We start from the raw sequence: 43,530 nt of genomic DNA on the forward strand, positions 1-43,530 counted from the left end.
ACGGGTGGCTTCCTTCTTGAGCGTCAGATGCATGCGTTCGTGCCTGCCGTTCTGTTGCGGATGGCCCGGTTTTATGCGCTCGATGGCGATGCCGAGCCTGAGCCACCAGACGGAAAGCTTCGACAGATTGTAGAGGCCGTTCGGGCTGGCGAAGGGGACGCCGTTGTCGCTGCGGATCGCGCCCGGCAGGCCACGCTCGGCAAACAGCCGGCGGAAAGCCTCGAAGACGGGAAGCTCCTTGTTCGACGAGAAGGCCTCGCAGGCCAGAAGATAGCGTGACGCCTGGTCGGTCACCGTCAACGGGTAACAGTATCGGCCATCCCCCAGTTTGAACTCGCCCTTGAAGTCGACGCACCACAGATCGTTGGGGACGAGCGCATGGGACAGGTCCGTGCCCTGGGCCTTGTTGCGATGGCGCTTGCGGGCATGGGCGACCAGCCCGTGGCGATCGAGAACCGCATGCACCGTGCTTGTCGAGGGGATGCGCACGTCGCCTGCAAGCTTGCGCACCAGGAGCTCCCTGATTTTACGCGCTCCCCAGTGCGGCTTGTCCTTCTTCGATGCGGTGATCATCGCCTCGATCTGATCAGGCAGTTGATTGGCATAGCGCACCGGACGGCGTGACCGGTCCGTCGGCGCCTCCAGGCCGTCCTGCCTGTAGCGATTGAAGATCTTGTAGCCGGTCTTGCGCGATATGCCGAAGTCCCGGCACACCTCGCTCATTCCTTCGCCCTCCAGAAGCCGGGCGACAAAACGAAGACGTTCCTCCATGACCGAAGTCTCTCTCCATGGCATCAACACCTCCCGCAAAAAGCGAAAAGTGTTACCCATGTCTCCGGTACAATTCGTCACCTATCTCTCAGCCCGGACATCCCTGAGCGGGCACTGCGTTTACGCCACCTCCCGATACCAGCGTCTGAAGCAGCCGGGACTTCGATCCCGTGATGCGGACCTCGCCTTCTGCGACCTCGACGCGCTGTGCCAGCGCGCGCAGGTGATCGCGGCGATAGCGCCGCAAGTTGTCGGCCTTTCGCGATTGAGGGGGCTAGAAGGTTCGGGATAACTACGGGAAAAGTACCGGCACAACCCTTGTCCACACCAACAATACCGGTTAGATACCCACCTATGGTCGATGCATTGCCGTTTTCGCCTTCAAGTCTCGATTGGAATTCGGACGAGTCAGCGCTGATTAAAGTGCTGGAAGGGTCTGATCGAAACGCCGCATGGCAGACAGCCGAGCGCCTCTGCGCTCAGAAATCAGACGGCACCAAGCCTCAGCTGTCGACTACAGTCGCGCGTGCCGTAGCCGGGTTATTTCTGGCCAAAGTAAGCTCCCTGTCCACCTCCAACCCGGCCGCCTGCGTCGCTGCTTTTGATGGGCCGGTGGGGCAATTTTTCCCGCCGGGCGACGGACTTAGCCGTCACCTTGTCCTTGCCCTTGTGAAACTTGGGGGTCTGGAGAACCTGCGTCGCGCGGAATCCGTTGTAGCCGGAACCATTCGCGGGCCGGACATGCGTACAACGCTTAATGCCGCGATCTGGAAAGGTTATTGGAACTCTGCTGGGCGGGAGGGCGCGGCATTTCTGGAGCGTGTGTCGGCTCATCCCAAGACCGATTGGGAACTCCAGTATCGCCGTATCCGCCAACTCACCCATGACAATGATCATGAGACGCTAGACTTGTACGTCGCGCAGCTCATCGACGAAGCCCGGACAGACTGGGTCAACCCACGGCCACTCACCGCTGCGGCACTTTACTTCGCCCGCGAAGGTCGGCGTGATCAGTTTGAGCGGTGTCTGGAAACGGCCTCGGCCCTGCTGGGTGCCTGCGACAGAACTCGCTGGTTGAGCCTGCCACGTAGCCAGCTTGTCGGCGTTGTCTCATCTGCTTTGAACCTCGGCGCATTTGCTTTAGTTGAAGAGATGCTAACGCGCTTCGAGGATGAGGGTTGGACGGTTCCCGCCGATGTCACTCACCTTCTTGATCTTCATCGCGGCCTATTCGAAGTGTTCGGTGACAAGCTTCGCGACATCGTTCCGCCGGGCGCGACTTTAGAGCAGATGCGAGATACCTGGATCGATGTCGCTGGGGCACCGCTTTCTATAGAGACCGATCGTGTCGTGGTCGCTGTTCCAGTGAACGCATTCAGGCCTGACGCCGACCCATTCGTTATGACCGTTGCAGAAGCACTTCGACAAGCCCCCGCTGGTGCTATTGAGCGGCGCTGGTGTTTCATCGGCGGGCCGCTGCTTGAGGATGTGCTGGCAACGGCTGGCCCTGTCATCAGCTATCACACGCGCGCCGACGAGAGGCCGGGGCGACCATGGCTGCATATCAAGAGCTCTGTGCTAGAACCCTACGGAATCCTCGACCGCGAGGGGTATTTCGGCTGGTCGAGCTACTCCGCGCCAAAACACCGGTACCCGATACCGCAAGTAGACTCGAACGCGATATTGTTCACGCACAACTGCGTACTCGCTACCTTTCGAGCGAACATGGACGCGGTCAGCCCGCCCTACGCGGTAGTTTGCCGGACGAACCCTACCTGTTCCTACCGCTGCAGTTCTACGGAGCCGAACAACTAATCGGCTCGGCATCGATCGATATGATCCGAGCGACCGAGATCGCCGTCGACTGGGCAGCCGGTACGAAACGTCCGATCGTCATTAAGCGTCATCCCCAATGCGATAGTTCCGCTGTCGCCGCGCTGATGCGCCGCCTTGAGCAAAGGCATGGCGTGACAGTATCGAATGCAAGAATGCCCGACCTACTTGCCGGAGCCTGGGCGGTCTTACCCGGCAACTCCGGTGTCGGCATGCAGGCCGCGATCCTGCTGAAAGGATCGATCGTTACCGGAACAGTTGATTATCTGCCTGTTTCGGTGCGGGTCCATGCCGAGGACGAACTGGCTAGCGTGTTAGCCTCCTACACCCCGCCATCGGCGGACACAATAAAGGCCTTTCTTGTCGACTATTTCGGCCGGTACTGCGTGGACTGGACGAGCCCAGTCACCCTCGGCAATACGGTTGCCCGTTTCCTTGCGGATTGCAGATTGCACGGTTCGAAAGACGTATTCAACTGAAGTCAGACGGGCGGGGCAAGGACAGGTGAGCCGGAATGATCCCGCCTTTCATGTGTCTGGGGCGCCTCGCTAATTTCGGTTGGAGTCCGCACGTTCTGACCTAGTTCGCGCATTCGCTTGGCTCGAAGATGTCGACGAGTTTGCCGATGAGGCTCCTGAGGCCGGGCACAGTACTCTAGCTGTGAAATCTCAGGAGGTTGTTCACCCGGAAGGGGTTTAGGCTGCAATCGCCAAACTCCAGCCGAGGACCCCGAAGGATGAACAACCCGCACCATGGGCCCCGTCTTACAGTTTACAGTCGAGAGCAGATCGTCAGGCGCATCGCATCGGGGCAGTCTGCGGCCGAGGTGGCCAAGGCCTTTGCCGTTTCGGTCCGCACGGTGCGCAAATGGCTCGCCCGGTTCAAAGCGGGCGGGAGCGCTGCGCTCTCAAACCACGCCAGTGCGCCCGCCCGCGTCAGCGCGCGCCTGCCTGAGCCGGTGGTGACGTTGATCCTGCACTTGCGCCGGTCCCTTCGGATGACCGGGGCGACGATTGCGCAAAAGCTCGGGCTGGCGCGGTCCACCGTGTCGCGATGGCTCAAGCGCGAGGGATTGGGACGGCTCTCGCGCCTCGATCCGCCCGAACCCGTGCGCCGCTGTCAACGCGAGCGACCGGGTGAGCTGATCCACCTGGACATCAAGAAACTGGGGCGGTTCGACCGTCCCGGGCACCGTATCACCGGAACACGGGCCGGATGCCGCAACAAGGGAGCCGGTTGGGACTTCGTGCATGTCGCGATCGATGATGCGACGCGGCTGGCCTATGTCGAGGTCCTGGGCGACGAACGCAAGGCGACCACGACCGGTTTCCTTCTGCGGGCGCTCCGCTGGTTCCGCAACCAAGGCATCCGGGTCGAACGGGTAATGACCGACAACGGATCGGCCTATCGCTCCCGCCGCTTCGCCAAAGCCCTGCGGCGTCTCGCCATCCGGCACATCTTCACCAGACCCTACACGCCGAAGACCAACGGAAAGGCCGAGAGGTTCATTCAAACCCTCCTGCGCGAATGGGCCTACGGCATGTCGCATCCATCTTCCCAAGCCCGAAACGCAGACCTGCCGAGATGGCTTGACTGGTTCAACCGATCAAGACCACACTCCGCACTCAACGGTCGAACACCCCTCGCCGAAGTGAACAACCTCCTGAGAACTCACATCTAGCGCTTGCTCCCTGCGGCGAGTTCGCGGGAGCCCAGGGCAGACGTCAGCGGCATGATCTGCCAGGCGGCGGACAGTCCCACCAGCACGTAGACGGTTCTGGCAAGCAGCGAGTCCGCGCCTGATGATCGCGGCGATCGTCCTTGTGGGTCTCGCCCGACGGACCGCAGCCGCCACCTGACGGCGCGCCGCCCGGCCGCCACCCTCACAACAGTGCCATGCGCCCCTTCAGCGTATAGGCGATGGCTTCGAGGATGACGCCGTTGGTGTTGACGTCGCTGTAGTTCGTCGTCTGCCGGCCGGTCGCGGCATAGATGCCGGAGGCAAATCCGAGTCCGGGGACGCGGCCCCTCTCGCGCACATGTTCGACGAGGCGGGTGGAATAGGCGTGCGGACGCACCGCATTCCAGAGATAGGCGCCCTTGCAGTTCACCACGTCGAGCGCCCGGCGCATCTCCGGCGTTCCGTAGCGCGCCCGGTCGACCATGGTCTCCAGCGCCCACGGGTCTTCTTCCGCGTCGACCTCGAGCCCCTGGTAGACGAACCAGGGCGCGCGGTCGATCGAGCTTTCCGAGACGCAGACGAACTGGCCCGTCCTGCGATATTCTTCGACCTGGGCGGCAAAGAGGACGTCGGAGATCACCTGCGCGGCCTCGGAGGCGCCGAACTCCATCGCCTCCAGCGTGTGCGGCTCTGTCCCGACCGCGCCGATGTCGGCGACCCTGCCGAGGATGCGCATGCGCCGGTCGGTCGCGACATCCTCCGGCTCCGGCGCGTAAGGTGTGTCGACCTCCATGCCCCAGAGCGCGAAGCCGCGGGCGGCGTAGTGGGCGTAATTGGAGCGGAAATAGGTCTTCCACCTGCCGTCGTCGATGTCGTGCATCCGGCGCTGCGAGATCGTGGCCGCAAGGTCCCAGCGCGCCAGCACGGCGGCGACGTCCTTGTCCAATCCGCGGCCTGCGAGCAGCTTCAGGGCCACCAGCAGCCGGCCGGTGTCGGAGGCGTTGTAGCTGTTCTCCACCGCGCCGCCACGCCTGGTCGACACGTTTGCCTGCGGCAGCCGGAGCTTGCCGATGCGCGTTGCCGGCAGGCTTTTCAGGATCTTTCCCGCCGCCTCGGCGAATTCATCGTCCGTCGCGAGCTCAAGCGCGTGGGCGGCGACCAGTCCGAATATCTGGCTGGCAATGTCCCACATGGTGACGAAGGGATAGGGAACGACGCTCGAGCCGGAGGCTTCGGCGCTCGCTGGCGCAAGGCCGGTCCACTTGTCCGAAAGGCGCGCGAAGTACCGCCACGCGAGTTCGGCATCCGCCTCGAGCCGCGCCTTCTCGGCAGCGTCGATCACCACCTCGCCGGCGTCGGTCTCGGCAAAGCGCATCTGCTGCGACTGCTGAAGCCGCCCGAAGATCGGGTCGCGGCCGGTCACCGCCGCACCAAAGGCCCCGAGCCCCGTCACGCGGTTACCCTTGCGGGCTGCAAGGCCGCCCAGGACGCCGGCGATCACCTCACCCGCCCCGCTCTCGGCGAGCGCCGCACCGCCGACCATCACCAGCGCATCGCGCTCGTGGCCGAGCCGGGTATTCAGCGTTTCCGCCAGTTCGCGGCCGTTACCGATCCGCAACCCACCGTCGATCCGGAAAGCGACCGGCACGTTGAGGAGCCCGTTCTCGTCCAGTCCTCCGCTCCCCTCTCCTCCGTCGAGCACGGCGGTCACCGTGATCCCGGCCGACGACAGCAGCGCCGCATCCGCCCCCCCCTTCGCCGTCACCGCACAGGTCGGAGGTGCGGCCTCGCTCTCCGAGCGGTCGAGGTCGAAGGCGGTGCCCGCCGCGGCTCGCACCACCTGCCAGTCCGGCGCCTGCGGGTCCGTGCCGAGCATCGGGCAACCCGCCCCGTCGGTCGCATCCGTTCCGCCCGAGCGGGTAAACGCGATCCCCGCCGCCGTCAGCGCCGTGACGAAGGCCGTCTCGGCATCCGCCGCGGCCATGCCGGAACCGAGGTCGAGGTGAACTGCAATCTCCCGCGAAAAGGCATCCGAGCGCAGATAGAATTCCGAGGGCAGGATCGTCGCGATCTTTCCCTCGTCCTCCGCCTCCGCGATGAAATCGGCGAGTGCGGCCGCCAGCGCGGCGAGGCGATCGTCGACGAATCGGGTGATGTCGGCCAGCGAGACGTAGAGCACGGCCGGTTCGTCACTTGCCATGCGCTGGGTGATCTTTCCCCGCCGCTCATCGAGTTCGGCGAGTGAGCCGAGGCGCAGGCCGCCGGCGACATGCATGATGCCGTTCTCAGTCTCGGAATAGCTGGTCGGTGCATCCTCCTTCGGCGTCACCAGAACGGTACGGAAACCGCCGGCCCTGACGCCGGAAAGCGTCGGCACCTCCGTCTCGCCCTGCCGGCAGAGCATTGTGACGCAGGCAGCATGCTGCACCGCGCCGTCCTCCGACCTTGTCGCGAGCGCCGCCAGCCGCGCCTGCGCGATGCCGGCGCGGCGCATCTGGAAGTAGACCCGCTCCGTCTCCATGCCGGGCAGGAAGACGACAGGCTCGAACATCCCCCCATAGGCCGCCCGTAGCGCGAGCGCCGCGCTGAACGCCTCGTCTCCGGCGTCCGCCGGCAGCGCAAGACCGAGCGGCACGTTGCGACGGATAATCGCCTCGGAAAGGAGGCGCATCTTGTCCGGCGCCGGCGCACCGTCAGTTCCGTCGAGGACCAGCATGAAAGGCGTATAGGCCTGCGCGCGGGCCATCCCGCCGGCAAGAAAAGGCGCCCCGACGACACCTATGCACAACGATTGCAGGACTTCACGGCGGGTCAGACGCATGGATTGCCTCTTTCGGGTTCACATTGGAGACGGCCGACATGGCCAGTTTTGGTCACAAATTACGGATGTCTTTGACGTAGATCAGTTTCACAACATTCGAATATCAGGTAAGAATAATGGAAAGGTTTACGGCAAGAACGGGTGCTGACCTTGTCATTGAAACCAAGCCCGCCAGAACCCGGCTCGAAGAACGGACGCCGGAAGAAGAAGCAAAGTCCGATATTTTACGATCCTACAGCCAGAAGGGGCATCGCCCTCGAGGTCGTCGGCTCTCTTTTGGTGCTCGGCGCCATCGCGTGGTTCGTCAGCTTCGGTCTCGGGATCTATCTGCTTGGTAAGCTGCCCGCGCCCGAAATCGCGGGCGGCGGGATGGCGTTTGCCGACCAGAGAACGCCGCCGGCTCCAAGATCCCGTCCCGCCGCCGTTGGCGTGCCGCAGCCCTCCCCGGACGCAGGCCCCGCTGCCCCGAGGAAGGCGCCCGTCCCGGAGGAGGTTTACGGCTATCTGCCCTACTGGTCGGAATGGGGCGACCAGGCTCTCGAAGAGCACCTCGCCACCCTCGATGGCCTGATGCCCGAATGGTATCAGATCGCCTTGCCTGCGGGTGAACTCATGCCGCTCGGGTTTTCCGCCACCCACCAGGTGCGTATTGCCGATGTCGTCGCACCCCGCCGCTGGGCACTCACCTTGCTGCCGGTCGTCGATCTTTTCGATCCCGCCGAAGTCGCGCGCGCGCTCGCCTCGCCGGAGAAGGTGGAGCAGATCCGCTCGGCGCTTGTACGCGAGGTCGCGGCGAGGGCCTATGACGGGATATGCCTCAACATCGCAAGCGTGCCCGATACCTCCTACGAGGATCTCGGACGGCTGCTCGCAGGGCTCCGGCAGTCCTTTGCCGCGATCGATCGCCAGACCTGCATCGTCGTTGCAAGCTATCAGACGCCATGGACGGACGCGACCATTGCAGCGTCTGTTGACCGCTACGTCGTGCTCGCCTTCGACGAGCCCGCCAACAGCGCCCGTCCGGTGCCGCTGGCGCCCCAGGCCTGGTTCACCGACCTGTTCGCCTCGGTCGCCGCGCAGGTTCCGCCGGAAAAGCTCGTCATCGCCCTCGGCAACCTGAGCTACGACTGGGTGAGCGGCGACAATGTTCCGCGAGAGATGAGCTTCCCCGAGGCTTCCCGGCTTGCCGGCCTTTACAGGAGCGGCATCCGGGTGGATCCGGTTTCGCTCAATTCCACGACCCGCTTCATCGACCGCGACGGCAACCGGCACCGCATCTGGCTGCTCGACGCCATCTCGTTCCACAACCAGTTGGTCGCACTCTCGGCCTCCGGGCAGATGCCCGCCGTCGCCATCTGGCCGTTGACCGATGCCGACCCGGGCGTCTGGCGCCTGCTCGACGGCCCGTCGGCTCGAAAGCCGGTTCAGTCGCTTCTGAAGAACGTGCCGCTCGCCGGCTATATCGGCTACGACGGCAAGGGCGCTTTCCACAAACTGGTCCGGGCGCCGGAAACCGGCCTCCGTGACGTTGTGCTCAATCCGGCCACAGGCCTCATCACCGAAGAGAACTACGAACGCGCGGCAGAACCCTTCAGCGTGCTGCGTTACGGCGCCGGCAAGCCGGGAATGGTGGCACTCACCTTCGACGACGGACCGGACTCGCGCTTTACCGATGCGATCCTGGACGAACTGGCCGCCCTCGATGCGCCGGGCGCATTCTTCGTCATCGGCCGGCAGGCGCTGGAAAACACGGGCATCGTCCGCCGGATCGTCGACGCGGGCCATGAGATCGGCGTCCACACCTACTCTCATCCGATGCTCGAGCAATCGTCCGAATGGCGCTCACGCTTCGAGCTCAACATCACCGAGCGGTTGATCGCGAGCCTCACCGGGCGCCAGACGCTGCTCTTCCGCTCGCCCTACGGCAGCAGCGAAGGCCCTCTGACGGGCGCCGAGGCGGAACCGATGCGTCTTCTCGACCAGCAGGGCTACATCGTCGCCGGTGCCGACATCGTGCCGCCCGACTGGCGGCGGATCTCCCCGGACGAGATCGTCGCTTCGGTTCTGCGGCAACTGAAGACCGGACGCGGCAACGTTATCGTCTTGCACGACGGCGGCGGCGACAGGGAAGCGACCGTAAAGGCGATCCCGATCCTTGTCAGCACACTCCGCCGCGCAGGTTACCGCTTCGTCTCGCTCGCCGACATGCTCGGCCTGCCCGAGGAGGTGATCATGCCGCAGGACCGACGTGCAGATGCCACGTTCGACGCAATCTCCTTCGACATCATCCGTTACCAGGCCAGAGCGTTCTATTGGCTCTTCTGGATATCCATCGTCGCCGGCATCACACGTGCGGTATTCGTCATCGTCGCCTCCCAGCTTCGCATCCCGCATCCGCTGCGCGTCGCGGACTACGCCCCGCCGGTCACCGTGCTCATACCCGCCTATTGCGAGGAGGAAACCGTCCTCGACACCATCGCCGCCGTTCTCGCATCGGACTATCCCGACCTGAAGGTCGTCGTCATCGACGACGGGTCGACCGATGACACCTGCGTCCGGCTTCTGGAAACCTACAGCCGCAATTCGCGCGTCCTGATCACGCGGCAAGCCAATCATGGCAAGTACGCCGCCCTCAACCATGCCTACACGCATGTCGACACCGATATCGTCGTGGCGATCGATGCCGACACCCAGATCGCGCCGGATGCGATACGCAAGATCGTCCGCCACTTCCGCGACCCCTCTATCGGGGCGGTGGCCGGTAACGTCAAGGTTCGCAACCGCGACCATTTGCTGACACGCATGCAGGCGCTCGAATACCTGACGAGCCAGAACGTCGACCGGCGAGCTTCCGAGGTCATCAACGGGATGCTGGTCGTTCCCGGCGCCCTCGGCGCCTGGCGTCGCAAGGCCGTAGAAGATGCCGGCTACTATTCCTCGGAAACCTTCGCAGAGGATGCCGATCTGACGGTTTCCGTCATCCGGGCCGGCTACAGGGTTGTCTACGAGGAGGACGCGATCGCCCGCACCGCGGCGCCGACCAGCCTCGACCGCTTCCTGCACCAGCGCCTGCGCTGGCTGTTCGGCATGATGCAGACCGGCTGGAAGCATCGTGGTGCCGTCTTCGAGATGAAGGGCATCGGGCTGATCTCGATTACCGATCTCCTGCTGTTCGGCGTGCTGACGACCACCATGGCACCGCTCATCGATGCCGGACTCGTCTGGGTCATCGCCGACCGCGTCGTGAGCCTCTATTTCGACCCTTCGGCACCCTGGTCGGAAACGTCTCTCTCCGTCATCGCGGCGTACACCATCTTCGCGATGTCCGACCTCATGGTCGGCCTCATGCCCTTTTACTACGAACCGAAGGAAGACAAGCGCCTCATCCTGCTGCTTCCCCTGCAGCGCGTGTTCTACCGGCAACTGCTCTATTTCTCGACATACCGGGCGATCGCGCTGGCGCTGACGGGCCGCCTCATGCGCTGGCGCAAGGCGACCGACACGGCCACCGCTGGCTCCGCGGCCAGGCGCAGACGCCTCGCGCCGGGCGTCGTCGCGGCCACGAAAGCCGGCGATCGACCGCCATCCGGCCGCCGCCGCACGCCGGACAATCGTGGTTGAAGGTCCGGCGCCGTCTGCCTGATCCGCGTGACGGCGCTCTCCACCCGCATGCCTGACGAGAAAGCCTTGTCACCTCCGCCGCCTCTTCGCCGGCGCCCCCCGGCGCGCGGGACGAGACGTTCGCCTCCCCTTCCATAGATACTAACCCATTGAGGTTATTTGCGATATCGCCCGTTTTTCACCCGAAAAGGCGAGGCGACGAAATGTACGGATGGGCGTAAGAAACTACAGAGGAAGACCGCGTCCACAGGGAGCGGCGGCGATAAATACCCTAAATTAGTCAGGAATAATGCACTCCTTTGACATTCGTCAACTTCACTATCTTCGCATATACACTAAATACCAGTAGATATTAATGGGTAATTGAGAGTACCTACCGTGCAGCCAGGATCCATGCTGCCGGCGGTCCGTCACGCGCGCGGACGCCGGGCCAGAAAAGATGCGCCCATTTTCTACGATCCCGGATCGAGACGCGGGACGATCGTCAAGATCGGTGCCGCAATTGTGCTTGTCTTCTTCGCCCTCTGGTTCGGAGCCTTCGGCGCCAGCCTCTATCTCCTCGGAAAACTGCCGTCACCCGGCATCGTCCACGATGGTGCCGGTGCACAACAGCCCATCGATGCTCCCTCTCCTCGCCCGCCCGCTCCGGACAAGGCCACAGACCCGGCCGCCCCGTCGCCGACGAGCTTTTCGATGCCGTCGCAGGTTTTCGGCTATCTCCCCTATTGGCCGGAATGGAGCGACCTTTCGCTGCAGAAGGACCTGCCGGCATTGGACGGCCTGATGCCGGAATGGTACCAGATCGCCCTGCCGGAGGGCGACCTCGTCTCCCTGGACTTCTCCGCCCCCCACCAGCAGCGCATCGCCGAGGTCATCGCACGCCGGCGCTCGGCGCTCACCCTGCTGCCGGTCGTGGACCTCTCCGCCGACAACGACCCCGCAAAAGCGGCTGCGGCCCTCGCCTCCCCTACGATCTCGACCCGGATCGCCGGGAGTCTGGCGCGGGAAGTTCAGGCAAAGGGCTATGACGGCATCTGCCTCGATGTCGCATCCGTGCCGGAAACGGCCTATCGCGACCTGGCGCGCCTGCTTGCGTCGCTGAAGCAATCCTTCGCCGCCGCCGGCAAGCAGACCTGCATCGTCAGCCCGATCACGGAGGCTCCCTGGAGCGAACCGACGGTTGCCGCCGTGGTCGACCGCTACGTCGTACTCGCCTTTCAGGATCCGGGCGAGAGCCCGCGGCCGACGCCGCTGGCGCCTCAGGACTGGCTGACGACCGCCCTGACCTCCGTCCTGGCCACGGTACCGGCCGACAAGCTGATCGTCGCGCTCGGCACCGGCGGCTACGATTGGGTCAGCAATGCCGGTGAGCCGCGGCCCATAGCCTTCCCGGAAGCCGCACGCCTTTCGGCGCTCCACGGTGGGAGTATCCGGCTTGACCCCGTATCGCTCAATCCGACGACACGGTTCGTCGACAGCGACGGCAACCGCCACCGCATCTGGATGCTCGATGCGGTCTCCTTCCACAACCAGCTGATCGCCCTCTCGCACAACGGAACGATGCCCGCCGTCGCAGTATGGCCGTCAACGGATGCCGACCCCGGCATCTGGCGCCTGCTCGACCGCAACGCGGCGCCCCGGTCCGTGCAGTCCCTGCTCGAGGAAGTCCCGATCGGCGATTACGTCGGCTACGACGGCAAGGGCGCCTTCCACAAGCTGGTCCGCGCACCGGAAACCGGCATCCGCAACGTCACCCTCGACCCCTCGTCCGGGCTCCTCATCGCCGAGGACTATGCGCGTCCGGCCGAACCGTTCACGGTGCTGCGTTATGGCGCCGGCGAGCCGGGAACGGTGGCGCTCACCTTCGACGACGGGCCGGACCGCGTCTACACCACCGCGATCCTGGACGAACTCGCCGCCCGCGGCGCGCCCGCAACCTTCTTCGTCATCGGCAAGGAGGCCCTCGATAATCCCGACATCATCCGCCGGATCGTCGACGATGGCCACGAGATCGGCGTCCACACCTTCACCCACCCGACGCTCGAAAATGCCTCAGGCTGGCGTGCGCGCATGGAGCTCAATACCACCGAGCGGCTGATCGGGAGCCTCACCGGCCGCCAGACCCTGCTGTTTCGCTCGCCCTACGGACGTAGCGAGGGTCCGTTGACCGGCGCAGAGGCCGGACCGATGGGTCTGCTCGACCAGCAGGGCTACATCGTCGCCGGTGCCGACATTGTGCCGCCGGACTGGCGGCGCATCTCCGCGGATGAAATCGTTGCTTCGGTCCTGCGCGACCTGAAGGCCGGCAGAGGCAACGTCATCGTGCTGCATGACGGCGGCGGCAATCGCGAGGCAACCGTCGAAGCGACGGCCCATCTCGTCGACACGCTGCGCACCGAGGGCTATCGCTTCGTGACGCTTGCCGACATGCTCGGCCTGCCCGCCGAAAAGGTCATGCCGCCGGCCGAAGGCCCCGGCACCACCTTCGATGCCGTTTCCTTCACCGCCCTGAGCCATTTTTCCGTGACGATCAACGCGCTCTTCTGGGTTTCGGTGGTCGCCGGCGTGGCCCGCGTGCTCTTCGTCACGGTCGTCTCCCATCTCCGTCGCCGCCATCCCCTGCGGGACCCGGACTATGCCCCGCCGGTCACCGTGCTCATCCCCGCCTATTGCGAGGAGGACACCATCGTCGGCACCGTCGCCTCCGTGCTGGTGTCGGACTATCACGATCTCAGGGTGATCGTCATGGACGACGGGTCGACCGACAAGACCTGCAGCCGGCTCGTGCGGGAATACGGCGACGATCCCCGCGTCCGGATCATCCGGCAGAGCAACCACGGCAAATATGCCGCCCTCAATCATGCCTACACGCATGTCGACACCGACATCGTCGTGGCGATCGACGCCGACACCACGATCGCGTCCGACGCGATCGGCAGGCTCGTCCGCCATTTCCGCGACCCGGCCGTCGGTGCGGTCGCCGGCAACGTCAAGGTCAGCAACCGCGACCGTCTGCTGACCCGCATGCAGGCGCTCGAATACATCACGGCGCAGAACATGGACCGGCGTGCCGCCGAGAGAATAAACGGCATGCTCGTGGTCCCCGGAGCCATCGGCGCCTGGCGCCGCAAGGCTGTCGAGGATGCCGGCTACTATTCCGGCCAGACCTTCGCCGAGGATGCCGATCTCACCGTCTCGGTGATCCGCGCCGGCTACAGGGTCGTTTACGAGGAAGATGCGATCGCATTGACCAAGGCGCCGGCGGGCCTCGACCGTTTCCTGCACCAGCGCCTGCGCTGGCTGTTCGGGATGATGCAGACTGGCTGGAAGCACCGCGGGGCCGTGACCGAGATGAAGGGCCTCGGCCTCGTCTCGATCATTGACCTCCTGCTCGTCGGCGTGGTGATGACGGCGCTGGCGCCCCTCGTCGACATCATCTTCCTCTGGACGCTCGTCGACCACGCCATCGCGCTCTATTTCGACCCCTCGACGCCCTGGTCGCAGAGTTCGCCCTATATCGCGGCTGCCTACGGTGCCTTCATCCTGTCGGACCTCGCCTTCGGGCTGATGGCGTTCCGTTTCGAGAAGGGAGAAGATAAGCGCCTGCTTCTCCTGCTGCCGCTGCAACGGCTCTTCTATCGCCAGTTGCTCTGCATCTCGACCTACCGCGCGATCGCGCTTGCGCTCACCGGCCAGCTCATGCGTTGGCGCAAGACAGGCCGGGCCGGGCTGTCGACGACCGGGGAAGCGGTCCGCGTCGAGACCCACATCCCCCGGTCGACGTCAGGCCCGGTCAGAAGACCCGGCAACCGCTTTCCGTCAACGCACCGGCGACCACCGGCAGGTCCTTCCTTGGATGGATGATGACGGTCTGCAGGGCCGTGATCCTGTTCGCGCATGACTGCGCCTTGCTCGCGGTGCTGCTGCCGCCGCCGACATAGATGTCGAACCACGGATGGCCGCGGTGGCCGGTGTGGCAGGGCCCGTTCTGCGGGCGTGGACCGTCGCCGCAGACGTCCTCGACAATCGCATACTTCTTCAGCCGCTTGAGGTAGATCCGTGTCCCGGCAGGGATGTCGAGCGTCTGGCGGCCGTTGGCGATCGAGTGGCCGACGGCCAGCGTGATCGGATCGCTGTAGCTGCCCTTGCCGCCGGCGAGGCGATGGACGACTGGACGGGCGATTTCCGCCGAGCCCGGAGGTGTGTTGTCCCAGTAGCTGTAGCCGGTGATGTAGGCTGTCAGCTGGACCGTTTTGCTTTGGGCTACGGACAGTTTGACATTTGTCAATTGCGCCGCCTCCTGAGCAAAGACCGGAGTTGCAGATATACTTGCGCCTCCAAGAAACGCCGCGAGAGCGATTCCTGAAAACAACTTAAACGAGAAAGAAGGAGATTTTTGCCGCATGTTAGTTCCACCGTGAGAATTAGCAGTAGACCTGCCGGGACAGGATGGATACTTCGGATTACGTCTTCATTGTGTTTGTAGATCAAATTTTAGGCATATAAAATTTTGGGTATTGCCGCAGCGTGCGAGCGTTCCTATCGGCGAGCATCCCGCTGGAATTGCAGGCGCATCAGGGTTCCGCAGCCGCCTTCTCGAACGCTCGATCCCCGTCCACACCTGGAATGAAGCGAGCGAATGCGGAAAGGGTCAGCGCGGCCCCCGGTAGAGACGGATGATTGCCATCGGTGAAAAGCGGAACGCCGCCCTGCATCACCAGGCACCGGACGGAATCGCAGAAGACCGGAGCCGGATCGACGAAATAGGCTCTGCCGGGAGCGCTCTCACCCGCACCGACCGCCTCGCGGAGCATGGAGCGCCCCTCCTCTGCTTGCTCCCCGAAGATGCCGACGGGATAGCCGACGTCTGCGGGCAGGTTCTCTCCCCGCCATGCGCGATCCGCGATGTAGAACGGGATGTCAATGTCGGGCCGCGGCAGAGATCCCACCACGACGACGGTCTTGCCGGCGGAGGTCAGGCTGCGGATCGCCTTCGCCAGCGCATCGACGATCGCCGCCTTCCGTTGCCGATCGCCTTGGGTGGGTTCGCCGTCCACCGGATAGGAATAGAATTCGTCCGGGGCGAGCCAGTCCAGCATGTTGCGGGTCGGTCTGCGCTGGAAGTAGTTGTCCCAGGTCGCAAACAGGACCACCGTCTCGATGCCCGGCTTCCCCGACAGATAGGCCAGGACCTTTTCGTTGAATTCCGGACAGCGGACCGCCTTTTGCTGTCCCCGATTGAGAAGACCGGGAATCGGCTGACAGCTGGAAAGCGTCAATTGTTTGAGGGCGAGCCCGGACTTGCCAAGCAAGACACCGAGCGGCTCGGCAATCCGCCCAGCATGGCTGTCACCCCATATCGCGACCGTCGGCTCCACCCTCGCGCCGTGTACACAGGCGCGCTCCAGATCGATACCCTCGACATCGTCACGGCCGTAGAGGCACTTGCGGAAGCTCTGGCTGTAGGAACCGGAATAGGCAAGGATGTCGAGCACCTCCGCCGGCATGCGGGAGGGATAGCCTTTGGTGAAGTGGCCTCCGATCGCCGTTGCGGCGATTACGGCTGTCGCGGCACCGAACGCACGCAACTGTAGCGGCATGGGCACAGCTCGGTTCCTGAACGGCAGTTCGACGTACTTCCAGGAGAGGTGCGAAACGGCGAAGACCAGGGCTGTCAGGGCAAGAGCAGCGGTCAGGCTCTGTGGCTGATGGTTCGTCATCTTGGCGAAGCTGAAGATCGGCTGATGCCACAGGTAGGCAGAATACGAAATCAATCCGAGCCAGGTGACTATCGGCAACGTCAGCACGCGCCGCGCAACCGAAGGCGCTTCACCGAACAGAAGCACCATTACGGTCCCGAGGACCGGCAGAAGCGTCCAGAAGCCCGGCCAGGCCGTGTAGCTCGGAGTCAGGGCGACGCCGGCCAGCAACAGCATCAGCCCGACATTGCCGATAAGAGCGCCGAAGGAATCCTTCCTTGCGACCCGGGCGTAGTAGAGAGCCGCCAAGACGCCGGCCAGAAGCTCCCATGCCCGCGTATGGATCAGGTAGAACGCCGCCATCGGGTGAGTTTCGTTGGTCGACACCGCTATGGCGAAACTGGTGATGGCGACAACGGCCAGTACGATGGTCAGCCGTCTCCGCCCGAGCGGCCACAGGAGCGAAAAGAGCAGCGGGACGAAGAGGTAGAATTGTTCCTCGACCGCAAGGCTCCACGTATGGACCAGCGGATCATGTGCGGCCTCCGGATTGAAATAGTCAATCCGCTTCCAGAACCACAGATTGGAGACGAAGAACACCGCGCTCACCGCGGCACCACCGAAGTAGCGCAGCGTGTGCGGCATCATCGTGAACCAGCCGACCACCAGCGAACAGAGAATGACGAAGAACAGCGCCGGCAGGATGCGACGCGCCCTTCGTTCATAGAAGTCCCGGTAGCTGAAGCTTCCCTCGGCCTTGGCGGATGCGATCTGGCCACCGATCAGGAAACCGGAGATGACGAAGAAGACGTCGACACCGGCATAGCCGCCGCTGATCTGCGTTATGCCTGCATGATACAGTATGACACTCGACACCGCGATGGCGCGAAGGCCGTCGATCTCTTCCCGGTAATTCATCTCTGTCCCGCCGCGCCCACACTCCCCCGCGCGGGCAACGCCAAAGTAACTATGGCAGCGACTGCGGCCTGTCAACGCGTGCTGCCGACAACGAGAGCAAACCGTATCCGGCAAGGAAGCGCCATCGCGGGGACTTCGCACCGCGCCCGTCGACGGACATGAAGTTGAACTGCTGTCCCCCGCGGCCACAAGAACTTGTCGGGGCGCTGGCCGCTCCTTATCCGAGCAGGCGGTCCAGCCAGTCCCGCGAAAGCACGCGCTCGAGCTCGGAGGCGACCTCATCGAGCGCCGTCTCGACGCCCGCCCGGTAGTTCTCGCCGCCGCCCTCGATCCCGAAGCTGGCGAGCAGCCGCTTGCGATAGGCGTCGCTGCCGAACAGCCCATGCAGGTAGGTGCCGATGACACGCCCGTCCGGCGAGCTTGCGCCGTCGGCGCGTCCGTCGATCGTGACCGGCGGGCGGGCGCAATCCGGCCCCTCGGTGCGGCCCATGTGAATTTCGTAGCCGGAGAGCGGGACGTCGTAGTCCACAGAACGCGCGGTGCTGTTGCGGACGGTCTTTTCCGGCGCCATCACCGTCTCGACGTCGAGAAGCCCGAGCCCGTCGATCCGCTCCTTTGCTCCCTCGATCCCCAGGGGATCGGCGACACTCGTCCCGAGCATCTGGTAGCCGCCGCAAATGCCGATCACGCGGCCGCCGCGGCGCACATGCGCGGCGATGTCGTCGTCCCAGCCCTGCCGCCGCAGGTCCTCGAGATCGCCGATCGTCGACTTCGATCCCGGCAGCACGACGAGACCGGCATCGGTGGGAATGCGTTCGCCGGGACGCACGAAGACCAGCTCCACTTGCGGCTCGGCGGCAAGCGGGTCGAGGTCGTCGAAATTGGCGATACGCGAGAGCATCGGCACCGCGACCTTGAGCGCCGCCCGGCCGCCGCCGGCAAGCCGCTCCAGAACGACCGAATCCTCGGCCGGCAACCGCGAGGCCGCCTTGAGGAAAGGCACGACGCCGAAGCAGGGCCAGCCGGTAAAGCCTGCGACGGCTGTGATCCCGTCGGCAAACAGCGAAACGTCGCCGCGGAACTTGTTGATGATGTAGCCGGTGATCATCGCCCGGTCCTCGGGCGGCAGGATGGTGTGGGTGCCGACCAGCGAGGCGATGACGCCGCCGCGGTCGATGTCGCCGACGAGCACGACCGGGACGTTGGCCCGGGTCGCAAAGCCCATGTTGGCGATATCTCCAGCGCGCAGGTTGATCTCCGCCGGCGAGCCCGCGCCCTCGACGATCACCAGGTCCGCACCGTCGCGCACCTTTTCATAGCTCTCGAGCACGGCCGAGAGCAGTTGCGGCTTCAGCCGCTGGTAGTCCCTGCCCTTCGCCTGCCCGAACACCCGCCCCTGCAGGATGATCTGGCTGCCGGTGTCGGATTGCGGCTTCAGCAGCACCGGGTTCATGTGCACCGAGGACGGCGTGCGGGCGGCAAGCGCCTGCAGCCATTGCGCCCGGCCGATCTCGCCGCCGTCGTCGGCGACCGCCGCATTGTTCGACATGTTCTGGGGCTTGAAGGGCCGCACCTTGAGGCCGCGATTGGCGGCAAGCCGGCAGAGCCCCGCGACCAGCACGGTCTTGCCGACGTCGGAGCCGGTTCCCTGCAACATCACCGCTTTCGCCATTGCCCGTTCTCCCGACTTCGCACCCGCGCTGCAGCCCGCGGGCCGATCGCCGCTTCTCTCCTGCCGAAATCTCGCCTGCGCCGCAAGGCCTCTCGACCCGGACGGACGTTCGTCTTCGCTTTCGTTCGAAAAGAAATGCCGCCCTGACGGCGGCGAGATTGGTGCATCCCGTCGGATCACCCGGAAGTCCGGCCATGGAGGCCGGGGCTTTCGGCGTCTCCGGTACGCAAAACACCTGAGCCGGAGACGCTGACGGCGAAAGACCGCGCCGACAGCCATAGCCGGACATTATTACCGGATGGTTTACCAGTATCGGCTTGTCCACCTTTTTCGCGCCGGTGGTCCCTGCGGCGTAAACGCGAATTAAAACATAGTAAAAAGCGTTTACTTTCAGTCGCGTGAAATCATCTGTTAACGCAACCTGAAAGTTCGAAGGTTGATTTCTCCAGTGGACAGGATACCTTTTTCATCGAGGCCTCGGAGGGATAGGTCCCGCATCTGTGCCGATGCCGGGCGTCTCCTCGCATCGCGCGTCCTGTCGTCGGGCGCGCCCTCACCATGGCGCGGCAAATCTGTCGTATGGGCGAACGCGACTGAACGCATTGCAGGCGGCGGAAGCCGTCGAAAGAAGAAGACAAGGGAACCATAAGACCAGGAGGTCCGAAGACATGATGAAATTTCTCGCTGCCGCGCTCCTTGCCGGCGGGCTTTTATCCGTCGCAGGGACCGCCGGCGCCGCCGAATGCGGCGATGTCTCGATTGCCGAAATGAATTGGGCCTCGGCCGGCGTCGCCGCTCATGTCGACGGGATCATCCTCGAGAAAGGCTACGGCTGCAACGTCACGCTCGTCACCGGCGACACCGTTCCGACCTTCGCCTCGATGAACGAAAAGGGCGAGCCGGACATGGCGCCGGAACTCTGGGTCAACTCCGTGCGCGCCGCGCTCGACACCGCCGTCAAGGAGGGCCGGCTGATTCAGGCCGCTCCGATCCTCAGCGACGGCGGCGTCGAAGGCTGGTGGATCCCGAAATTCCTCGCCGACGCCAATCCCGACATCAAGACAGTCGACCAGGCGCTGGCCCGTCCCGACCTCTTCCCCGCGCCGGAGGATCCGTCGAAGGGCGCGGTCTACAACTGCCCCTCGGGCTGGAGCTGCCAGATTTCCACCGCCAACCTCTTCAAGGCGGTCGGCGCCAAGGACAAGGGTTTCGAGCTCATCGACACCGGCTCGGCCGCTGGCCTCGACGGCTCAATCGCCAACGCCTTCGAGAAGAAGATAGGCTGGCTCGGCTACTACTGGGCGCCGACGGCGATCCTCGGCAAGTACGAGATGGTGAAGCTGAGCTTCGGCGTCGAACACGACAAGGCCGAGTGGGACCGCTGCACCGGCGTCGCCGACTGCCCGGACCCGAAGGTCAACTCCTATCCCGTCGCCGGCGTCTTCACGGTGGTCACCAAGGCCTTCGCCGAAAAGGCGGGTGTGGCCATGGACTACGTGAAGGCCCGCAAGTGGGACAACCAGACGGTCGGCGCCGTGCTCGCCTGGATGGACGAGAACCAGGCGGACAACGAAGAGGCGGCCGAGCACTTCCTCAAGGAATATCCCGACCTCTGGACCACCTGGGTTCCCGCCGACGTCGCGGCAAAGGTCGAGGAAGCGCTCTGAAGCCCCGCGGTTCCGCGCCCTTGAGGGGCGCGGCCGCCCTCTGCCGGCCTCCGTTCGTCTCCGGCGCAGAGCTTTCTCGCCGGCATCCAGAAGGAAACCCGACCCATGGCTTCCGGCATCTGCGCCTTCCTCCCCGAACTCGCCTGCCGTTTCCCCGCCCTCGACGAGGGCCTGTTGCGGGATGTCCGCAAGGCGGTCGACGCCGCCTTCAAGACCTTCGTGCGCACCTATGGCGACGCGATCGACCGGGCGACTGATCCCCTGCAATGGTTCCTGAACGGCCTGGAAAAGATCTTCGTCGACGCACCGTGGCCGCTCGTGCTCCTCCTCGTCGCGGCGGTCGTGCAGGCCGTCGGCCGGGATCTGCGGATCACCCTCGGCGCCCTTGCCGCGCTCATCGCGATCGGCCTCGTCGGGCTCTGGGAGGATACCATGGTGACGCTCGCCATGGTCACCGTCTGCACGGCCGTCTCGGTCGCCGTCGGCATTCCGCTCGGTATCGCGCTTTCCCGCTCCGACCGGCTGCAGGCGGCGGTAATCCCGCTCCTCGACGTCATGCAGACGCTGCCGAGCTTCGTCTATCTCATCCCCGTGGTGATGATCTTCGGCATCGGCAAGGTGCCGGGCCTGATCGCCGTCGTCGTCTACGCGGTGCCGCCGATGATCCGCCTCACCAATCTCGGCATCCGCCTCGTCGATCGCGAGGTCATCGAGGCGGCCGACGCCTTCGGCTCCTCCGCCCGCCACAAGCTCTTCGACGTCCAGCTGCCGCTTGCGCTCCCGACCATCATGGCGGGCATCAACCAGACGATCATGATGGCGCTCGCCATGGTCGTCGTCGCCTCGATGATCGGCGTCGGCGGGCTCGGTCGCAACGTGCTGCAGGCGATCACCAACCAGTTCTTCACCATCGGTTTCCTGAACGGCTTCGCGCTGGTGGCGATCGCCGTCGTTTTCGACCGGGCGAGCCAGTCCTACGGCAAGCGCCTGCAGCGGCATCTGGAGGTCGTCCATGGCTGAGGGGCGGATCGAGATCCGCGGCCTTTACAAGATCTTCGGTCCGCATGGCGAGCGCTATGTCGACGAGGTGAAGGCCGGCCTCTCCAAGGTCGGCCTCAACGCCCGCTACGGCCATGTCCTCGGCCTCAAGGATATCGACATGACGATTCCGGCCGGAAGGGTGACCGTCGTCATGGGCCTTTCCGGCTCGGGCAAGTCGACGCTGATCCGCCACATCAACCGGCTGATCGAACCGACCGCCGGCGAGGTTCTCTGCGACGGCGTCGACGTCTGCCGCATGAGCGCCGCCGAGCTTCGCCACTTCCGCCGCCACCGCACCGCGATGGTCTTCCAGAACTTTGCGCTGCTGCCCCACCGCACCGTCCTCGAAAACACGCTCTACGGCCTGAAGGTGCAGGGCGTGCCACGCCGCGAAGGCGAGCCGCGCGCCGCCCGCTGGATCGCCCGTGTCGGCCTTTCCGGATACGAGGACCACTACCCGAACCAGCTTTCCGGCGGCATGCAGCAGCGCGTCGGCATTGCCCGCGCGCTCGCCACCGACGCCGATATCCTGCTGATGGACGAGGCCTTCTCCGCCCTCGACCCGCTGATCCGCGTCGACATGCGCTCGATGCTCCTCGACCTGCAGGCAGAGCTGAAGAAGACCATCGTCTTCATCACCCACGACCTCGACGAGGCGCTGGCGCTCGGCGACCGGATCGTCATCCTCCGTGACGGCGAGATCGTGCAGCAGGGCAGCGGTCAGCAGATCGTGCTCGCCCCCGCGGACGACTATGTCGCGGCCTTCGTGCGGCAGGTGAACCGCGGACGGGTCATCGAACTCGGCGCGGTCATGCGGCCCGGGGACGGCACCGCACGGGATCTCGCCCTGCCCGCCTCGACCCGGCTCGAAGACGCCGCGCGTGCGATGACCGGCGCGGGACGATCCACGGCAGCAGTCGTCGATGCGGATGGCGCGATCGTCGGCTGCGTCGACATCGCAACGATCCTCGCCGCCATCGTGACGCCGGCCGCCGCACCGCCCGCCGCGGATTGAGCCGACGGAGACGCAGGCGGCAAATCCCGTTGCGGCGCAGGCCGGCATTCTCTATGGGTTGACCGACAGATTTCTTAGAGGGGACGACCCATGGCCACCGCTTCCGATCCGCTTTCCAGACTGCTTGCCGAAAAGGGCGTCCTGCTCGCCGACGGCGCGACCGGCACGAACCTGTTCGCCATGGGGCTCGAAGCCGGCGAGGCGCCCGAGCTCTGGAACGAGAGCCACCCGGAGCGGATCGTCAAGCTCCACCAGGACTTCGTCGATGCCGGCGCCGACATCATCCTCACCAATTCGTTCGGCGGCACCCGTCACCGGCTGAAGCTGCACAAGGCGGACGATCGCGTCTTCGACCTCAACCGGAAGGCCGCCGAAATCGCCCGCTCCGTCGCCGACAAGGCGCCGCGCAAGGTCATCGTCGCCGGTTCCGTCGGCCCGACGGGTGAACTCCTGCAGCCGCTCGGCGCGCTGACCTACGAGGATGCCGTCGCTGCCTTCGTCGAGCAGATGGAGGGCCTGAAGGCCGGCGGCGTCGACATCGCCTGGATCGAGACCATGTCCTCGCCCGAGGAAATCCGTGCCGCGGCCGAAGCCGCCGTCAAGGTCGGCCTGCCCTACACCTATACCGGCTCCTTCGATACCGCCGGCAAGACGATGATGGGGCTTGCGCCGAAGGACATCCACGGCGTTGCGAAAGACATCGGCGACGGCCCGGTCGCCGTCGGCGCCAATTGCGGCGTCGGCGCCTCGGACATCCTGGCGAGCCTCCTCGACATGACGTCGGCCGATCCCGCCGCCACCGTCATCGTCAAGGGCAATTGCGGCATTCCCGAATATCGCGGCGCCGAGATCCACTATTCCGGCACGCCGCCGCTGATGGCCGAATATGCCAAGCTCGCCCGCGACGCCGGTGCGAAGATCATCGGCGGATGCTGCGGCACCTCCTGCGGCCACCTCGCCGCCATGCGGCAGGCGCTCGACAATTATACGCCGGGCCCCCGCCCGACGATCGAGGCCATCGTCGAGCACATCGGCCCGCTGCGCAACAAGACCGCCGAGGAATCCTCGGGCGATGCCGGCCGCGAGCGTCGCGGTCGCCGCCGCGGCTGACCACATCGGCTGTCCGGTCATTCGCCGGGCAGCCGTCTCCCGCGCTTGCGTCACCGGCCCGGCTGTCCTATCCGGATGAAAAGACAGCCGAATCGAAAAGACGAGGGAACACGTCATGTCCGCGCAACCGCTCCCCTTTCCCGACCGCGAAACCGTCGCCGACAAGCTCGCGACGCTTGCCGATGCCGACCAGGCCTTCCTGACGCTCCTCTTCGAAAACCCCGCCCAGGACGAAAACCTGCTCGAAGGCCTGCATCTCTATATCGATCGCGCCGCGGCCGCGCCCTTCCTCAACTCGCTGAAACTCGAACGCTGCGGCGAATGGCTCGGCAACACCGCACCCGCCCGGCTGCAGATCCGGCTTTCGGAAGCCGCGAAATCCGGCCAGCATCCCGCCTACCGGGCCTTCCGCACCGGCCTCGATCGCTCCGGCGGCCTCGAGCGCGCCTATCCGAAGTCGTCTGTCTGAGGGGAACCGGCTCTCAGGGCGTCCGCCCGCTGCCGGAGCTCAACTGCGGCACTGTGCCGATCACCGCGATGATGGGGCCGAGCGGAAACAGCCGGTCGCGCCGCCCGCGTTCGGGGATATAGGCGCTGGAAATCGTCCCGTCGAGATAGAGCGCGTTCGGGCAGCCGAGCGTGTCGCGGAAGAGCCGCGCGAAATCGTAAAAGCGAACCGGCGTATTCGAGATGACGAAATGGACCTTGCCGTCCCTGTCGACACCGACGCCGTTGCGGATCTTGAAGCTGTCGCTGTCGGGCAGAAATCTCGGGTGCAGCGCGCCGTCGATCACCAGCATCGGCCCCGACTGGGTCGCATAGTCGGCGGCGACGTGGCGACGGGCATAGCGCCGGCTTTCAGTGATTGCCGCCTTACCGTCCTTCAGCGAAAACACCCCGTTCGGCAGCAGGTGGAAATTGCCCCATCCGGCCTTCGTGCTGATCGGCCGGCGCTCGATCCCGTATTCGACGAAGAGCCCGACCGGCGAGAGGTCGTCGTGATACATGCCGCCATTGGTCGCGAAAACGAGATAGTGCCGCTCCTCCCAGAGCTGACGCACCAGCGCATCGAAGCCGGAGAACGGCTTTCCTTCGGGATCGCTGTGATAGACGCGGATCTCTTCCGTCTTCGGATCGAAGCTGCACACCGTGTAGCCGGCACTCTGGACGACGAGGTCGCGGCAGGCGGCCGTGGCCGGGCCGGATAGGCACGCGGTCGCTGCCGCCAGCATGATTGCGGCGACGAGGCGCCTTGCGAAAACCCGCTGAATTCTCATCGATATCCTGTCTGCGCAAGCCGCCTGACGTGAACAGTCCGGTCTCGAGACTTATGCCGCAGTTGCCTCTGCCTTGAAAGTCGCTCAGCCAGAAGGAAGCGAAAGTGCCGCCATGTGGAAGCGGATCTCCGCCGCCGGATAGGTGTAGTCCCGCCCGACCGGGCAGGCCGCGCGGGCCCGGCACCCCTCGTCGAGACAGGTCCGCCCCTCCTCCGAGGCGAGATGGCGTCTGCAGGCGGCGACGTCGAAACGCGCCGCCGTCACAGCGTCCGCGGGACAGGCCGTCAGGCACGGCTTCTCGCGGCAGCTTTCACAGACCGGCGCCCGCGGCCCCTCCTCCGCGTCGGCCTCCGTGAAAGCCTCCGCGAACGCCAGCGCGGCGCGGTAGCCGTGCCAGAGCCCGTAGCGGGGATGGGTAAGGATGCCGAGCGGCGAGGCCGCAAGCCCTTCGGCGGCAGTCGCCCAGCGCTGGAACGGCTGGTAGGGCGGATCGGAGGGATAGTAGGGAAAGGCGCCGAAGGCCGCGGCGATCGGGTCGATCACCGCCTTCGACCAGGTGTCGAGCGGGTCGGCGAGGTCGGCGGGCATTGTCGCCCGCCAGCCGCAGAAGGCCTGCCACATGGCGCCGCCCGTATGGCCGACGAGCACGGTCGTGCGGGCCGTCTTGCCGCCCGGAAGGCGAGGTCCACCCTCCCCCTCCGGAAAATGCACGCTGCCGCGTAGCATGAGCCCGTGCGGCCGGAGCGCCGCGCGCAAACTCTTAGGGCCGCTCACCGCGGCCCCTCGAACTTGTAATGCGGACGCCAGACCTCCTCCTGGATCATGTCGGCCACCGCGATTGCCCCGCCTTGCTCCCTGGCTTCGGGATGCCTTCAAGAGAAGGCGTCGGGCATCTCGTCCTTGCGCTTGGCGATATAGGCCAAGAGCGCCTCGTCGATCGCCGGATCGAGCGCCGGCGCCTCGTAGGCGTCGAGCCACGAGCGGCAGAGCGCGTTGGCGCGGTCTTCGATCCGCTTCTTGCCCTCGATCTCCCACTGCTCGAACGAGTTGTTGTCGGCGAGTGCAGAGCGATAGAAAGCCGTCTGGAAGTTCGCCTGGGTGTGGGCGCAGCCGAGATAGTGCGCGCCGGGGCCGACTTCGCGGATCGCGTCCATCGCCTGGCCGCTTTCGGAAAGATCGACGCCGGCGGCCATCTTCTGCATCATGCCGAGCTGGTCCTGGTCGATCATGAACTTCTCGTAGCAGGCGGCAAGTCCGCCTTCGAGCCAGCCGGCGGCGTGCAGCACGAAGTTCGTGCCGGCGAGCAGCGTCATATTCAGCGTGTTGGCGCTTTCATGCGCGGCCTGGGCGTCCGGCACCTTGGAAGCGCAGAGCGAGCCGCCCGTCCGGAACGGCAGTCCGAGACGGCGGGCGAGCTGGGCCGCGCCATAGGAGACGAGCGCCGGTTCCGGCGTGCCGAAGGTGGGCGCGCCCGATTGCATCGAGATCGAGGCGGCGAAGGTGCCGAAGAGCACCGGCGCGCCGGGACGCACGAGCTGGGTGAAGGATGCGCCGGCGAGAACTTCCGCGAGGATCTGCGTCAGCGTGCCGGCGACCGTGACCGGGCTCATCGCGCCCGACAGGATGAAGGGCGACAAGACGCAGGCCTGGTTGTGGCGAGCATAGACCTTGGCGGCGCCGAGCATCGTCTCGTCGAAGACCATCGGCGAGTTGGCGTTGATGAGGTTCAGCATCACGCAGTTGTTCTCGACGAACTCGTCACCGAAGACCAGCTTCGCCATGGCGACCGAATCCTCGGCCCGTTCCGGCGCGGTCACCGAGCCCATGAACGGCTTGTCGGAATATTTGATGTGGCTGTAGACCATGTCCAGGTGACGCTTGTTCACCGGAATGTCGACCGGCTCGCAGACCGTGCCGCCGGACGAATGGATCGACGGCGCCATGTAGGCGAGCTTCACGAGATTGCGGAAGTCTTCGAGCGTCGCATAGCGGCGGTTGCCGTCGAGGTCGCGCACGAAGGGCGAGCCGTAGACGGGCGCGAAGACGGTCGCCTTGCCGCCGATCTGCACGCTGCGTTCCGGGTTGCGGGCATGCCAGGTGAATTCCGAGGGCGCGGTCTTCAGGAGTTCGCGGCAGAGCCCCTTCGGGAAATGCACGCGCTCGCCCTTCACGTCGGCGCCGGCCTGTCGCCACATGTCGAGCGCCTCGGCGTCGTCGCGGAACTCGATGCCGATTTCCTCGAGCACCGTGTCGGCATTGCGTTCGATGATCGAGAGACCTTCCTCGTCCAGCACCTCGTAGACCGCGATCTTGCGGGTGATGTAGGGCATCTGCGGGCCGGCGCCCGCTCCGCCGCGCGATGCCCGGCGTGCAGCCGCCCCGCGGCCCTCACCCCGAGAACGCCGTCCGGCTGCGGCGCCCGTCTGCTCTGTCGTCTCGTCCATGGTCTTTTCCTCACTCTCGCGCCCGAACGGCGCTCGTTATCGCGGCTATGCTATTCGTTTTGAGGCGTGAAACCTTTCTTAATGCGCCAACCACTTGCATGAGACAGACATCGGAGCACACGGGGCGGGCACCCGACCGGCGTCGACCTTGCCACCGCCGTCGCTTTTCGCGGCATGCGACGTCGCATTCGAAAGGGGGTTTCTGCTATATTGCGGTTTAACTGCATCACAGGCAGTCTCGAACTGCAATCGGAATCGCGTTTCAGGCAAGCGGGAACCAATACAATGTCAGATGACGAAATCATTCTTGAAGATCTGTCCGACGACGAGCTCGTGCAGCAGATGCACGACGACCTTTATGACGGCCTCAAGGAGGAAATCGAGGAAGCCACCCGCATCCTGCTCGATCGCGGCTGGGCTCCCTACGATGTCCTGACCAAGGCGCTGGTCGAAGGCATGCGCATCGTCGGCGTCGACTTCCGCGACGGCATCCTCTTCGTGCCGGAAGTGCTGCTCTCGGCGAATGCCATGAAGGCCGGCATGACCATTCTTCGCCCGCTGCTCGCCGCCACCGGCGCGCCGAAGCAGGGCAAGATGGTCATCGGCACGGTCAAGGGCGACATCCACGACATCGGCAAGAACCTCGTCGGCATGATGATGGAAGGTGCGGGCTTCGACGTCGTCGACCTCGGCATCAACAACCCGGTCGAGAACTATCTCGAAGCGCTGGAACGCGAAAAGCCCGACATCCTCGGCATGTCGGCGCTTCTGACCACCACCATGCCCTACATGAAGGTCGTCATCGACACGATGAAGGAAAAGGGCATCCGCGACGATTACGTCGTGCTGGTCGGTGGTGCGCCGCTCAACGAGGAATTCGGCAAGGCAGTCGGTGCGGACGCCTATTGCCGCGACGCGGCAGTGGCGGTCGAAACCGCCAAGGAATACGTCGCTCGCCGTCACAACAGCTTCGGCGCCCGCGCCTGATCGCGAAGACGGTCCGCGGACAGGCTCGAAAACCCGTGCGCCGGCCGTCTCAGCGGCCGGCGTCCATTTCTCCGGCGACGACCGTCCCGGCTGCTGGCCGAGGTGCGGCCAGACGGACGACAGGCTTGCCGCCACGACAGCGGCAGCCATATGGTAGTGTTGAGCCTCGCGAACGTCTCGCATGCGACTGCGCGGCGACCCGGATTGCGTAGACGGCATTGGCCGTATCCTCGCCCATGCCCGTCTTGTGTTGCCGCAGCCGACGGGAGTGATGCCCGATGCGAGAAGAACCTTGGCGATTGCGAGTTCCCCGAAGATCATGACCGCAAACTCCGTAAACGACGGCGATCAAGTGTTCGGCTCTGCCTCCCTCCGACACGGGGCGGCCGGAAAAGTTCATGTCATCGCCTGCGGCGCGATCGCGCGGGAGATTCTGGCGGTGAAGGCCCTGAACGGGCTCGATCATCTGACGCTCGAATGTCTGCCTGCGATCTGGCATGTCTGGCCGGACAGGATCGCGCCGGCCCTGCGCCAAAAGATTGCCGAGGCGCGCGCCGAAGGACATGAGAAAATTTTCATCGGCTACGCCGAATGCGGCACGCAAGGCGAGATCGACCGGATCTGTCGCGAGGAAGGTATAGAGCGGCTCTCCGGCCCGCATTGCTACGCCTTCTTCACCGGCACGGAAAAGTTCCTCGCCGAATGCGAGAGCGAATTCACCGCATTCTACCTGACGGACCTGATCACCCGCCAGTTCGAGGCCTTCGTCATCGAACCCCTGAAGCTCGACCGCCATCCCGAAATCCGCGACATGGTCTTCGGCAACTACACGAAGATCGTCTACCTCGCCCAGACGGAAGACGCGGAGCTGCAGGCCAAGGCAAAGTGGGCGGCCGACTACCTGAAGCTCGCCTACGAATACCGCTTCACCGGCTACGGCGACCTGGAGCACGAGCTGAAGGCAGTCGCCGCCCCTAGGAACGGCGGCTGACGACCGTTCTCCGGCGCGATCTCGAAGGCGGATCAGTTGACCGAGTGGGCGACGCTACGGCCGGCGTCCTGGGTCGCATCGACGGCATTGCCGACGTCGCGGCCGATGCCGCGGATGGTGTTGCCGCAGCCGGCAAGCGAAAGAAGTGCGAGGCCGATGAGGGCGGCGGCGGAAATGCGGGTGAAGGACACGGGGTTAACCTCTCCTCTTGTTCCAAAGGGAATCTGCGAAAGCGTCCATGGCACCGGCTTTGGGTAAAAACAAGGCGGAGCGCCTCCTGAAAATCACGGGCCTCCATGCCGTCCGGGGGCGGGTTTCCCCGCCCCCGGAGGCTGATGATACGGGTATCTCGGTCTCAATAGCCGCGATTGTTCCCGACATAGACATTGCCGAGCTGGCTGTCGGCGGTGTTGGCGACATCCGTCGACCCGACACGGTAGAAGTTCGCGCCGTTGAACGCCACCGGCACGATGGAACCGTCCGTCGCGCCGCTCACCACGTTGCCGACGACCGAGATCCGGCCAGCCGAAGCGTTGTTCGAACAGCCGATGCCGGTCACCGACGCATGGACGAGATTGCCGGTCGCCAGCAGGTCGTAGGTCGCCTCGTTGGTGCCGAGCACGATCCCGAATCCGGCCGCATCCTCGATCATGTTGCCGGTCAGCACACACAGCCCCTCGACCTGGATGCCGCAGGCGTTGGAGACGGTCGGCGAGTAGCCCGGATCGTTGATCGTGTTCTTGGTGATGCCGCGGATGTGGTTCGACGAGATCGCAATCCGCCGGGCGATGCCGTCACTGTAGAGCCCGAGGTTGACGACCTTGATACCGTCACCCGCCTGCTCGATGATGTTGTCGGAAACCACCGCACCGTCGAGGTTCAGGCCCGGAGCGGTCGCCTCGACGAACACCGAGCATTCGCGTGCCGAGATGCAGTGATTGCCGGTGATCTGCGCGGCGCCGGACGCATTGAAGCGGATGCACGAATACTGCACGTTCGAGATCGTATTGCCCGCAGCTTTCACGCCCACCGCCCGGTAGACGACGATGCCGTTGCCGTTCTGGCCGGTGCCCCCGCCTGCCGTGTCGATGTCGTCGATGCGGTTGTCGATGATCGTCGAGCCATCATACTCGACCCCGCCGCCGGCCGGCTCACGCCAGACATAGACGCCGTTGTTCGAGCAGGTGGTGATGCGGTTGCGCACCACGTCGACGCGGCTGTTGTAGACGAGCACGCCGACCGAACAGGTGTCGATCGCGCAGTCGGCGATCATGCCTTGCGCACCGGTGAGCGCCACCACGCCGGTCTTGGTGCTGGCGGTCACCCTGCAGCCGGCAAGCTGGAAGCCCGTACAGTTCTGGAAGCGCACCAGGCCTGCCTGGTTCGAGCCGTCGCTGATGGCGGCATTCTGGCCGTCGAACACCACGCCCGACACCGAGACATCATTGATCCCGTTGACCTGAAAGAGATAGCTGCCGCCGGTGAAGCGCAGCGTCGCCGCGCCGGCGACTGCCGCCCGCATGGTGAACTTCTGCCCGCCGCCCGTCGCCGTGTCGACGGTGAGCGCACCGGTCGAGAAGATGCCGCTCAAAAGCACCAGGGTCAGTCCGTTCGTGCGGGCATAGTTCATCGCATTCTGCACGGTCGTCGACACCCAGCCGGTCCCCGGGGAGCTTGTTGCCGCACTGAGAACCAGGACTTCGCTTTCACGCTTGTAATAGGGCATGTGACGTCTCCTTGTGTTCGCCCGGCCATTCTCGCCGGAGCCGTTTTCTCGCCTTCGGAGTGCTTCTCAGTACCGAAGGAATATAATCCTATTCGTGATTCTGGTTGTTTCTATGACCGCAATGGCAGCCGCAAGGTTGCAGGAAAGCCCGCAAATGCGGCCTTGTCCGCACCGCGCTGCCCGGTTCGCCTTAATGTCGCCGCAACATTTTCCGTGCACGATGGTCTTCATGGAGAATGAAACGGAGCGGATGACGGACGGAGTGGAACCGGTGGCGGCAGCGTTCGACCAGAACGGAGAAGGCCGGCCGGGTGAACATCTCTCGCGGCTGCTGGAGCGTCTGGCGCGGACGCCCCACGAGCGCACCACCGTCCGCGACATCGCCATTGCGCTGCAGGACCGCTCCTTCGGCGCCTTTCTCCTGATCTTCGCCCTTCCCAATCTCGTGCCGGCGCCACCTGGCGCCACACTCGTCCTCGGCCTGCCGCTCGCGATCGTCGCCTGGCAGATGATTGCCTCGCCCCAGGGCCGCGTGGTTCTCCCACACTGGCTCGGCGACTACGGTTTCAGCCGCTCCACCTTCGAAAAAATCGTCGATAAGCTGGTGCCTTCGCTCCGCGTCGCCGAACAGCTGTTCAGACCGCGACGCTGGTTTCTCGGCAGCCGCTTCTCCGAACGCATCCTGGGACTCTACGTCCTTCTTCTTTCCGTGGTGGTGATCCTGCCGATCCCGCTCGGCAACTGGCCGCCCGCCTTTGCGCTGGCGATCATCGGTTTCGCCCATTCCGAACGCGACGGCCTCGGCGTGATGATCGGCTGCCTGGTCGGCGTCGTCGCCCTGCTGCTCGCCGGCTTTGTCGTCCTCACGGCGGGTGCTATACTCGCTCTCGTCTTCTGAGCCAGCCCGTGCGGCCCCGTCCTGCGAGTCCCGAATGACGCCAAATCCGCCGGAGAGAACCGAAGACGCCCGCGTGGTGGTGATGACCGCCGGCGGACCCAATCCCGCCGTCGTCATCAATGCGCTTGCCGCGCTCTGGCGAAATCTCCACGTCATCCTCGAAGAGCCGGAATCGAAATTCGGGATTACCCGACGCCGCGCCCGCCGCTTCGGCTGGCCGAATGCGCTCGGCCAGCTTGCGACCATGATGGCCGGCCGTCTTCTCCGTCCGCTCGCAGCCCGCCGCACCGCCGAGATCTGCCGCAGCCGCAATGCCGATCCCGTCATGCCGCAACACGTCCCGGTCAGTCGGGTCGCCTCGATCAACGACGCGCAATGCACCGACCTCGTCCGGGAGCTTCGGCCCGCCGTGATCCTGCTTGTCAGCACCCGGTTGATGACGCGTCCGACGCTGGAAAAGCTGCCCTGCCCGGTCCTCAACCTCCACGCCGGCATAAACCCCGCCTATCGTGGTCAGATGGGCGGCTACTGGTCTCTGGCGCTCGGAGACGCCGGCAATTTCGGTGCCACCGTGCACCTGGTCGACGCCGGCACCGACACCGGCGGCACGCTCTATGAGGTCCGCACCCGTCCGTTACCCGGCGATTTCATCGCCACCTATCCGCTGACGCTCACCATCGCCTCGCTGGAGATCGTAGAGCAGGCGGTCGAGGATGCCGTGCACGGCCGCCTGCGGCCGAAGCCCGCCGAAGGGCCGTCGCATTTGCGTTTTCCGCCACCGCTCTGGACCTGGTTGCGTTACGGCCTCACCCGCGGCATCTGGTAGGTTCCCGGTCGGCCGGGAGCACAAATGCAGGAATTCTCTGCGACGTCGCTTTTTGCTCTGTGCGACGTCGTCGCAAGCGCAGTCCGCCGCACGGGGCCCGTGCAATGTGGCGGCAAAGGAGACCGAAAAGGCATGGCAGACTGCATCATCGTCTATTGGCGCGACATCCCCGCCCAGGTGATCGTCAAGCAGGGCAGGAAGACGGCAAAACGTGAGCTGTCGCTGCGCTTCACCGAGGCGATCGACATGTGCGCGATGCGCACCGGCGCCGCCGAAACCGACGATTATCTCGCCGAGTGGCGCAAGGGCGATCCCGTGCCGGTCTCCGACGATCTCGAAGCCGAGGCCGACAAGGCTGCGGCCGCGATCGAACAAGCATATGACAACGCGCGGCTTGCCGCGCTCGTCCAGAAGGGAGGACGCGAGAATGGTTGACGGCAAACCCGGCCCCGGCAATGCGGCGCCGGCCAAGAAGGCGGCGACGGGAGCCTATACGCCCGCGGCGGTGTCGCCAAACCGCCGCGCCCGCCGTTCCTACACCATCCGTCTGTGGTCGGTGCGCCACTCGCGCTTCCTCGAATGGTTCTACGCCCGCTTCGCCAACGCCTTCCTGTGGCTGCATCCGGTCTGGAACCGCCTCGGCTACGGCCGCGTCGAGCGTCCGGTGACGTTCGTCGAGCGCAACGTCAAGGGTCTTCTCTTCGACTGTCGCATGTGCGGCCAGTGCGTGCTTTCGTCGACCGGCATGTCCTGCCCGATGAACTGCCCGAAGCAGCTCCGGAACGGCCCCTGCGGTGGTGTTCGCGCCAACGGCCATTGCGAGGTCGAGCCCGACATGCCCTGTGTCTGGGTGCAGGCCTGGGCCGGCTCCCGCAACATGGTCAACGGCGATGCGATCCTCAAGGTCCAGAAGCCGGTGAACCAGTCGCTGCGCGAAACCTCGTCCTGGCTGCGCGTGACCGCCGAAGCCGCTGCCGCCCGCGAAAACACCAAGAAGGGGGAAGACGCATGAGCCCCGACATCAATCCCATCGATCCCGGCCTGCCGCTCGATCCGCTGCCCGGCCATTCCTCCCGCGGCCGGCTGGAGCGCGTCCTGCGGCGCGGCGAATTCGCCGTCACCGCCGAACTGAACCCGCCCGACAGCGCCAATCCGCACGACGTCTACGAGCGCGCGGCGATCTTCGACGGCTGGGTCGACGGCATCAACGCCGTCGATGCGTCGGGCGCCAACTGCCACATGTCGTCCGTCGGCATCTGCGCACTGCTGACGCGCATGGGCTATGCACCGATCATGCAGATCGCCTGCCGCGACAAGAACCGCATCGCCATCCAGGGCGACGTTCTCGGTGCCTCCGCCATGGGCGTGCAGAACATCATGTGTCTCACCGGCGACGGCGTGCAGGCCGGCGACCAGCCGGGCGCCAAGCCCGTCTTCGATCTCGACTCGATGTCGCTCCTGGAAACCGTGCGCACCATGCGTGACGAGGCGAAGTTCCTCTCCGGCCGCAAGCTGACGACGCCGCCGCAGGTCTTCCTCGGCGCCGCGATCAATCCGTTCGCGCCGCCTTACGACTTCCGCCCGCACCGGCTGGCGAAGAAGATCGCCGCCGGCGCCCAGTTCGTGCAGAGCCAGTACTGCTACGACGTGCCGATGCTGAAGACCTACATGCAGAAGGTCCGCGATCTCGGCCTCGATGAAAAATGCTTCATCCTCGTCGGCGTCGGCCCGCTGGCATCGGCCAGGACCGCCAAGTGGATCCGCTCCAACGTGCCGGGCGTCCACATCCCGGATCACGTCATCGCCCGTCTCGAAGGGGCCCAGGACCAGAAGAAGGAAGGCAAGCAGCTCTGCATCGACATCATCAACGAGGTGAAGGAGGTCGCAGGCGTCTCCGGCATCCACGTGATGGCCTATCGCCAGGAGGAGTATGTCGCCGAGATCGTCCACGAATCGGGTGTCCTCAAAGGCCGCAGGCCGTGGAAGCGCGAGCCGAACCCGGTCGACGCGCTCGTGGCCGAACGGCTGGAGGCGATCCGCGAGGAAAAGGTCGAGGACCAGCAGCAGCTCGCCGGGATCGCCGCCCAGCATCCCCATTGACCAGATCGAACGCCGGCGCGCCGTTCGCGCCGGCAAATGTCTTTTGAACCCATTGCCCGCGCGCTAGACTGCTCTCCCGCGCATCCGACCGGAGGAATGAAATGACCCGCACCATCGTCGCGTCCGCCACCCGCGAAATCATCATCGGCTTCGACCAGCCGTTCTGCGTCATCGGCGAACGCATCAACCCCACCGGCCGCAAGAAGCTCGCCGCCGAGATGATGGAAGGCAACTTCGACACCGTCATCAAGGACGCGCTGGAACAGGTCGCCGCCGGCGCCACCATGCTCGACGTCAATGCCGGCGTCACCTCGGTCAACCCGAACGAGACGGAGCCGGGCCTCCTCGTCAAGACCATGGAAATCGTCCAGGGCCTCGTCGACGTGCCGCTCTCGATCGACAGCTCCGTGACTGCCGCCATCGAGGCCGCCCTCAAGGTCGCCAAGGGCCGGCCGCTCATCAATTCCGTCACCGGCGAGGAAGAGAAGCTCGAAGCCATCTTGCCGCTCTGCGCCAAGTACAACGTGCCGGTCGTCGCGATCTCCAACGACGAGACCGGCATTTCCCAGGACCCCGACGTCCGCTTCGCCGTCGCCAAGAAGATCGTCGAGCGCGCCGCCGACTACGGCATCAAGCCCTGCGACATCGTCGTCGATCCGCTCGTCATGCCGATCGGCGCCGTCGGCTCGGCCGGCCTCCAGGTCTTCGCCCTCGTCCGGCGTCTCCGCGAAGAGCTGAAGGTCAACACCACCTGCGGCCTCTCCAACATTTCCTTCGGCCTGCCGCACCGCCACGGCATCAATGCCGGCTTCATCCCGATGGTCATCGGCGCCGGCATGACGTCGGCGATCATGAACCCCTGCCGCCCGCAGGAAATGGAGGCCGTACGCGCCGCCAACGTGCTGAACGGCACGGACGAGAACTGCTACAACTGGATCAAGACCTACCGCGACTACAAGCCGGCCGAAGGCGGCGCAGCCGCCGCCCCGGCTCCGGCTGCGGCCTCTGCCGGCGGCGGACGCCGCGGCGGCCGTGCCGCCCGCGTCGGCGCAGGTGCCGCGACGGAGTGATCCGGCACGACTGACGGCCTCTTCTCCGCGGCAGGAGGGAGAACTCGTCCTGACGGACAGGAGACAAAGCGGCGTCCCCTCGCCCCGCGTGCGGGGAGAGGGCTAGGGTGAGGGGCAATATTGTGCCTCGACACACGCCCCCTTGACGGAACGGTTCGCCGCAGCAACATGCGGCGAACCGTTTTCTCATCAGGCCTTTTCATGCTCGACACCATCGCCCGCTTCTCGCGCAAATCCCGCGTCCTCGCCCACGGCGACTACCAGGACGCCAAGCATCTCGCCGACTATGTGGCGCTGATCTCGCGGGTGATCTTCATCTCCGCGCTTTCGGCGATCATCCTCCGCCACGCCAGCGGCGCGACCGCCCGCGCCTTCCTCTACTATCCGCTCGCCCTCGGAATGGCGGTCCTCGTGCTGCACCTGATGAAGCACATCTACTGGATGACCTACGACTATGTAAGCTCGTGGTTCGGCTCGCCGGAGAGCGATCTGCGCGAGGTGCTCGTCTTCCTCGTCTCGGTCATCGCGACCATGGTGGTCATCCTCGGCATCACCGGCCTCTACATCGACATCCTGACGAGCACGATCAATATCGGTGCCTGGATCACCACCACCGACCAGCCCTGACATTTCGGCCCCGGCACGCCTTCGGCGCTTGCGTCCCGGCGCTTGCGCGGGCAAAAGTCCGGCGGACGCATCTCCATGTCGGAAATTGACGCACGTCAGCCGCCGGACCCGTGCAGTCTATCGAGAATGGCCGGCCCGCGCCGGCAATGACGTTCGCACAGGAAAGACGAGTTCGACATGAGCGAAGGCCAGTCCAGGGATCCCCTCATCCTCTTCATGCCGTCCGGCAAGCGCGGCCGCTTCCCCGTCGGTACGCCGGTGCTGGAGGCCGCCCGCTCCCTCGGCGTCTACGTCGAGAGCGTCTGCGGCGGGCGCGCCACCTGCGGCCGCTGCCAGGTCGAGGTGCAAGAGGGCAGTTTCGCCAAGCACGGCATCGTCTCGTCGAACGATCATATCTCGCCCGTCGGCCCGAAGGAAAAGCGCTACGCCGAAGTGCGGACGCTCCCCGAAGGCCGCCGCCTCTCCTGCTCCGCGACGATCGAGGGCGACCTCGTCATCGACGTGCCGCAGGATACCGTCGTCAATGCGCAGGTGGTGCGCAAGGCGGCGAGCGACCGCGTCATCGAGCGCAATCCCGCCGTCCATCTCTGCTATGTCGAGGTCGACGAACCCGACATGCACAAACCGCTCGGCGATCTCGACCGCATGAAGGTCATGCTTGAGAAAGACTGGGGCTATAAAGACTTGCAGGTCGAACCTCATCTTCTTCCAGAAGTCCAGAAGATCCTCCGCAAGGGCAACTGGTCCGTCACCGCGGCGATCCACCGCGACAGCCCGACCTCGCGCCCGACCATCATCGCCCTCTGGCCCGGCCTGCACAACGAGGCCTACGGTCTCGCCTGCGACATCGGCTCCACCACCATTGCCATGCACCTCGTCTCGCTGCTGTCGGGCCGCGTCGTCGCCTCCTCCGGCGCCTCCAACCCGCAGATCCGCTTCGGCGAGGATCTGATGAGCCGCGTCTCCTACGTGATGATGAACCCGGACGGGCGCGAGGCGATGACGAAAGCCGTCCGCCAGGCGGTGTCCGAACTCGTCGACAAGGTCTGCGCCGAAGGTGGCGTCTCGCGCTCCGACATTCTGGACAGCGTCTTCGTCGCCAATCCGATCATGCACCACCTCTTCCTCGGCATCGACCCGACCGAACTCGGCCAGGCGCCGTTCGCGCTCGCCGTCTCCGGCGCCGTCGCCTGCGAGGCGAAGGACATCGAGCTTGCGCTGAACCCCGGCGCACGCACCTATCTGCTCCCCTGCATCGCCGGCCATGTCGGGGCGGACGCCGCCGGCGCCACGCTCTCGGAAGGCCCGCATCGCCAGGACCGCATGATGCTGCTCGTCGATGTCGGCACCAATGCCGAGATCGTGCTCGGTAACCGAGAGCGAACGGTCGCCGCCTCCTCGCCGACCGGCCCGGCGTTCGAAGGCGCGGAAATCTCCTGCGGCCAGCGCGCCGCCCCCGGCGCGATCGAGCGCGTGCGCATCGACGCGCAGACGCTCGAACCCCGCTTCAAGGTGATCGGCGTGGAGCAGTGGTCGGACGAGGAAGGCTTTGCCGAAGCCGCGGAAAAGACCGGCATCACCGGCATCTGCGGCTCGGCGATCATCGAGGTCGTCGCCGAAATGTATCTCTCCGGCGTCATCTCTGCCGACGGTGTGGTCGACGGGTCGCTCGCCGCGAAGAGCCCGCGCATCCTCGAAAACGGCCGCACCTTCTCCTACCTGCTGCACGACGGTGCGCAGAAGATCACCGTCACCCAGAACGATGTCCGCGCCATCCAGCTTGCCAAGGCGGCACTCTACGCCGGCATCAAGCTGCTCATGGAAAAGCAGGGCGTCGAAACCGTCGACACCATCCGCTTTGCCGGCGCCTTCGGCTCCTTCATCGATCCGAAATACGCCATGGTGCTTGGCCTCATCCCCGACTGCGACCTGTCCGAGGTCAAGGCGGTCGGCAATGCCGCCGGCACCGGCGCGCTGATGGCGCTCCTCAACCGCGACCACCGCCGCGAGATCGAGGAGACGGTCCGGCGCATCGAGAAGATCGAGACGGCGCTGGAGCCCCACTTCCAGCAGCTCTTCATCGACGCCATGGCGCTGCCGAACAAGGTCGATCCCTTCCCGAAACTCGCCGCCGCCGTCACGCTCCCCGAACGCAAGCTACTCGCAGACGGCGATGCCGAAGGCGGCGGACGCAGGAGACGTCGCAGCCGGGAGTGACGGTCGCGGCCGTAGATTGCCCGCAGAAGCAGGCAGTCGCCGGACGATGCCATCCGGCGACGTTCGGTCAGAAGGCTGCCTTGAGGCCGAGACGGCCGGCATAGGCCACGGATTCGTCGGTATAGACCGTGCCCTCGATGCCCCCATACACGCTCATAGCGTCCTTAATCTGGACATCGAACGAAGCGCCGAGGCGCAAGCCCGCGACATTGCGGGCGGTGGTGTCGGTAAGTGTGAATTCCGTCCCGTCGAGGCTCGCCGCGTAGCCGTTGTCTCCGAGGTGTTGCGTGTCGACGACGGCCCCCGTCAGCGTGAACGCGGCTGCCCGACCGGATTCCAGTACGGCCCTGCGGGTCAGATCCATCTGCAGACGACCTTCGAGTGCGTGGGTGTCGCGGGCATCGTAGCTGATGTTCTGTGAGGAGCCGCTTTCCGTGTAGCCCTCATAGAGCGCGCCGACATAGCGCAGCTGCGCGCTTGGCGTGAGTGACCATCCGGAGGCCACATCATAGGTCTTGGAGACAGAGACTTCCGGCGAGACGTACCAGCCCCAGAAATTGCCTTCAGCCCATTCGCCACCGTTGACCGCGCGGCGCGCGTCACTGTCGATCGCGCCGACGGTCAACGACGTATTGACGACGAAACCGTTGACCGGAACAGCGCCATAGAGACCGGCGAATCCGGTCTGTCCATCGATCGAGTTGCTGGCGTTGCTGAGGTCAGCGTTGACGGCGCCGCCGCCGGCGAAAGCGCCGACGCGCACCTCACCCGACTGGCGGTCCACGCCTGCCATCAGGCCGTAGTGATAGATGGCACTCTCGAAGCTGTCGGACGTGCCCGGTTGATGCCGGACACCGCCGAAGGCGCGGGTCCAGAACATGTTGCCGGATCGGTCGAGGGCTACACCCTCGCTGATACGGGCGATGGCCCGCTGTGCAGGGGACGCCTGCTTCACCTCGCCATAGGCAAGCGGTTCCAAGCCAGGGACACTGCCGCCGATTTCATCCGGCCGCTGCATGTCGAGCGAGAGAATGCTCCCGATCACGTCGGAAACGGAATTGGTATATTGGCTGGCGATGTTGGCGACCGGCGTGGAGGACACGACATTGATGGTCCCGGTCGTGTCCGCGTTGCTCAACACCACGACCTGCGACGGGTTGTCGAGAATGATGCTGTTCTCCGCGGCGAGGTAATCAGCGACGGGGATCCGGTAGCTGCCGGCGCCGAAGGTGGTCGTGTTGCCTGTACTGTCGTTGTAGTCCACCACCCCCTCGAACACTGCGTTCGGCAGGATATTGAGCGTATTTCCGCCGCCATCGTAGACGAAGAGAATGGAGGCTTCGCCACCGCTGATCGTCCCCGATGTGGTGATGGTGTTGCCGGAACCCGCGAGAAAAACGCCGGCCAAAGCCCCGGAAATCGTTCCGCTGTTGGTCAGCCGTCCGCTGGACCACAAGTCGACCCCCACGTCTTCGACGGCTTCAATGGTGCCGCTGTTTTCGACGTCGATCCGCCCGCCGGCGGTCGTGGCTTCGATGCCGCCCCAGCCCGTGATATTGCCGCTGTTGACAATCGAGATGTCCCCGAGGTCGCTCACGGCTGAAATAGCGACCTCCCAAGGGGCTAAGAGCGTGCCGGTATTCGTGATCGATATGTCGCCGGAGGCTCCTGCTCTTGCCGCAATGGCGGGCGATCCGTCATCGTTGCCTGCCCAGCCGTTGTTGATGATCGTGATATTGCCAGCTGCGCTGTAGGCCACTATTGCAGTGTTGTAACCGGTTTTTACCGTTCCGGAGTTGTAGATCGATACGTCTCCCCACTCAGAGTCGGCCAAAAGCCCCACCCCGTCGGAGCTTGCGATGGTCCCGGTATTCGTTATGGTTACGACGCCTTCATAGGTCTTGGCGTCGATGCCCGTCGAAAGGGCGTCGATCACGCCATTGTTGACGATCGACGTCGCTGCGCCAGGCCTGCCGAAATCGTCGCCAAAGGCTTTGATCCCGCTGCCCGTCGCCGAAGTCACGTAACCATTGTTGACGACCGACGTTTCGCCGCCGTACGTCTTAACGAGGATGCCCGGACCGTCCGGCGCCGCCGTAACTGCCCCGTCGTTTACGACCGAAATATCGCCGCTATCATCTTGGACCAGCGAAATCGTACCGTATCCGCCGGATGACGTAATGGAGACGTCCTCTCCGATGTAGACGTCAAGTGTGTGATTAGGAGCGAACGTGTCGAAGTACACCGCGCTGTCGTCGGGATTATAGATCGTGGTGTTGCCGGTGATCGTCAGCGTCTGCGTCGCCGGCGTTTCCGATGACGTGACCACTCCCAGCTCGACGCGGACCGTGCTTTCATCCGTGATCGTCAGTGAAGATGTGCCGGCATACGCACGTCCGCCGATGAGGTCGGCGTCGCAACGGGTACTGGCAAAGGGTCCGGAAAAGCTGCAGCTCGCCAGCGCTTGCCCCTGCCCGACCGGCACCAAGGCCGTGGTTGTCGAAAGGGAAAGGAGGAAGCCGGATCTTTTGAAGAGGGTGCGAACCATCGGGTAAAAGGCGAAAAACATCTTCTTGAGTCTCGAAATGACAACAGTTTCTCAACGCCTTAGCTGCCCGCATCGCGGCACGCAACGACATCACCGCAACAATCAACAGTTGCGTCATTTTTGCATCAGATATGATGACACTGATTTGAACCAGCACCGGAACGAGGCAGTCCGAGCTATCCCTCACGCAGCACCCCAACCCACCGCGCGGCCGCGGCGGCGAGCACCTCTGCGGGAAAGCCGGAGAAGCCTATGACGAGCCCCTGCCGGCCCGCACCGCCCTGATACAGCGGCGAGAGTGCGCGCAGCCCGAAGCCGTGCGCGGTGGCGAGGAGCACATGTTCGGCATCGCTGCGGCCGGGCGGCGCCTCCACCACCATGTGCAGGCCCTGTTCCGGCGTGGGCGACGACGAGGCGGATTACGGCCTTCCCGCCTGGGCCGGCGTCATCCCGGTGACGACCGTCATCGGCGCGCCGGAAATCTCGCCCGACGTTCCGCCGGGCGTCGCCTTTCCCGCCCATCTCGCGCATTTCCGCGAGGGCCGCAGGCTGGATGACGTTCTTACCGAAAGCCAGTCGCTCTACGAGCACATGGCCGGTACCGATTGAGATGTCAGGCCGCCATCCCGATCATCTCGGAATAGGCGTAGCGGATGCTGTCGGCCACCGCGTCGATCGTCTCGGAGCTTTCGGGGCCCTTGAGCAGGCGCACCTCGAAGCTGCCGAGATCGGGAAGCCCGTGCTTGGAGCCGAGCGCCACCATGTCGGCGGTCAGGTAGCTGCGCGGCAGCGGCGCGACGGCGAGGTCGGCGATCACGGCCGCGCGTTGCGCCATGCTGTGGGCGGAGAGATAGGCGATCCGGTAGGAGCGCTTGTCGCGGTCGAGCCGCGAGAGCGCGTCCGCCCGCCAGCAGCAGCCGTCCTCCCAGATCGACACCGGCAGCGGATCGCGCAGATGCGCCGTGCCGCATTTGGCCGCGGCCCAGACCAGCTGTTCCTTGTGCACCACCTCGCCCTCGATCGAGGTCGTGCCGGGCGCGGTGTTGATGAGCGTCAGGTCGAGGCGCTGTTCGGCGAGCCGCCGGCGCAGCGCCCCGCTGCTGTCGACGGTGAGATCGACCATGATCAGCGGATAGACCTCGGCGAAACGCTTGAGGATCGTCGGCATGAACCGTTCGCCGATGTCGTCCGGCGCGCCGAGGCGCACCACGCCCTTCATTTCCGGCATGCGGAAGCGGCCAACCGCCTCGTTGGAGAGCGTCAGCATCCGCCGGGCATAGGGCAGCAGCGTCTCGCCGCTCTCCGTCAGCGTCACCGAACGGGCGTCGCGCAGGAAGAGCGTTGCGTTCAGCTGCTCCTCGAGCTTCTTGATCTGCATGGAAACCGCAGACGGCGTCCGGAAGACGGCATCCGCCGCGGTGGTGAAGCTGCCGGTCTCGGCGATCGCGACAAACGTTCTCAGCACGTCGTTGTCGAGCAGCGGCAGGGGCTGGCGCATTGTCAGAGTCATCTTCGGCTCCGTCGGCTAGTTCAATCAAATAATTTGAATGTAATAGACATATCATTTCGTTTGATTGAATGTCAATCGCGGTTCATCCTCTCCTCATACAGTCAACGCTGAAGGAGGAAACCATGCGGTTCACATCGCTCTCGCAGAAAATCCCGGATCTCGGCGTCACCCGCGCGCTGAGGAAGATCGCCGCCCGCAACGCGCGCCGGCGCAGCATCCGGCAGATGGAATCCCTGCCACGCTCCCTGCAAAGGGATGTCGGATGGCCCGAGATCGCCCGTCGGGCGGAGGTCGACGATCGGGAAATGCATCACTGGATGTGATTTCTGACATCAGAAACATTCGTTTGATTGATGAATAGACAGGGCGCATACCGGTAACGTCCGCAGCGCAGGCGTTGCGGAAACAAGGAGATCACCATGAGACTGGCAAGCTTCGGTACCACCATCACCGGCAGCCG

General features: G+C 64.9%; 36 protein-coding genes. 23 read left to right on the plus strand and 13 right to left on the minus strand.

Translation table 11 applies throughout. The features are described 5' to 3' along the window. Positions 1–795 (minus strand): helix-turn-helix domain-containing protein (locus tag NHF53_RS10105; RefSeq protein ID WP_252834074.1); only part of this gene is annotated, 795 nt, incomplete at its 3' end. A gap of 34 nt (positions 796–829) precedes the next feature. Between NHF53_RS10105 and NHF53_RS10110 the strand changes: the two genes are divergently transcribed. The 4 genes from NHF53_RS10110 to NHF53_RS10125 all read left to right on the plus strand — a co-directional run bounded on the left by NHF53_RS10110 (position 830) and on the right by NHF53_RS10125 (position 4,285). Further along, positions 830–1,063 (plus strand): hypothetical protein, encoded by a 234-nt coding sequence (locus NHF53_RS10110; protein WP_252834075.1) that lies wholly within the window; start codon positions 830–832, stop codon positions 1,061–1,063. A 62-nt stretch (positions 1,064–1,125) separates the two neighbouring features. Beyond that, complete coding sequence (locus NHF53_RS10115; RefSeq protein WP_252834076.1) at positions 1,126–2,586, plus strand: hypothetical protein; 1,461 nt, start codon at positions 1,126–1,128, stop codon at positions 2,584–2,586. After that, the gene (locus NHF53_RS10120; protein WP_252834077.1) at positions 2,529–3,083 is read left to right on the plus strand and encodes a hypothetical protein; all 555 of its coding nucleotides are present in this window, start codon (positions 2,529–2,531) and stop codon (positions 3,081–3,083) included. The genes NHF53_RS10115 and NHF53_RS10120 overlap by 58 nt, the downstream gene beginning before the upstream one ends. 257 nt (positions 3,084–3,340) lie before the next feature. Beyond that, positions 3,341–4,285, plus strand: a complete 945-nt coding sequence (locus NHF53_RS10125; protein WP_252834078.1) for an IS481 family transposase — start codon at positions 3,341–3,343, stop codon at positions 4,283–4,285. 202 nt (positions 4,286–4,487) lie between these two features. Here NHF53_RS10125 and NHF53_RS10130 read toward each other — a convergent pair whose 3' ends face one another. After that, on the minus strand, positions 4,488–7,106 hold the full coding sequence (locus tag NHF53_RS10130; protein ID WP_252834079.1) for a DUF3131 domain-containing protein: 2,619 nt from the start codon (positions 7,104–7,106) through the stop codon (positions 4,488–4,490). A 150-nt stretch (positions 7,107–7,256) separates the two neighbouring features. Between NHF53_RS10130 and NHF53_RS10135 the strand changes: the two genes are divergently transcribed. Together NHF53_RS10135 and NHF53_RS10140 are read left to right on the plus strand one after the other, a co-directional pair. After that, positions 7,257–10,727, plus strand: coding sequence for a glycosyltransferase (locus NHF53_RS10135; RefSeq protein ID WP_252834080.1), 3,471 nt, complete (start codon positions 7,257–7,259; stop codon positions 10,725–10,727). Between the two features lie 378 nt (positions 10,728–11,105). Continuing rightward, positions 11,106–14,591, plus strand: coding sequence for a glycosyltransferase (locus NHF53_RS10140; RefSeq protein WP_252834081.1), 3,486 nt, complete (start codon positions 11,106–11,108; stop codon positions 14,589–14,591). Here NHF53_RS10140 and NHF53_RS10145 read toward each other — a convergent pair. The 3 genes from NHF53_RS10145 to NHF53_RS10155 form a co-directional block, all read right to left on the minus strand. Beyond that, a complete protein-coding gene (locus tag NHF53_RS10145) occupies positions 14,521–15,015 on the minus strand; it encodes a hypothetical protein (protein WP_210205952.1) in 495 nt (164 codons plus the stop codon). The two genes, NHF53_RS10140 and NHF53_RS10145, sit on opposite strands and share 71 nt — an antisense overlap. A 286-nt stretch (positions 15,016–15,301) precedes the next feature. Further along, entirely contained in the window at positions 15,302–17,344 is a 2,043-nt protein-coding gene (locus NHF53_RS10150; RefSeq protein WP_252834082.1) for an acyltransferase family protein, read from the minus strand. Positions 17,345–17,561: 217 nt separating this feature from the next. Beyond that, entirely contained in the window at positions 17,562–19,016 is a 1,455-nt protein-coding gene (locus tag NHF53_RS10155) for a cobyric acid synthase (protein ID WP_252834083.1), read from the minus strand. 668 nt (positions 19,017–19,684) lie between these two features. Here NHF53_RS10155 and NHF53_RS10160 point away from each other — a divergent pair. From NHF53_RS10160 to NHF53_RS10180, 5 genes are all read left to right on the plus strand, one after another. Further along, on the plus strand, positions 19,685–20,683 hold the full coding sequence (locus NHF53_RS10160; protein WP_252834084.1) for an ABC transporter substrate-binding protein: 999 nt from the start codon (positions 19,685–19,687) through the stop codon (positions 20,681–20,683). A gap of 105 nt (positions 20,684–20,788) precedes the next feature. Further along, positions 20,789–21,703 carry a proline/glycine betaine ABC transporter permease gene (locus NHF53_RS10165; RefSeq protein ID WP_252834085.1) on the plus strand — a complete coding sequence of 305 codons (915 nt, stop codon included), beginning with the start codon at positions 20,789–20,791 and terminating at the stop codon, positions 21,701–21,703. Further along, on the plus strand, positions 21,696–22,739 hold the full coding sequence (locus tag NHF53_RS10170) for a glycine betaine/L-proline ABC transporter ATP-binding protein (RefSeq protein WP_252834086.1): 1,044 nt from the start codon (positions 21,696–21,698) through the stop codon (positions 22,737–22,739). Before NHF53_RS10165 ends, NHF53_RS10170 begins: the two co-directional genes overlap by 8 nt. 90 nt (positions 22,740–22,829) lie before the next feature. Then, positions 22,830–23,849: a betaine--homocysteine S-methyltransferase gene (bmt, locus tag NHF53_RS10175; protein WP_252834087.1), complete on the plus strand. Its 1,020-nt coding sequence runs from the start codon at positions 22,830–22,832 to the stop codon at positions 23,847–23,849. A 115-nt stretch (positions 23,850–23,964) separates the two neighbouring features. Beyond that, positions 23,965–24,318, plus strand: a complete 354-nt coding sequence (locus tag NHF53_RS10180) for a hypothetical protein (RefSeq protein WP_252834088.1) — start codon at positions 23,965–23,967, stop codon at positions 24,316–24,318. Positions 24,319–24,331: 13 nt separating this feature from the next. On the opposite strand, the gene NHF53_RS10185 is transcribed toward NHF53_RS10180, so the two are convergent. The 3 genes from NHF53_RS10185 to NHF53_RS10195 all read right to left on the minus strand — a co-directional run bounded on the left by NHF53_RS10185 (position 24,332) and on the right by NHF53_RS10195 (position 27,570). Next, a complete protein-coding gene (locus NHF53_RS10185; protein ID WP_252834089.1) occupies positions 24,332–25,126 on the minus strand; it encodes a phosphodiester glycosidase family protein in 795 nt (264 codons plus the stop codon). A gap of 84 nt (positions 25,127–25,210) precedes the next feature. Beyond that, positions 25,211–25,852 carry a ferredoxin gene (locus NHF53_RS10190; protein ID WP_252834956.1) on the minus strand — a complete coding sequence of 214 codons (642 nt, stop codon included), beginning with the start codon at positions 25,850–25,852 and terminating at the stop codon, positions 25,211–25,213. Positions 25,853–25,998: 146 nt separating this feature from the next. Then, complete coding sequence (locus NHF53_RS10195) at positions 25,999–27,570, minus strand: trimethylamine methyltransferase family protein (RefSeq protein ID WP_252834090.1); 1,572 nt, start codon at positions 27,568–27,570, stop codon at positions 25,999–26,001. A gap of 285 nt (positions 27,571–27,855) precedes the next feature. Between NHF53_RS10195 and NHF53_RS10200 the strand changes: the two genes are divergently transcribed. Together NHF53_RS10200 and NHF53_RS10205 are read left to right on the plus strand one after the other, a co-directional pair. Beyond that, positions 27,856–28,557, plus strand: coding sequence for a B12-binding domain-containing protein (locus NHF53_RS10200; protein ID WP_252834091.1), 702 nt, complete (start codon positions 27,856–27,858; stop codon positions 28,555–28,557). Between the two features lie 319 nt (positions 28,558–28,876). Next, positions 28,877–29,548 carry a DUF1638 domain-containing protein gene (locus tag NHF53_RS10205; protein WP_252834092.1) on the plus strand — a complete coding sequence of 224 codons (672 nt, stop codon included), beginning with the start codon at positions 28,877–28,879 and terminating at the stop codon, positions 29,546–29,548. A gap of 32 nt (positions 29,549–29,580) precedes the next feature. On the opposite strand, the gene NHF53_RS10210 is transcribed toward NHF53_RS10205, so the two are convergent. After that, positions 29,581–29,739 (minus strand): entericidin B signal peptide protein, encoded by a 159-nt coding sequence (locus NHF53_RS10210; RefSeq protein ID WP_114361753.1) that lies wholly within the window; start codon positions 29,737–29,739, stop codon positions 29,581–29,583. Positions 29,740–29,903: 164 nt separating this feature from the next. Beyond that, on the minus strand, positions 29,904–31,274 hold the full coding sequence (locus NHF53_RS10215; RefSeq protein ID WP_252834093.1) for a TIGR03808 family TAT-translocated repetitive protein: 1,371 nt from the start codon (positions 31,272–31,274) through the stop codon (positions 29,904–29,906). Between the two features lie 229 nt (positions 31,275–31,503). Here NHF53_RS10215 and NHF53_RS10220 point away from each other — a divergent pair, with 229 nt between their 5' ends. The 8 genes from NHF53_RS10220 (at position 31,504) to NHF53_RS10255 (ending at position 39,012) form a co-directional block, all read left to right on the plus strand. Continuing rightward, on the plus strand, positions 31,504–32,172 hold the full coding sequence (locus tag NHF53_RS10220; RefSeq protein WP_245415511.1) for an exopolysaccharide biosynthesis protein: 669 nt from the start codon (positions 31,504–31,506) through the stop codon (positions 32,170–32,172). A 34-nt stretch (positions 32,173–32,206) separates the two neighbouring features. Next, positions 32,207–32,998: a formyl transferase gene (locus tag NHF53_RS10225; RefSeq protein ID WP_252834094.1), complete on the plus strand. Its 792-nt coding sequence runs from the start codon at positions 32,207–32,209 to the stop codon at positions 32,996–32,998. 132 nt (positions 32,999–33,130) lie between these two features. Next, positions 33,131–33,433, plus strand: coding sequence for a virulence factor (locus NHF53_RS10230; RefSeq protein ID WP_252834095.1), 303 nt, complete (start codon positions 33,131–33,133; stop codon positions 33,431–33,433). Continuing rightward, positions 33,426–34,010, plus strand: a complete 585-nt coding sequence (locus NHF53_RS10235) for a methylenetetrahydrofolate reductase C-terminal domain-containing protein (protein WP_252834096.1) — start codon at positions 33,426–33,428, stop codon at positions 34,008–34,010. Before NHF53_RS10230 ends, NHF53_RS10235 begins: the two co-directional genes overlap by 8 nt. Further along, entirely contained in the window at positions 34,007–35,098 is a 1,092-nt protein-coding gene (locus NHF53_RS10240; RefSeq protein ID WP_252834097.1) for a methylenetetrahydrofolate reductase, read from the plus strand. The genes NHF53_RS10235 and NHF53_RS10240 overlap by 4 nt, the downstream gene beginning before the upstream one ends. Before the next feature lie 101 nt (positions 35,099–35,199). Beyond that, a complete protein-coding gene (locus NHF53_RS10245) occupies positions 35,200–36,168 on the plus strand; it encodes a methyltetrahydrofolate cobalamin methyltransferase (protein ID WP_114361748.1) in 969 nt (322 codons plus the stop codon). Positions 36,169–36,369: 201 nt separating this feature from the next. Next, positions 36,370–36,795 carry a hypothetical protein gene (locus tag NHF53_RS10250; RefSeq protein ID WP_252834098.1) on the plus strand — a complete coding sequence of 142 codons (426 nt, stop codon included), beginning with the start codon at positions 36,370–36,372 and terminating at the stop codon, positions 36,793–36,795. Between the two features lie 177 nt (positions 36,796–36,972). Further along, complete coding sequence (locus NHF53_RS10255; protein WP_252834099.1) at positions 36,973–39,012, plus strand: ASKHA domain-containing protein; 2,040 nt, start codon at positions 36,973–36,975, stop codon at positions 39,010–39,012. 67 nt (positions 39,013–39,079) lie between these two features. Here the strand turns inward: NHF53_RS10255 and NHF53_RS10260 are convergent, their stop codons facing one another. Together NHF53_RS10260 and NHF53_RS10265 are read right to left on the minus strand one after the other, a co-directional pair. Then, a complete protein-coding gene (locus NHF53_RS10260) occupies positions 39,080–41,581 on the minus strand; it encodes an autotransporter domain-containing protein (protein WP_252834100.1) in 2,502 nt (833 codons plus the stop codon). 155 nt (positions 41,582–41,736) lie between these two features. Further along, complete coding sequence (locus NHF53_RS10265; RefSeq protein WP_252834101.1) at positions 41,737–41,940, minus strand: hypothetical protein; 204 nt, start codon at positions 41,938–41,940, stop codon at positions 41,737–41,739. On the opposite strand from NHF53_RS10265, the gene NHF53_RS10270 reads away from it, so the two are divergent. After that, a complete protein-coding gene (locus NHF53_RS10270) occupies positions 41,939–42,169 on the plus strand; it encodes a hypothetical protein (RefSeq protein ID WP_252834102.1) in 231 nt (76 codons plus the stop codon). The two genes, NHF53_RS10265 and NHF53_RS10270, sit on opposite strands and share 2 nt — an antisense overlap. A gap of 4 nt (positions 42,170–42,173) precedes the next feature. Here the strand turns inward: NHF53_RS10270 and NHF53_RS10275 are convergent, their stop codons facing one another. Continuing rightward, the gene (locus NHF53_RS10275) at positions 42,174–43,070 is read right to left on the minus strand and encodes a LysR family transcriptional regulator (RefSeq protein WP_114361742.1); all 897 of its coding nucleotides are present in this window, start codon (positions 43,068–43,070) and stop codon (positions 42,174–42,176) included. A gap of 122 nt (positions 43,071–43,192) precedes the next feature. On the opposite strand from NHF53_RS10275, the gene NHF53_RS10280 reads away from it, so the two are divergent. After that, positions 43,193–43,393: a hypothetical protein gene (locus tag NHF53_RS10280; RefSeq protein WP_252834103.1), complete on the plus strand. Its 201-nt coding sequence runs from the start codon at positions 43,193–43,195 to the stop codon at positions 43,391–43,393. Positions 43,394–43,530: the final 137 nt, after the last annotated feature.

The sequence above is a fragment of the Ciceribacter sp. RN22 genome (genome assembly GCF_024054295.1).
In the GTDB taxonomy this organism is placed as follows: Bacteria; Pseudomonadota; Alphaproteobacteria; order Rhizobiales; family Rhizobiaceae; genus Allorhizobium; species Allorhizobium lividum.

What these genes read in the sequence shown, in the direction of transcription:
- NHF53_RS10245 (WP_114361748.1), top strand. Translation starts at nt 35,200, where the DNA reads ATGACCCGCACCATCGTCGCGTCCGCCACCCGCGAAATCATCATCGGC.
- NHF53_RS10280 (WP_252834103.1), top strand. Translation starts at nt 43,193, where the DNA reads ATGCGGTTCACATCGCTCTCGCAGAAAATCCCGGATCTCGGCGTCACC.
- NHF53_RS10220 (WP_245415511.1), top strand. Translation starts at nt 31,504, where the DNA reads ATGGAGAATGAAACGGAGCGGATGACGGACGGAGTGGAACCGGTGGCG.
- NHF53_RS10160 (WP_252834084.1), top strand. Translation starts at nt 19,685, where the DNA reads ATGATGAAATTTCTCGCTGCCGCGCTCCTTGCCGGCGGGCTTTTATCC.
- NHF53_RS10185 (WP_252834089.1), bottom strand. Translation starts at nt 25,126, where the DNA reads ATGAGAATTCAGCGGGTTTTCGCAAGGCGCCTCGTCGCCGCAATCATG.
- NHF53_RS10125 (WP_252834078.1), top strand. Translation starts at nt 3,341, where the DNA reads ATGAACAACCCGCACCATGGGCCCCGTCTTACAGTTTACAGTCGAGAG.
- NHF53_RS10200 (WP_252834091.1), top strand. Translation starts at nt 27,856, where the DNA reads ATGTCAGATGACGAAATCATTCTTGAAGATCTGTCCGACGACGAGCTC.
- NHF53_RS10180 (WP_252834088.1), top strand. Translation starts at nt 23,965, where the DNA reads ATGTCCGCGCAACCGCTCCCCTTTCCCGACCGCGAAACCGTCGCCGAC.
- NHF53_RS10155 (WP_252834083.1), bottom strand. Translation starts at nt 19,016, where the DNA reads ATGGCGAAAGCGGTGATGTTGCAGGGAACCGGCTCCGACGTCGGCAAG.
- NHF53_RS10150 (WP_252834082.1), bottom strand. Translation starts at nt 17,344, where the DNA reads ATGAATTACCGGGAAGAGATCGACGGCCTTCGCGCCATCGCGGTGTCG.
- NHF53_RS10215 (WP_252834093.1), bottom strand. Translation starts at nt 31,274, where the DNA reads ATGCCCTATTACAAGCGTGAAAGCGAAGTCCTGGTTCTCAGTGCGGCA.
- NHF53_RS10225 (WP_252834094.1), top strand. Translation starts at nt 32,207, where the DNA reads ATGACGCCAAATCCGCCGGAGAGAACCGAAGACGCCCGCGTGGTGGTG.
- NHF53_RS10270 (WP_252834102.1), top strand. Translation starts at nt 41,939, where the DNA reads ATGTGCAGGCCCTGTTCCGGCGTGGGCGACGACGAGGCGGATTACGGC.
- NHF53_RS10250 (WP_252834098.1), top strand. Translation starts at nt 36,370, where the DNA reads ATGCTCGACACCATCGCCCGCTTCTCGCGCAAATCCCGCGTCCTCGCC.
- NHF53_RS10235 (WP_252834096.1), top strand. Translation starts at nt 33,426, where the DNA reads ATGGTTGACGGCAAACCCGGCCCCGGCAATGCGGCGCCGGCCAAGAAG.
- NHF53_RS10205 (WP_252834092.1), top strand. Translation starts at nt 28,877, where the DNA reads ATGACCGCAAACTCCGTAAACGACGGCGATCAAGTGTTCGGCTCTGCC.
- NHF53_RS10265 (WP_252834101.1), bottom strand. Translation starts at nt 41,940, where the DNA reads ATGGTGGTGGAGGCGCCGCCCGGCCGCAGCGATGCCGAACATGTGCTC.
- NHF53_RS10275 (WP_114361742.1), bottom strand. Translation starts at nt 43,070, where the DNA reads ATGACTCTGACAATGCGCCAGCCCCTGCCGCTGCTCGACAACGACGTG.
- NHF53_RS10110 (WP_252834075.1), top strand. Translation starts at nt 830, where the DNA reads ATGTCTCCGGTACAATTCGTCACCTATCTCTCAGCCCGGACATCCCTG.
- NHF53_RS10130 (WP_252834079.1), bottom strand. Translation starts at nt 7,106, where the DNA reads ATGCGTCTGACCCGCCGTGAAGTCCTGCAATCGTTGTGCATAGGTGTC.
- NHF53_RS10115 (WP_252834076.1), top strand. Translation starts at nt 1,126, where the DNA reads ATGGTCGATGCATTGCCGTTTTCGCCTTCAAGTCTCGATTGGAATTCG.
- NHF53_RS10195 (WP_252834090.1), bottom strand. Translation starts at nt 27,570, where the DNA reads ATGGACGAGACGACAGAGCAGACGGGCGCCGCAGCCGGACGGCGTTCT.
- NHF53_RS10230 (WP_252834095.1), top strand. Translation starts at nt 33,131, where the DNA reads ATGGCAGACTGCATCATCGTCTATTGGCGCGACATCCCCGCCCAGGTG.
- NHF53_RS10170 (WP_252834086.1), top strand. Translation starts at nt 21,696, where the DNA reads ATGGCTGAGGGGCGGATCGAGATCCGCGGCCTTTACAAGATCTTCGGT.
- NHF53_RS10255 (WP_252834099.1), top strand. Translation starts at nt 36,973, where the DNA reads ATGAGCGAAGGCCAGTCCAGGGATCCCCTCATCCTCTTCATGCCGTCC.
- NHF53_RS10190 (WP_252834956.1), bottom strand. Translation starts at nt 25,852, where the DNA reads ATGCTACGCGGCAGCGTGCATTTTCCGGAGGGGGAGGGTGGACCTCGC.
- bmt (WP_252834087.1), top strand. Translation starts at nt 22,830, where the DNA reads ATGGCCACCGCTTCCGATCCGCTTTCCAGACTGCTTGCCGAAAAGGGC.
- NHF53_RS10260 (WP_252834100.1), bottom strand. Translation starts at nt 41,581, where the DNA reads ATGTTTTTCGCCTTTTACCCGATGGTTCGCACCCTCTTCAAAAGATCC.
- NHF53_RS10165 (WP_252834085.1), top strand. Translation starts at nt 20,789, where the DNA reads ATGGCTTCCGGCATCTGCGCCTTCCTCCCCGAACTCGCCTGCCGTTTC.
- NHF53_RS10240 (WP_252834097.1), top strand. Translation starts at nt 34,007, where the DNA reads ATGAGCCCCGACATCAATCCCATCGATCCCGGCCTGCCGCTCGATCCG.